Below are 57,402 nucleotides of genomic sequence, written 5' to 3' on the forward strand. Positions count from 1 at the left end.
AGCCACCCACTGGCTCGGCACGGACCAGGGCATCGGCCGCGAGGGCGCCACCCTCGCCGAGCTCTACGCGCTGCGCCGCGGCACCCGCCCCGCCTCGGTCCCGCCCCAGGACTCGGGCGCGGACGCGGGGCTGTATCTGTGAGCCAGGAAGGAGCGGGCCCGTCCGCGTCCGCGGTGCACCGGAACCGCCGAGGTCAGCTCGAATGTGCGCCGGGTGACGCGGACAGTGCCGCGGCCAGCCGGGGGCGCAGCACCTTTCCGGTGGCGGTGCGCGGTATCTCCCGTACCGGCACGATGCGCGACGGCAGTACGGCCTGCGGGAACCTCGCCTGCAAGGCTGCCCGGGCACCCGCGGTGTCCGTGGCGGTATCGAGTACCACTGCCGCGATGATGCTCTCCCCTGTGAACCTGTCCGGGACCGTGACGCAGGCCGCGTCCCGGACGTCCGGAAGGGCGCGCAGGACCCGGTCCATCTCTTCCAGCGACACGGTTTCCCCGGACACCTTGGCGATGTTCTTCAGCCTGCCCGTGAGGACGAAGTAGTCGCGCCCGTCCTCCTCGACCCGGTAACCCAGGTCCTGGGAGTGGAACCACCCGTCGCGGAAGGCGTCCGCGGTGGCCTCGGCGTTGCCGGTGTAGCCCGACATCACATTGAAGCCCCGCATGCACACCTCACCCGTCTGTCCGGGGCGCACCGGACGGCAGTCCTCATCAAGGACCGCCACCTCGTTGCCGTAGACAGCCACCCCGACCGAGGGGATGTCCGGGTCGAGCATGAGCCGCCGGTAGGTCTCCTCGGACAGGTTCGCCGGCATCGTGGTGGAGAAGTTCGTGGTTTCGGAGAGGCCGTAGCCCTGGAGCACCCGGGCACCGAGCCGGTCGGCGACCGAGCGGGCGGTGCGGGTGGTCAGCGGGGCCGCCGCCGAGACGAAGTAGTCGAAGTCCGGCGGTACTTCGGGGCCGCGCCACGTTTCCGCGAGCGCTTCGAGTATGCCCGGGACCACGCTCGCGAGGCGCGGACGGTAGTACCGCAGCGTCTTCGGATAGCTCATCGGCGAGAACGACTCGGCGAGAATCGTGTGCGCCCCGGCCATCATGGTGCCCAGGACGGTGAAGTGGGCTCCGTTGACGTGGTGGATGGGCAGGCATCCCAGCACCCGGTCACCGGCGGCCAGCCCGTGGTGGCGCCGCACCGCCTCGGCATTGGCCACCGCGTTGAGGTGTGACTGCGCGACGATCTTGGACGCCGCGGTGGAGCCGGAGGTCGCGAAGTACAGCGCGTCAGCGGTCGGGTCGACAGGTGGCAGCGGTAGCCCCCGCTCCGCCAGGTCTTCCCAGTGCGGCAGGGTGATGGCGTCCGCGTACGGCGCCTCGGTGCCGGGTGCTTGGAGCACCGCCAGCGCGCCGGCGGCCTCGACCTGCTGAGCGCGGCGTTCCGGCGGATCGGACGGCCCGAGCATGAGCAGGCCGAACCCGGCGCGCAGCACGCCCAGTACCGCCAGGACCGAGGGCACGTCATTCGTCGGCGCGAGGGCGAGCACGGCCGGGCGGGCGGTACCCCACTCGGCGCACAGCCATCCCGCGAGCGCGCGGCTCGCGGCCTCGGCGGTGCGGTAGTCCAGTGTGGTCTCCGTGCCGTTGTGTGCCACGGCGGTGATCAGTGGTGCGTTGCCCTGACGCCGTGCGAACCAGTGCAGTGCGTCGAACGGGGTACGCCACGCCGAACAGGGGAAGCCGGGGCCGGCTCCCAGATACCTATGAGCGCGGATGCGGTCAGCAGAGGTCATTGCACAGCCATCCCTCGTGGTTCACCTTGAATCTGCGGAATGCGGAAGGCAGGAACGCGGAATGCGGAAGGCGGAATGCCGGGTCTAGTCCCGGTCGTGCGTCATGCCCGTGGCGGGGACCTGTTCGCGGGCCGGGTACGGGAGGGGCTGTGCGCGGCGGGTCCGTTCGGCCCAGGCCACCACTGCTCCCGTGGGCAGAACCGCCAGCAGGAACGCTCCCCCCAGCACGAGCCAGCCGGGCGGGCCCCACTGGATCAGGAGGACGGTCAGCAAGGTGGGCGCGATCACCATGGCGGTGGCGTAACCGGTCATCGCGAAGCCCTGGTACTGGCCTTGCTTCCCTGCCGGGGCCAGGGTGAAGGTGATGTGCCACGAGGCCGCCGACACCAGCAGTTCGCCGCATACGTGCAGGGCGCCGGCCACCAGCAGCAACACGGTCGACACGACCGGCGAACCACCCGCCGAAACGGCGAACAGGCCACAGGCGGCGCCCAGCGCCATCCCTGACCACCGGTACGCCCGCACGGCTCTGGGCATCGTGGTCACCCGGGTGCCGATGCGCACCTGGAACAGCACGATGCTGACCGTGTTCAGCACGAACAGGACGGTCACCATCGCCGTCGAGGCATGGGTGTACCTGGTGATCCACAGCGGCAGCACGATCTCCAGCAGCACCGTGTGCAGGGCGAGCACCGCACCGAGTGCGGTGAAGAGCGCGAACGGGCCGTCGCGGAAGACCGCCCAGGTGGGCTCGCCCGGTGGCGAGTCGGGCGCCGGCGGGACCGGGGGCAGGGTCGCGAGCATGGCCGCGGAGGCGAAGAAGCCCAGCGCATTCACGATGATGACCGTCGAGAAGGCCGCGGTGGTGCCGCTCTGCAAGGCGAGGCTCGCTCCCGCGGCGCCGACTCCGATGCCGGCGTTGTTCACCGCCCGGACCGTCGCCTGCGTCCGCACCACCTCGTCGCCGCCCACCAGCCGCGCGATGAGCGCCTGTTGCGCGGCACGGGACCCGCGCTGTGACGCGGTGAACAGGCACGCCACCAGAACGAAGACCGGGAAGCTGCGCACCAGCAAGTAGCCCGACGCCGCCACGCCGTTGAGCGCCACGAGCAGGACGGCGACGCGCTGCGGACCCCGGCGGTCGGCCAGGTGCCCCAGGGGCACGCCGACCAGCATGCCGATCGCGCAGGCGATCGTCAGCCCCAGGCCCATCTCGGTGAGCGTGAGGCCGCCGACCTGGGTGAAGTAGATCGCCGAGCAGGTCGCGAACGCGCCACTGCCCGCGGTCATCAGCAAGCTGGCGAGGAAAAGCCTGCGGGTAGGAGTCAGGCTCGGCAACATCAAGGAATGCCCTTCTTGGGTCGCGCCGTTGACCGGTTCAGGACAGCAGCAGTCGAGGGCGGTGGACATCCAGCCAGGTCGCGAGGTTCAGGCTGCGCTCCAGTCCGCTCCGCACCGCCGGGCCCGTTTCCCCGGTCCCGGCCTTCTCCAGCCATGGCCTGCTGATCAGCCCGAACACCGGGTGGTCCGCGTCGGCGAGCAGTTCCTGCGCCTGATGCCGTAACGCGGCGAGATAGCGCGGGTCCTGGATGGACGGGTACGCGCTCTTGACCCGGTCGGCCACCGACGGGGGCAGCAGGTCCCGGACGGCCGCCCGCAACAGGCTCTTCTCGCGACCGTCGAAGCTCTTCATCGTCCATGGTGTGTTGTGGACGTACTCCACCAGCCGGTGATCGCAGAACGGCACCCGTACCTCCAGCCCGACGGCCATGCTCATCCGGTCCTTGCGGTCCAGCAGCATGCGCATGAACCGGGTGATGCCGAGGTGCGAGGTCACCCGCCGGATGCGGGCCTCGGCGTCGTCGCCGGGCAGCTGCTCCACCTCGGCCACCGCGTCGGCGTAGCGGTCCGCCGTGTAGGCGGGCAGGTCCAGCGCCTGGAGCAGCTCCGGCCGCAGTACGCCGCCGTCCCGGCCCTGGCTGCCCGAGGGTGCCCCGTTCGCCGGCGACATCCACGGGAAGGTACCGGCCCGCTGCGCCGCCAGGGACCGGTGCCAGTGGTAGCCGCCGAACACCTCGTCGGCGCTCTCGCCGGACAGTGCCACCGCCGAGTGCTGCCGGACCGCGTGGAACAGCCGGTAGAGCGAGACATCGGTGTCACCGGTGCCGGCCGGGACGTCCCGGGCGGTGATCACCGCGCGGCGGATGGCCGGGGCGGCGAGCGAGTCCGTGTCCAGCACGATGTCCGAGTGGACCGTGCCCACATGTGCGACCACGTCCCGTACATAGGGCGCGTCCGGGGTGGGGCGGGCCGGGTCCGGTATGAAGTTCTCGGTCTGTCCGGCGAAGTCGACGGAGAAACTGTGTGCCTTGTCCCCGTGGAGGGACAGCTGCTGCGCGGAGAGCGCGGTCACCGCGCTGGAGTCCAGTCCGCCGGAGAGCAGCAGGCACAGCGGGACATCGGCGACCAGCTGCCGGGAGACGATGTCTTCGAGCAGTTCGCGCACCTGGGAAATGGTCGCGTCGCGGTCATCGGTGTGTTCTTTCGAGGTCAGCGCCCAATAGACGTGCTCACGCACACCCGTGGCATCGATCGTGGTCACCGTGCCGGGCTTGACCTCGTGCATGCCCGCCCATACGGCATGCCCCGGCGTCTTGATGAAGCCGAAGAGCTCCCGCAGGCCGTCCAGGCCGACGGTCCTGGTGGCCAGCGGGTTCGCCAGGATCGCCTTGGGCTCCGAGCCGAAGAGCACGCCGTCCGCCGTGGGCTGGTAGTACAGCGGCTTGATGCCCAGCCGGTCACGGATCAGGACCAGCTGCGCCGAGCGGGGGTCCCAGACGGCGAAGGCGTACATGCCGTTGAGCCGTTCGGCGACCGCCGCACCCCACTCCAGGTAGCCGCGCAGCACCACCTCGGTGTCTCCGGCGGAGCGGAAGACATGCCCGCGGCGGCGCAACTCCTCCCGCAGCTCACGGTAGTTGTAGACCTCGCCGCTGTAGACCATGGCCGGCGGGGCGGCGGGGCCGTCCAGCGTCATCGGCTGGGTACTGCCGTCGAGGTCGATGACCGCCAGCCGCCGGTGGCCGAGCGCGGCGCGACCGCGTGGCTCGGTCCAGGTGCCGGCCGCGTCCGGACCGCGGCAGGACATGGTCTCGGTCATCGCCTCCAGCGTTTGCCTCTCCCGGTTCAGGTCCCGGTCGAAGGCAACCCATCCGGCGATACCACACATGCGACTGTCTCCCTCGGAAAGCAGAACGGGGGCTGAGCGATCCGGTAAAAGTCACCGGCGCGATGGTGACGGGGCACGCACTCATCCACCCGCTGCGAAAAGGTAACAGCGGGCTCGGAGAGCACATACCGCTTCCGGTAATGGGCGGGCCACTCGCGAGGAACACGGGATGCGGCCGCCGTTGGTGCGGTGCGCCTCGGCACGAGCGTCTCATCAGCGACGGGACATCACCGGCACCGGCGGATTGCCGGGAGGTTTCCCCGCAGTGCCGGATGCGGCCCGGCCGGTATTCCGGGCATGGTGCGGAATGCAGCGCCGCGGAAGGGAGCTGATCCACGCTCCCGATGGCCACCATGACAATGCCGCCGGACCTCAAGGAGACACTTATGCCGGGCACGGAATTCATGACCGCCGCGATAACGGCGGTTTCGCGGTGACCGAATTCGTCTGGGAAGTCGCCGCGGACGCCGGCGAGGTGCACGATCTGCTGTGTGCGAGCGACCGCTATCAGGCGGAGCGGTTCCACTCGCCCGTGCCGCAGCGCAATCCCGCCACCACCGCGTCCCGGGTACAGGAGGGCCTGGTGCACCTGTTGCGCGCCGGAGGGGCGGCGGCCGCCATGTTCACCCTCACCCGGACACCGGCCTTCACCGAGCCGCCGGGAGTCTTTCCGGCGGCCACGCACCCCGCGTACCTGAGCAGGCTCGCCGTCCGGCCCGATCTCGTCGCCACCGCCTCGCTCGCCGGGCCGCTGTGCCTGCGCCGGGCCATGGCGCTCGCGCGGGAGCGCGGCGCGGACATGCTGAGAGCCGAAGCGAACCCCGACATCGAGTCCACCGTGGAGTGCATGACGCTCCTGGGCTTCCGCCGCTGCACCACGCCATCCGAGGGGGCCGACGGGCCGCGGCGCGTCCACCTCTATCGCGTGCTGACCTGAGTCGCCTCAGTCGCGGTCGAACCGGTAGGTGCTGCGGTGCCGGTAGACCTCGCCCGGGTCGAGCCGTGCGGACGGGTAGTCCGGGCGGTTCGGTGCGTCCGGCAGGGCCCCGGTCTCCAGGCAGATCCCGCTGCGCGGGCGCTGGGCGAACCAGTCCCCGGTGTACACGCCGACCGCCGGCTGGTCCGTACCGAGCCGCAGCACCCGGCCGCTTCCCGGATGCGACAGCTCCGCGAGCACCGGCCCGCCCGGGGCGAGGAAGCAGTTGTCGATACGGACACCGTCGAGCGACCGCTCGGCGGTGAAGTCGCGGGCGGTGCCGCGCACGTCCTCGGGAGCGCCGGGAAGAGGGATGAGGTCGTCGTCGAAGCGCACCGCCTCGGTCGCGCCGAGCCGGAGCCGGTGCCCGTCGATGGTGCCTTCACCCGCGAGGTTCCAGAAGGCGTGGTTCGTCATCCCGACGACGGTGGGGGCCGTGGTGCGCGCGGTGTACTCGATGGTCAGCGTGCCGTCCGGCTCGATCCGGTAGGTGGCCTGCGCCCTCAGTTCGCCCGGGTAGCCCTGGTCGCCGTCCGGGCTGACCGCGGACAGCCGCACCTCCAGCGCGTCTCCGTCGCCCGACGCGTCGGCCGACCACACGCGGCGGTCGAGCCCCTCGGAGCCGCCGTGCACCTGGTGCGCGCCCTCGTTGCGGTCCAGCGTGTGGCGCACGCCGTCGAGGGTGAACTCGGCGCCCGACACACAGCGGCAGTAGCGGCCGAGGGTGGCCCCGACGTACGGATTCGTCCGGCGGTCCAGGTAGGCGTCGAGACCGGTCAGGCGCACACAGACATTGGCGTACCGGCCGTCCCGGTCCGGTGCGTGGACCTCGACCAGGGTGGCGCCGTAGCTCCACACCGTCACCGCGGGCCCGTTTCCGGTGTCCAGCACATAGGACTCCACCGGGGCGGCGGGGTGTCCGGCGCGGGCGGGCGCGATACCGACGGTGGTGCGCTCGATGGTGGGACGTGCTGCCACAAGGTCTCCTCTCGGCACCGACGCTCGGTGACCGCCAGACACTAATCACGCGGGCCCCGCACCGCGCCCACCCGGCGGTAATTGCCGGGCCATTGGCCTCACGTGGCGGGCCGTTCCGAAGGAAGCGCTCAACGGGCGGACCGATTGCCGGAAGGGTGGCGCCGTAGTTACCCGTGCGGTGATCCGGCCGCGTTACGTTCGACCCGCAGTGGCGATCCTTCCCGAGGGCGGACGCAGCAACGGCCGATACCGCGAGGCGGGCGCACACGTCGTCCCGTGCCGGTGGAGCATCTACACAGGACAGGTGAGACATGAAAGACGGCCTTGCGCTGACCGAGAATGACCTACGCGACTACGTCCACGCGCTGCTGTGCGACCTCCTGTTGAGGGAATCCATTCCGGCCGGCTACGACCTCAAGGACAGTGGCGCCCTCAACTCCATCATGTTCCTCCAGCTGTTCGTCCGGCTGGAGGAACAGTTCGGGATACACATCACCGGCGCCGATGTGAACCAGGAAAACTTCCGCACCGTGGAGTCGATCACCCGGTTCGTCCATGCGAAGCGAGCCGACGTCTGATGGGCGCGGAAGTCACCCTCAGCGGCTGCACGCCCGCCGATTACGCCGAGATATGCACCCTTCAGGAAGGGCTGTGGGCCGGCGGGCCGGACGGCAATCACGCTTACCTGACGTGGAAGTACCACGCCAATCCCTATCTCGACGAGCGTTACACCGTGATCGCCCGCTCGCCGTCGGCCGAGGGCGCCGAACTGGTCGGCATGGTGGGGGTTTTCGGCTCCTGCTGGGAAAGGGACGGGCGCCGCTTCACGCTGCCCTGTCTGACGGACACGATCCTGGCCGGCGAGTACCGCAACAGCCCGCTCTTCCACGACATGGTCGACGAGGTGCTCTCCCGGCTGCGCCGCGACGGCGTCCCGTGGCTGCTCGACTTCGGCGACCAGGGCACCGTGCCGGCGATGTTGATCCGTGGCTGGCGGCAGGTCGGTGTCTGGGGACAGTCCGTGGTGACCCGGGCCGCCGGCGCCGGGCCCCACGGACCGTGGGACGCGTTGCCGGTCACCCGCGGAGCACGCTCCGGTGCGCTGATCTCGCCGGCCCGCACCCCGGACCTCGACGCCATGGCCGAGGTCGTGCGCGAACTGCCCACCGACGGCCGCCTCCGCGTCGCGCGCGACAGCGCCTACTTCGGCTGGCGGGCCGCGAATCCGCTGGCGGCGTACTACTACCTCGTGGCGCGGTCGGAGGCAGGAAGCGCCGAGGGCTATCTCGTCGCCCATCGCTCCGGCGTGGACACCGACCAGGGGCCGACCCCGACCACGGTCGTCGAGTGTGAGGCCCGCACGGAGGAGGTCTGCGCCGACCTCATCCAGATCGCCCACGAGTCCCTGCCCGGCACCCGTGTGCTCATGTGGACCCGGGATCTGGCAGAAGCGGGAGCCGGCGTCCTGGCCGGCATGGGCGCCGAGTTCGTCGAGCCGACCGGCCGGCCCACCCAGGACCGGCCGCTGCCCAGCCTCCTCATCCGCGAAACCGGTGCCCCTCCGCTCGCGGCCGGGCTCCCGGACATGAACCGGCTCGATGGATGGGACTTCCGCGGTGTCTCCGGCCGGGGCTGGCGCTAGGCCGTGGCCGCCCGGTTCCCGTCTCCTGCCACGCGATCCACGTGGACCAGGTACCGCTCCACAAGAGGAAGAGAGGTGTTGACGTGACCGGCCATCGAGCAGGCGCGTTTCCGAACGCTACCCTCGTCGGGGAACATCGGGAGTTGCCGGCGTCCTCCGTGGTGGAGCTGATCGGCCGATGGGCCGAGACCGCGCCGGACGCGGTCGCGCTCGAATGCGGAGACACCCGGACCACGTTCCGTCAGCTGTGGCGGCGCAGTATGTCCCTCGCCGCCGGGCTGCGGGACATGGGCGTGCAGCCGGGTGAGGTCATCGGGGTCATCGCCCACCGCACCGCGGAGTCGGTGGCGGCGATGATCGCGGTCATGGCCGTCCGCGCGACCTACGCGCCGATCGATCCCACCAACCCCCTCGGGCGCGTGCGGCTCATCCTCGACCAGGTACAGCCGCGCGTCATGCTGTGGGACGGCGGCGGCTCCGCCGAATGCGCCGCCGGCTTCCCCACGCTCAACACCTCCGACCTGCCGGATCTGCCGGCGGACGGCCCGGCCCCCGTCACCGGCGGCCCGCGCCACGACGATCCGGCCTACGTGGTCTTCACCTCGGGCTCGACGGGGTTGCCCAAGGGCGTGGTGGTGGAACACCGGTCGCTGGTCAACTACATCGGCTGGGCCACGACCCATGTCCTGCCGGACGCCGGCGGTGCCGCCTGCCCGGTGTTCGCCAGCATGAGCTTCGACCTCGCTCTCACCACCCTCTGGGTGCCCTTGGCTCAGGGCCGCACGATCGTGATGATCGAGGACTCCTGGGACTACCCGAGCCTGTTCGCCCCCCGATCCCGGCCGTATGACTTCATCAAGGCCACACCCAGCCACTTCCGCCTGTTCGAACGCATGCTGCGGCCGGAGTACCGGGCCGTCGCCAAGCGGCTGATGATCGGCGGTGAGCCGCTGGAACCGGCCATGCTGCGGCAGATGGGCGACCGGCTCGACGGCGTGGAAGTGGTCAACCACTACGGGCCGACCGAGACCACGATCGGCTGCTGCGCCTTCCGTTCCACGGTCCGGGAGATACCCGACCTGCCCACCGTGCCCATCGGCAGCCCAGCCTGGAACACCGCGGCCTACGTGGTGGACGAGCGCGGCGGACCGGTGGGAGTGGGCGGCCACGGTGAACTCATCGTCAGCGGATTCGGTATCGCCCGCGGCTACCTCGGCGGCGGCGGGGACCGCTTCTTCGAGGAGGCCGCGTTCGGCGGCCGTGCCTACCGCACGGGCGACATCGTCGAGGTGCTGCCCGAGGGTGTGCTGCTGCATCTCGGGCGGCAGGACAGCCAGTTGAAGGTGAGCGGCCACCGGTTCGAACCGGCCGAGCTGCGCCGCCACGCGCTCTCGCTGCCGCTGATCGCCGACGCCGCCTTCGACGTCATCCGCGGTGGTGTCCTGGACGCGGTCGAGGTCTTTGTGGTCTTCGACGACCGGCCGGCGCAGACGCCGCCCACCGAGCGGGAGATCCGCGCCCAGCTCGCCTCCCTGCTGCCCAAGGAACTGGTGCCCCAACGGGTCCATGTCGTGCCCGAGATCAAGGTCAACGCCAACGGCAAACGGGACGTCCGGGCCACCAGGGAACTGGCCGAGGCGCGGGCGGGGGAAACCGGTCCGTGAGCCCGGCAGGGACAGCGCACACCGAGCCGGCCGAAGTGGAAGGTGGATTCATGATGCGGAGCGTTCCCACGCACACCGACGCGCCGGAGTCCGCGCACGAGGTGATCGTGCTGGGCGTGACGGCGAGCGACGCGCATGCGGTGGCCAACCAGCTGATCGCGCACGGGTTGCGCGCCCACGGCTACACCGTGATCAATCTGGGCGTCTGTACACCCGTCGAGGAGTTCGCCCTGGCCGTGCGGGAGAACCCCGGCGTGCTCGCCGTGGTCGTCGGCAGCCTCAACGGCCATGCCTACGAGGACCTGTGTGACCTCCCGGCCGCCCGCGCCGCGGGCGATCTGGCCTGCCCGGTCATCCTCGGCGGCAACCTGTCCGTGGGCAGTCGCAAGGATCCCGATGCGCTGGACCGGCTGCGACGGCTCGGGGTCGACCACATCCTGTCCGAACTGAGCGATCTCGCCCCGCTGCTGCGTGAACTGGCCCGGCAGGCCGCGCGGTCCCGGCAGCTCCAGACCATATGAACCCGGACATGCACGGCTTCACCGACGCGCACACCGCCCCCGGGCCGGACCTTCCCCCGCCGGCCGAGGCGGTGCACTTCGCCCGCACCCGCGGCACCCCGACCGTCCGTGACGTACTGGCCCGGTCCGTGCAGAACGGGGTGGTGGCCATCCAGCCCCGCTGCGGGGTGGGCGGGCACGCCGAGATGCGGCAGTTGCTGCGCGCGCTCGACACCGGTGCCCAGCCGGATGTCCTGACCCTCACCATTGACTCCCACACCCGGCTCAACCGCTTCGCCCACGCGGCCCGGCTGGCCGGCACCGACCCGGGCGCGCTGAACGGCTATCCGCTCGTGGCGCACGGCTGGCAGCGGGGCCGCGAGCTGGTCGAGTCGGTGTCCGCACCGGTGGAGATCCGGCACGGCTCCCCGGACGCCCGGCTGCTGTTCCAGGTCGCGGTGGCCGCCGGCGCCACGTCGTTCGAGGGCGGCGGCATCTCGTACAACCTCCCCTACTGCAAGGACGTACCGCTCGCACACTCGCTGGCCTGCTGGCGCGAGGTCGACGCGATGACCGGTGATCTCCGGCGCGCCGGGCTGACCCTGGACCGCGAGTTGTTCGGCACCCTCACCGGGGTGCTGACGCCGCCGTCGATCAGCCTGGCCATCGGTGTGATCGAGGCCGCCCTTGCCGCGGCCGAGGGGGTGGGCTGCCTGTCGCTGTCCTATCCGCAGGGCGGGCACCTCGCTCAGGACGTCGCCGCGCTGCGCGCCATTCCCGTGCTGGCCGCGCGCTATCTGCCGGCGGATGTCGAGGTGTATCCGGTACTGCACGAGTTCATGGGCGTCTTCCCGGGCCGGCGGGCCCACGCCGAGCAGCTGATCTTCTACGGGGCGCTCACCGCCCGGCTGGGCGGAGCGGCGAAACTGGTGACCAAGACCTACCAGGAGGCGCTGGGCCTTCCGGACGCCCAGGCGAACATCGACGGGATGCGCCTGGCGGCGGTCGCCAATTCACCGCTCCTGGACTTCGTCAGCGTCGACACGGAACGGGTCGAGGAGGAACTGGACTGGCTGCTCGCCGAGGTGGATGACCTCGTCGCCCCGGTGCTCGGTGCCGCGGACCCGGCCCGGGCCGTCACCGCGGCCTTCGCCGACGGCACGCTCGACATCCCGTTCAGCGCCAGCCGGTACGCCCGTGGGGATGTGCTGCCCTGCCGCGACGCATCCGGTGCGATCCGCTACGCGGTGCCCGGTGCGCTGCCGCTGTCCCCCGCCGCGGTGCACCGGCACCGCAGCAGCCTCGGCCTCGCCGACGGGCCGCACAGCATGCGCACCCTGGTCGACCGGGTCACGCACGACATCCACCACTTCCTGCACCTCTTCAGAGAGATCGAGCCGTGAGCCGCGGCAGGCCCGGTCCGTCCGGTGGCTCGGACGGCTTCGGTGCCCGCACCTCCGGCATGCCGTGAACCGCGCCGGGCCGGATGCGGACCGCCTCCCAGCCCTCCGGCGGCTCGGGGCCCAGGTGGTAGGAGATATGTGATTCCGTCGCCTGGCGCGTGACCTCGCACACCCGCACCTGCCCCCGGGGCGCCATCGCCAGCAGCCGGAAGCCCCGGTCGACCGCGTCCCCCGTGACGGTCGGGACGCCGCTGTGCGCCGGCAGGTACGACAGACAGGCATCACCGGTGACCACGGCGACATGTAACCGGAGGCAGGACGGGTCGGTGCGCAGCCGGCTGCCGTCGAGCCGGTCCCGGAGGGCGAAGGCCGTCCGCACGGCACGGGTGGCGTCGTCCCGGCGCGGGTGGTCGATGCCGAACACGGCGGAGAACACCGGTGCCGTCACCGGCCCCACGGTCCCCCCGTTCTGTGTGGACTGCTGCCGCAGCACCGACTCGAAGTCCGCCATGGCCTGCTGTACCCGGTCCAGATCATGGTCGTCGGACAGCTCGTGCCGCACCCACACCAGGACGACGCTCACCCGGGTGCGGCGGGGCGTCGACCGGAGGTTCGTGCACGGCCGATCGCCGTCCTCCACCCGGTCGGGCACCCCACGGTGATCGCGCCGGTGGTCCCTGCCCACCCGCGACAGCACCCGGCTCACGGACGAAGCGTCACGGGTCTCGGGCGCCTCCGGCCGACGGGTCGTCTGCGGTTCGACGAGGGTCGGCACCCGTGTCCGCTCGGGCGCCTTCGGGTGCTCCACCACCGGCGCGGCCGGCACATCCAGGTGGGGGTCGTGGTCGAGGATGGACCGTTCCAGACGGCGCAGCTCCCGCGACGGCTCCAGGCCGAACTGCTCCACGAGTTCGCTCCTGATGCGCCGGAACACCGACAGTGCGTCGGTCTGCCGGCCGCATCGGTAGAAGGCCACCATCAGCTGGCCGCTCAGCCGCTCCCGCAGCGGGTCCTCGGCGACGGCCGTCTGTAACTCGCCCAGAATCTCGTGGTGGTGGCCGATCGCCAGTCCGGCCTCGAAATAGTCCTCCAGGGCACCCAGCCGCTCGCTCTCCAGACCGTCCAGTTCGGGCCAGTTCAGGTCGCCGTCCGCCAGGTCGGCGAGTGCCGCACCCCGCCACAGGCCGAGCGCCCCGCGCAGTCTGCGCGCCGCGGCGGCATGATCGCCGGCGCGGGCTTCGGCCCGTCCTCGTTCCACGTGCCGGCGGAACAGGAACAGATCCACCGTGTCGGGCTCGACCCGTAGTTGGTATCCGGGAGCGAGCGTCAGCAGGGCCGCCGGGGTGTGCGCGGCCCCGTGGGCCAGATCGAGCCGCAGGCCCCGGACGGCGTTGCCGATCATCTTGCGTGCGGTGCGGGGCGTTTCGTCCGGCCACAGGACATCGAGCAGTTTGTGTGTGGCCACGACCCGGTTGGCGTTCAGCAGAAGGTAGGCGAGCAGCCGGCGTTTGATCACTCCGCCGAGCGGCATGGCCGCGCCGTCCACGCCTGCCTGAAGAGAGCCCAGTATGCGGAAGTTCACTGCAACCTCATTTCCTTCTGGCCCTGCCGAGATCGTTCGGTGGGGGAACCGTCCGCACTTCCTTGAACCCGGCATGAACCGGACGGGCGGTTTGGCAGGTCACGCTCCGTCACATTGCCGGGACGCCCGGTCCGGAGTCCAGCCTTCCGAACGGCCTTTGCCCTTTTGAACAGGCCGGCGCAGACCCCGGGGCACCGCGGGCGGCAACGGACCGTCATGGGGAACGGCACGCCCGTCTCGCCCCGGGCGGTCCATGGCTCAGATGAGGCCGGCGCGGATGGCGTAGGAGACGGCGTGTGCGCGGTTGCGCAGCCGTAAGCGCTTCATCAGGCCGTAGAGGATGTACTTCACCGTGCGCTCCGAATAGCACAACTTGGTGGCGATCTCGGAGAGTTCCCTGCCCTCCGAGAGCAGGCGGAGGACATCGAGTTCGCGGGGGCTGACGCCTGAGGCGGTGAGGCCGCGCGGTGCGAGGACCTCCCGGTGGGTCCACCGGACCTGCTCCATCAGCGCGCCCTGCAAGGTGGGCGGGAAGCTGCCGCCGCCCTCCGCGACGGTGAGCAGGGTGCGGACGAAGGCGGCGGGCGTGAACGCGTCACGCCACAGCACGGCGCGCACTCCCCGGTCGATCGCCGCGGAGACGTCCGCCCGCCAGCGTCGTCCGGCGACGAGGAGGAAGCGGGTGTCGGGCCGGTCGGACAGGGTGCGCAGCTGGTCCAGTGCGGTGGCGTCGACGGTGTCGAAGGCCGCGACGACGGCGTCGGCCTCGTGGATTCTCTCCGGTGGGACCTCCTGGACGCGGTGGTCGTGTTTGAGGGAGCTGACCAGGCCCGCGTGGACCACGACGTCGGGTGAGTGGACCGCCACACACACGGTGCCGGTGAGTATCTGCTCAGCCATTGCGCCTCCCCATCGATCGCCCATGAGGTAGGTGATCGTGCCACGCACTTTTCGGAAACCGGCATTCCGCACGCCTCGATCGCTTAAGGACAGGGAAACCTGGCACGAGTGCCGGGCCTGCGGACCCGACGGGTGGGACCGGTGTGCAGGGCGTTCGTCGCCCCGCCGCCCGCGGCGGACGCACGTTCAGTGGTCGGCGGCGGTCAGCAGGTTGCCGGTGAGCACGGCCGAGACGACCTCGGTACGGGACCGCAGGCCGGTGCGGGCGAACAGCCGGGACAGACGATTGGCGACGGCGTCCTCGCTGAGCCGCAGCACGGTGGCGATCTGGCGGTTCGTGAGCCCCTCGGTCACCAGCGTGGCCAGCAGCTGCTCGTTCTCGGCGGTGGCCTGTCTGCGGCCGGGGACGGTCAGCCCGGCCTCGCGCATCGCGGCCCGGGTGTGGAAGCGGCTCAGCAACGAGCCCGTCTCCCCGTACAGTTCGTACGCCTCGTGCAGCAGCTCCGGGGGGCCCGCGTCCCCGGCCGCCGCCGTCAGCGTGACCGCGGTCTCGAACGGCTGGCACCGCGAGCGGGCCAGGTCCACCGCCTCGTGCAGCAGCTCGCGCGCGGCTCCGGAGCCCCGCTCCCGCACCCGCGCCGCCGCCAGCAGGTACAGCAGCCGGGTGCGTCCGCTGCCGGTGCGCCCGGCGAGTTCCTGGAGGCGCCACAGACAGCCCGCCGCCGCCTCGGTCCGGCCGTCCTCCGCCCGGAGCGTGGCGAGGGCGGCGGCCAGCTCGTCGGTTCCGTAGACATAGCCGCGGGCGTCAGCCTCCCGCAGCCCGTGCCGTAAGACGCGGTCGGCCGCGTCGGAACAGCCCATGGTCCGCAGCACCGCGGCCTCGGCGACGTCCAGGAAGATCTCCGTATGGCCCTCGTGGGTCCCGCGCTCACCGGCGATCAGACGGGCGGCGCCGGCCGGTTTGCCCCGGGCCAGCAGGATGGCGGCCGTCCCCGCGGCGAACAGATGGTGCTGGGGCGCCGCGAGGAACGTCTGGCCCTTCGCGACCAGGCCGCGCGCCAGCGCCAGCGCGTCGTCCCACCGGCCCTGGAGGTGGAGCAGGAGGAAGTGGCTGGTGGGGGGAAGCGCCTCGGGCGGCATCCCGCGGTCCTTCAGCAGGTCCATGGTGCCGCACAGGTCGGCGTTGCCGAGCAACTGGAGGGCGTAGCCGATGGCTATCGAGTACAGCGCCTCCGGGGGGAGGCCGGGATCCGGCGGCGTCTCCAGGGCGCGGGCGAACACGTCGGTCCGGCCCTGCACCAGGTGCCCGACGGCCTGCGCCAGCTCGGGTACCAGCCGGATCCGCGGGTGCGGGCGCCACACCGGCTCCGTCCGCGAGAGCAGGTCCAGCCCCTCCTGCCACCGCTCGGTCATGCACAACGCCAGGGCCCGCGCCGGCAACGCGGCCTCCGGGGGCAGCGGCAGACGGTCCCACCACTCGGCCGCCCCCATCCGGGACAGCTGCGGCCAGTCCTTCACGGAGGTGACCGCGACGACATGGAGGATGGCGAGCTCATGGAGATCCGGGCCGCTGACGACGTCGGAGGGGTCGCGCAGAATCATCTCCGCCGCCCGGCCCGCCGCCGGGTGGTCGCCCACCACCCAGCCGGCCTTCACACACCGCAGCAACGCCAGTTCGCGGGCCGCCGGTTCCTCGGTCAGGCGCAGCGCCGCCCGGAACCACCGCAGCATGCCGCGGCCCCCGGGGTCGGGGTGCAACGCCTTGCCGGCGGCCGTGAGTTCCGCCGCCGCGCGCTCGCGGTCGATCAGCTCGCCCGCGTCGGCGATCCGGTCGGGCAGATACGTCACGGCGTCCGCCTCCGCCAGGAGCTCGGCCGGGCGCCGCGGGACCGTCGCCGCGGCCGCGCCGTCCCGCACCGCCCACAGAGCCTCCACCGCGGCGGCGGAGATCCGGGCGCGTTCCAGGGGCCCGAGCCGTTCCCTGGTGGCGTGCTCCATCAGCGGTGACCGGAACACCCAGCCCCGGGGGCCGCCGCCGTCCCCGCCGGGCAGTTCGTCGAGGAGACCCGCGGCGATCAGGCGGCGCACGGCGTCGCCGACCTCCCCGTCGGACAGACCGGTGGACCCGGCCACCAGCGCCGCCGCCGTCCGGCCGAGCGGCCACAGGATGCTCAGTGCCGCCGCCGTCGTCCGGCACGGTTCGCCGAGCTCGTGCAGCGCCCTCATGAACCGGTCCGCATCGGGCAGTACCGGCACCGGCGCGCCCGCGGCGAGGAAGGCGTGCCCGTCGGCGACCGGCACCGCGTCCCGGCGCGACCACTCGGTGAGCAGCGCATCGGCGACCGCGGGGATCCCGCGGGTCAGCCCGAGGACGCGCTCCACCAGGGCCGGGTCGGGCGCCGCCTGTAACCGCCGCGCCACCATGTCGGCGAGCTCCGGCCGGGTCAGGCGCGGCAGGGTGATCGTCCGCGCCGTGCCCGCCTCGGCCGGCAGTCCGGCGGCCCGGTCCGGCCGGCGGCCGGACGCGGCGTCAGCGGCCCCGCCGGTGTGCCGTACCGACGTGATCACCAGCCGGACCTCCGGGAGGCGACGGGCGGCGAGGGCTCCCAGTACGTCGAGGGATGCCGCGTCGGCGTAGTGCGCGTCGTCCACCACCACGGCCACGGGCGCCACCTGCGTCAGCGCGGACAGCAACGCGTCGGTGAGCGCCGCCCGGTCGCCGCGCTCCGTGGCGGGCAGCACCTCGGCGTCCAGGTCCGCCCGGCCGGCCGCGGGCTGCCTCCCGGTGGCCGACCGGTGCTCCCGCGCGGCGGTGACCACCCGCAGCGCCAGCAGCAGCGGACGGTCCCGGTCCGCGGGCACGCAGACCAGCGGCAGGACCACCTGATCCCGCGCGGCCAGCTGTGTGGCGGCCGCCTGCGCGAACGCGCTGCGCCCCGCGCCCCGTTCTCCGTGGACGAGCACCAGGCCGGGACCGTCCGGGTCGTCCAGGCAGCGCGCCAACTCGGCCAACACCCGTTCGCGGCCCACCAGGCACGCGCTCACACCGTCCCCCCACGTCGCCGTGGCGCCGCGCGCCGCCCCGGTCTCCGCCGGCCGGCCAGTCTCCACGCGAGCTCCTCAACAACGGGTCACCGGCGGGCGTTCCGCCTGGTGCGCGCGACGGGACCGGTGCGCCGGTCCCGTCGGAGCCTGCATTATGGCCGTCCCCCGCGACGACGTCACGATCGGCGGGACGGCCCCGGTCGACGTGGGCCGAAGCGAGTGAGGAGTCCAGTGGAACGCCGTGCATCTCTCGTCGGCAGGGACCACCAAGTCGGCCTGATCGCCGATGCCCTGCGTCCGGCCGGTACGGCGCGGACCCTGCTCGTGACCGGCGGGGCCGGGGCGGGCAAGACCGCCGTGCTGGACGAGGCGCGGCACGCGGCGGTCCGGGCGGGGGCCAAGGTGCTGCGGCTGTCCTGGGAGACCGCCGGCGGGCCGACCGGGGCCGCCGGCCTCGCCGACGCCGTCTGTGAGGTGCTCGCGGAGGTCCGGCACGGCCGGCTCCTGGCCCACATCACCGCCGTGCGCCGGGCGCAGTCGCGCTCCGGTGACGGCGGCGAACTGACGCTGCTGTCCACGCTGGGCGAGACCCTCGCGGACGCGGCCTGCCAGGTGCCGTTCGCCCTCGTCCTGGACGGCGCCGAGCGGATGCCCCCGCCGACCGCGTCCGCGCTCCAGCTGATGCTGCGGGTGTTCCGGCCCGCGGGCCTGCCGGTGGTGATGGCCGGGCGCCCGGTGCCCGGGGGCCCGGCAGGCGCGCCCGGCCTGGCGACGGCGGCCGACCGGGTGCTCGAACTGCCGCCGCTGCGGCCGGAGGACGTCGGCGAGCTCGTCGGACAGCGCCTCGGCCGTCCCGCCGACCCCGCGCTGCTCACGGCGGTGCGGCGGTCCCTCGGCCCGCTGGCCGGCAACCCCGCGGCGGTGCTGTCGGTGCTCACCGCGCTGGACGAGGACGACGGCCTGGTCGACCTCGACGGCCGTACCTGCCTGGCCGGACGGGAGGAGGACCTGCGGCTCACCGTGGACGCGGAACCGCTGCAACGGGTCACCGCCGACGGCACGGACGCCGCCGTCGTCCTGGCCCGCCTCCTGCACCGCGCCGAACTGCGGCTGGCGGACCTGCACAGCCTGATCCCGGCGTGCGCGGTGTTCGCGGCGGACCTCGGCCGGACGGTGGACCGGCTGGTGCGGGAGCGGGCGTTGACCCTCGACGGGGACGGCCGGCCGGCCTTCGCCGTCCCCGCGCTGGCGGCGGCGCTGCGGACGCTGCCGTCCCGACGCGACGTCCGCACGCTGCACGCCGCCGTCGTGCAGACGGTCGCCGAGCGGCTGGGCCCCGCCACCGCGGGCGCCTGCCATCCGCTGCTGGCCGACCACGTCGCGGCCGCGGGTCCCGCGCTGAACGACGGTGTGGCGGTGCCGCTGCTGCTGGCGGCCGCCGCCAAGGACGCCCGGTCCCACCACCCGCGGGCGGCGCGGGCCTACCTGTCCGCGCTGCGCCGCCTGCCGCCCAACTACCCGGCGACGCTGGGCGTGCTGCGGGAGGCCGCCGAACTGGCGCTGGGGTGCGGCGACCACGCCGGCGTCCTCGCGCTGGGCGAACCGATCCTCGCCGGCCTGCGGGACCCCGGCCCCACCGACGGCGGCGGGCTGGAGTTCGCCACGCTCGCCTGGGGGCTGTCCGCGCTGCACGAGCACCGGCCGCCCTGCGACGACGGCACCGTGCCCCGGGAGGTGTTCGCGCGGATGCCGCGGGCGGCGCTGCTGGCCGCGCTCGGCGGCCGCTACGGGATCGGTCCGCTCACCCCGGGGCCGCCGTCCGCGGAACCCTCCCCGGAGAGCGGCCGGCTGCCCGACGGGCACGGTCCGCTGCCGTCCCGGGCCGAGCTGCGGACGCTGGCCGCCGCCGTGGGCGGCCACGAGGAGCTGGCGCGGGCCGTCCAGGGCCTCCGGCGGGAGGAGGCTTGCGATGCGGCCCTCGGACGGCTGCGTGATGCCGCGGCCTACGGTGACCTGGCGGGCGCCTTCGATTCCGTGCTGGGCGAACGCTCCATACGCGCGGACCACAGCGCCGCCGGCCGCTACCACGCCATGGTCCGTGACTACCTGGCCGGGCGCTGGGACGACGCGCTGTCGGCGGCCCGCGGCATCGAGCGCCGCGGCGGGGTCTGCGGCGGGCCGGGCACCAGCCAGTTGGCCCGGGCACTGGCGGCCGAGATCCACTGCTTCCGCGGTGACCTGGTACGCGCCCGCGAGTGGCTCGACCGCATTCCCGGCACGGTCGTGCACCCGTTGGTCGCCCGCGCCCGGCTGGGGGTGCGGTACTGGTCGGGGCAGCGGGACGCGGCGCTGGAGGAGGCGTGGGAGGACGTGCGGCGGGCGCGCGGCAGCGGGCTGCTCACGGGGGCCGAGAGGGTGCTGCTGCGCATCCTGGAGTTCGCCGAGGAGACCCGGCCGGAGCAGGCGCGGCAGGCCCTGGAGCAGCTCACGGCACTGCACGCGGAGGTGGACACGGCCATGACCCGGGAGGCGCTGCTGGTCGCCCGCGGGGTGCTGGACCGCGACGCGGACGGCACGCACGACGCCTACCGCTCGGCCGAGCGGCGGGGCGACCGGCACATGATGCTGTACTGCTGCCAGGTCCTCGCCGAGGTCGGCGACGATCCCCAGCCGTGGCTGGCCGAGGCAGCCCGGCACACCCACCTGCTGTCGCTGGGGCGTCCCGGGCGCGTGCTGCTCGGCCGGTCGGCGCAGCGCCGCAACGTGCCGCTGCCGAGGGGCCGTTCGGCCCGTGAGGGGCTGAGCGAGGCGGAGGTGCAGCTGATCGGCATGGTCGGCGAGGGCGGGACCAACCGGCAGATCGCGGCCCGTCTGGCGTGCAGTGAGAAGACCGTCGAACAGCGGCTGGCCCGGCTGTTCCAGCGCACCGGCCGACGCTCGCGGGTGGAGCTGGTGGCGGCCTGGCTGGAAGGGAGTCTGTCCTTCATGGCGTGAGCAGCGAGCGGCCGGCCAGGGCAGCGGCCAGGGCCCGGGTGTGCCCGGGAAAGGCGAGCTCCACCGCTTCGCCGAGCACCGAGCAGCCCTCGGTCTCGGCCGTGCGCGCCATCTCGGGCAGTCCCGCGGCCGCACGCGTCGGCAGCAGCGCGAAAAGCTCCAGGGTGTCCCGAGTGCTGTGCGCTCCGAAGAGACGCACACCGTGCGCCGGGGCCATGAGCCCGGTCTCCTCCCGGAGTTCGCGCACGGCCGCCTCCTGCCAGCTCTCCCCGACTTCCAGGTATCCACCGGGCAGGGCCCATCGGCCCCGCCCCGGCGGGAGAGCCCGGCGGATCACGACGATGCCCCGGGAGCCGTCCTCCTGTGTCACGGGCTGGACGGCGACCGCGGCCGGCAGCGGGTTGCGCCAGAGCGTCTCCTCACACGCGGGGCAGTGCAACGGCCAGCTCGTGCTGTCCGTGTAGGCGTGGCCGCAATACGGGCAGTGCGCGATACGGCGCCCGTGCGTGAATCCCATGAACGCCTCGTTTCATGCCGGGGCCCGCATGAGGAGCTGCGGCGGGCGGGGCCGGTAAGGGTGCCGTCGTACCCCGGCGGCCCGTAGGAAGTATCGAATTCTCGGACGGCTCACACCGTAACGATCTCCGGAGAATTCCCGGTTAATCGGCCGGCTATCGCCCGTGGTCCACGGCGGTTCCGCGTGATTCCCGAGTGATTCCGGCACCGCCCCTAGAGTGCTCCGCGTGCCGAGCCGAGGCCGCAGGAGTACCGCCCTGTGAGGGACTGAGAGAGCTCTTCACCAGCACGCCTCGGCCGTCCATGGTGACCCCCTTTTTTCTGACCGTCAGCGTCATCGAGAGGGGCCGAATACCCCCGCTCCACAGTTTCTTGGCGTCCGGTAGCTGATTCGTCCGAGCAAAGGAACAAGGCATGGAACAGCCCGCCTTCGCATCCTCCGAAGCCCTATGTGCGGCAGAGCGCGAGGTCACGCACGGAAGCTTCCGGGCGTCGCCGTCCGACCCCCACCTCGCACCCAGGGAACGGCTGCTGGGCAACGCGGCGCCCCTGCACGGTCCGACAGCGGCCCCCTTGCGGGAGCAGGAGGCGGACGTCCGCGGCCTGCACCAGGAGATCACCGAGCAGCTGTGGCGTCAGGGCCTGGCCGTCGTTCAGCTCGACCAGCCGCTGTCCGCCGAGCGATTCATGACACTCGGCGAGGGCTTGGGCACCGCGACCCCGGAAACGGATCCCGCGGTACAGCCATTCGTCCAGGACCACGTCATCCTCAACCTCCGCAGCCGGCACGCGCCCACGGCGGAGGTGTCGCTCCAGCCCTTCGCCCGCAACTCGCTCTCCCTGCACTCCGAGAGCAGCGGTGCCGAGGTGTCGAGGCAGCCCCGGTACATCGTGCTCATGTGCGTCCATCCCGGCGACGAGACCGCGCACGCCCGGACGGTGCTGGTGCCCATGCGGGAGGTGGCACGCCGGCTGTCGCCCGGCACCCTGGAGCTGCTTTCCCGTACCGGCTACCGGGACAGTCCGGCGGCGCCGCCCCTCGCGCGCCATGTCGACGGGCGTTGGGTGTTCTCCTTCCGCGACTTTCTCGATCAAGAGCTGCGGTGGACGCACGACCGGCCGGACACCGACCCCGAGACGGTCAACGGGGCCCTGCGCGAGCTGCTGACCGCCATGTACGCGCCCGAAGAGGCGCTCGCGGTGCGCTGGCGCCGGGGGCTGCTCGTCGTGATCGACAACACGTACTACTTCCACGGCCGGACCGCCGGTGCCGCGACACCCCCGCGAGAGCAACGGCACCTCCAGCGCCTCCGCATCCGCTAGGAGCCGAGTCGCCCGCGCCGGACCCCCACCGAAGGCCACTCCCCACCACTCCTTGCGAGAAGCCGATGACACTTTTCGACTCCCCTCTGCTGCCGCGTCCTTCGCACGCGTCGCAGGACGCCCTGGCGATGTCCCGGCGGGCACCCCGGCCCGCCGGGTTATCCGACAGGTTCGCCACCCATATCGACGAGCGGGTGCTGGACGTCTTCGCCCGGGCCCGCCGCCCCGACGATCCCCTGGAACTGCGCAACCTGTGGCTGGGCCGCGTGGAGAACGAACTGGGCAGCCACGCGCACCATCCGGCACTGGCCGAGCAGTGGCGGGACAGCCGCCGGCTCCGCTCGGTCGAACCGGAGCAGGTGCTGGGCTCGCGGGCGACCGTCCGGTTCGTCAAGGAGCTGTTCAACTGGTACTTCCGTGACGACCTGTACGGCGATCTCCGGGACAACGCGCAGTACATCCTCTCCGGCGGAGCGGTGGACGAGGAACGGTGGGGTCTCCCGCAAAGCCTGAAGGAATGCGTCCGGTTCGCTCTGGACCGCGACTGGTACGGCTACTCCGACTCGCGGGGGCGCTACCCGGCACGCGAGGCGATCGCCGCGTACGAGACCGCCCGGCTCGACGGCGTGCGCTACGGGCCCGAACACGTGGCCATGACCATGGGCGGGACCTTCGCCGTGAGCACGCTGGCGGACTTCGTCCTCCACGACGTCGCCCCGTCCACACCACCGGCGCTCTGCGCGATCCCCAACTACCCGCCCCTGGTCGAGACGATCGCCCGCCGGCACGGCATACAGCTCGTCCCCCTGGACAGTGCGCACGGGCAGACCTCCATCGAGCCGCTCCTCGCCGCGCTCACGCCCGACACCCCGCTGGTGATGCTCCAGACCGTGGGCAACCCCACCGGGGCGGCCGTCACGGAGGAGGGCCTGCAACGGCTGATCCAAGCGGCCTCCCCCTCCACCGTCATCGTCCTTGACGAGTGCCATGAGTGGCTGGGCGCCTACGAGGAGCGCTCCGCCGCGCGCGGCGCGCCCAATGTCGTCCGGGTCTCCAGCCTGTCCAAGACCTGGTCGGCGCCGGGGCTCAAGGCGGGCTGGTTCCTCGCCGATCCCGCCTTCATCGCCGAGTACTACGAGTACGCCTCCTCCTCGTTCGGCGGGCCGCCGTCGTTCTTCTACACGATCGTGGAAGTGCTGGCGCGCATGGAGCGCTGGCTGATCACCGGCCTGGACGAGCCCGGAACCGCTGAACTCAAGGAGTTCGAGGCGTCCTACGGACTCGACGTGGAGCGGCTGCGGCACGCCTACCGCACCTACCGGACGGAGCGGCTGCGCAGGGCCGAGGAGCTCACCGTGCTCCGCGACGCGGCCACCGTCCGCCTGGCGGAGACCCCCGCGCGGGTGCTCACGCCGCGCTTCTCCATCAACACCGCGCTGGAACTGCCCGGCTGGGACGACTCCTACCGATGTTTCCGGGACGTGCTGCGGGAGACGGGGGTGTCCCTCTTCCCCGGCATCCTCACCTTCTGCTTCTCCGGTGCCGTCATGCGGATCACCACCGCCCGTCCCTGGGAGCAGCTCGCACCCGCTCTGGACCGGCTGGGATCCCATCTCACGACCAGGGCGGCCCGGTGACGTCCTCCCCCCACCACGAAGAGCGAGGGGCCGCATGAACTCCTGGCCCGTACCGGACGGCAGGCACAAACTCGTCCTCGGCATGGTGCACTTGGCGCCCCTGCCCGGCACTCCCTTCCATCAGCCCGACACCCTCCCGGAGATCCTCGACACGGCGGTGGCGTCCGCCCGGGCCCTGTACGACGGCGGGGCGGACGGCTGCCTCATCCAGACGGTCGACCGGGTCTACAGCGTCGCCGACGAGTCGGACCCGGCACGTACCGCCGCGATGGGCCTGATCACACGCGCGGTCGTGGAGGCGACCGGCGGGGCGTTCCGCGTCGGTGTGCAGATGATGCGCAACGCCACCAGGGCATCGCTCGCCGTGGCACAGGTGGCCGGGGGCGACTACGTCCGGGCCGGCGCCCTGGTGGGGCAGACCCTCACCGCCCACGGCATGGTGCGGCCCGATCCGCTGGAGGTCATGAGCTACCGCCGCTCGCTCGGCGCGGAGCGGGTCGGCATCGTGGCGGACATCGACTCCATGCACTTCACCTGGCACGGAGGGGAAAAGACCACCGCGGAGGTGGCGCGCGCGGCCCGCACCGTCGGCGCGGACGCGGTGTCGCTCTCGCACCCTGACGAGCACACGGCACTGCGCATGATCGCGTCCGTTCGCGAGGCCGTGCCCCACCTGCCCGTCATCCTGGCCGGACACACGCACCACGACAACGCGGCACGCTTGCTCGCCGCCGCGGACGGGGCGTTCGTGGGCACCTGCCTGGAACGTGAGGGCTGGGGCGGCACGGTCGATACCGACCTGGTGCGGCGCTACGTCGACATCGTCCGGGAGGCCGAGCGATGACGCCCGCACACCGCCCGGGTCCCGGCCCGGCCGGACCGCCGCAGCTGGAGCCGGAGGTGGTGCTCCGTCAGGTGCGGTGCCTCGCCGACGACATACGGGCCCACGCCGCGCCCTTCGCCGAACAGGTCCGAGACCTGCCGGGCTCCCTGGGCCTGGCAGACATCGAGTCGGTGGTCATCGTGGGCAACGGGGACAGTGACCATGCCGCCCGGGCCGTCGAGATGGCCTTCCGGTCCCTCGCCGGTGTGGACTGCCGGCCGGTGAGCGCGCTGCCCTTCACCCACTACCGGCAGTCCGCTGCCCCCTCCTCACCGGCCCGCGTGCTCACCCTCGCGATCTCCGCCTCGGGCAGCAGCCCGCTCGTGGTCCGGTCAGCCGAGCAGGCGAGGGCGGAGGGGGGAGCGGTCGTGGCGCTCACCGGAGGAGCGGAAAGCCCGCTCGCCCGGGCCGCACACGGCACCGTCCAGCTCGCGCTGCCCCGCCAGGAGCCGTCTCCGGGCGTACGCACCTACCAGGCCAGCCTCCTCGGAGCGCTGCTGCTGGCGATAGCCCTGGGGCAGGCGCGTGGACATCTGGACCGCGCGACGGCCGGCCTCCTGCGGGACGAACTCGGCACCCTGGCCGACGCGGTCGAAGCCACCGTGGGCGAGAACATCGGGCGGACCCGGGAGATCGCCGACCGGATCGCGCATGCGCCGGTGCTGACCCTGCTCGGTGGCGGACCGTCCCATGGCAGCGCCCTGTACAGCGCGGCGAAAGCCATCGAGACCTCCGCCGTCTTCGCCGTCGGCCAGGACCTGGAGGAGTGGTGCCACGTCGAGCGGTTCGCCGGCCCGCGCGATCTCCCGGTCTTCGTGCTGGCCCCGGACGGCCGCTGCTCCGGGCACGCCCGCCGGGTCGCCCAGCGCGCCGCCGAGCTGGGACGACGGGTCATCGCTGTCGCACCCGCGGACCACCTCGGCGGCCTCCACGCCTGGGCGGAGCTGCCCGTCCACGGGCAGGTGCGCGAGGAATTCTCCCCGCTGCTCTACCACTTGTTCGCCGCCCCTCTTGCCTGTCACCTCGCCCAGTGCCTGAACCGTGTCCCGTTCGCCGCCGGCCGCGCCCCGCACGCCCCGCCGGCTCCGGCACGCCACGAGGCGGCCCGCCGCTCCCGCCCCTTCCCACCCACCACTCCCGAGACAGTGAAGGAAGAAGCACCATGACCGAGACCACCCACAGCCTGCCCATCGAAGAGACCATCGACATTCTGCGCAAGGAGCTGCACCACCTCCCCGCGGCGGAACGCGAGGCCAAGGCGGTGCAACTGCTGTCGGTCCTCGGCCGCGCGAAAGCCACGGAGGCTTCGTCGCTCCCGTCCCCCGAAGAGCCCGGCCTCCGCCGCTCGCCCCTGCTGATCTGCGACTGGGCCGCTGATCTCGGGCTGGACGGGACGACCCAGCAGCTCGGCATCACGGTGGCCCCCGGCCCCACCCGGGTGTCGAAGACCGACGACGCCACCGGACGCTCGCTGCTCTCCAGCGGTCATGTCGGTGCCGACATCCTGCACGTTCCCGCCGGCAGTGGCTTCGCCCCGCACACCCACCCCGGGGACCATCTGCTGTTCGTCCTGGCGGGCACCGGCACCATTGCCGTCGCCGGGGAGATCGTGGAGACACGTCCCGGACAGGTCTACATGGTGGAGGGCGCCCTCACGCACGCGGTGGGCGCGGTGACCGACCACATGATCCTCGCCGTAGGCGCTCCGCACCGTCACCTGGACAGCCCCGAACGGCAGGAACTCACCGCGTACACCGCGCTCCTGGGTGATCTCGGCCGGATCACCTGCCGCATCTGCGACATCGAGGGCGCCAGCGGCGAGGAGCTCGCCGCGAAGGGCTGCCCGCACTCCCCGCACCGGCTCGGCTGAACCCTCGGGTCGTCGCACCACCTGCCAGCTCCTGACCCGAAACCACCTGGAAAGCAGGGCCCACGATGTCGCAGAACACCCTCACGCTGCCCTTGACCGACCCGCGCACCGGCCGGGAGCGGTGGTCCCTCACCGTCGGCCGCGAAGCCGAGACCCGTGCGGCGGTGGCGGCCGCCCGCGGCGCCCAGCCCGGCTGGGCCGGCCTCACTCCCCGGGAGCGGGCGCGACGCCTGCTGCGGTTCGCGGACCTCATCGAGGAGAACGCCGCTTCGTATGTGGCGGCCGAGCAGGCCGGTACCGGGAAACCCGACGCCGAGGCACAGGGCGAGGTCGAGAACTGCGCCGATCTGCTGCGGTTCTACGCGGGCGCCCAACGTGCCGACACCGCACCCGCGGGCGGCCGTCGGATACGCGGCCGCGAGAGCTGGGTGCGCTGGGAGCCCATGGGCGTCGTCGCGGCGATCGTGCCCTGGAACTACCCGCTCATGATGGCCGCCTGGCGCATCGCGCCGGCGCTCGCCGCCGGCAACACCGTCGTGCTCAAACCCGCGCTGACCACTCCGGACACCGCCATGCTGCTCGCCCGGGACGCGGCCACCGCCCTGGTCCCTGACGCGCTGGTGACGGTACCGGGCGACCGTGACACCGGGCGGCTGCTCGTCGCCGAGGACATCGACATGGTGGCCTTCACCGGCAGCGAGGCCGGGGGCCAGGATGTCGCCGGCCGGGCGGCACTGCACCGGGTCAGCCTGGAACTGGGCGGCAACTGCCCCGCCCTGGTGCTCCCGGACGCGCCCGACGACACCTGCGAGGAGCTGGTCCGGGCCGTCACGTACAACGCCGGTCAGAGCTGTGCCGCGCCGGCCCGGGTGATCACCCTGCGGGAGAACTACGACCGGACCGTCGCCGGGCTGGCCAAGGCGATGAGCAACCGGCGCGCCGGAGCCGACTTCGGACCGCTCAACAACGCCGACCAGGCGGCGCGTTACGACCGCATCGTGGGAAGCAGCGCGGCGGCCATCGACCATGTCGGCGACATCGCGGCCCAGCGGGGACAGGAGAACGGCTTCTGGCGGCCCGGACGGATCCTCGCCGATCTGGCGCCCGACGACCCGGCCGTGGTGGAGGAGGTGTTCGGCCCGGTGCTGACGGTCCAGGCAGTGGACACCGTCGAGGAGGCGGTGGCCCTGGCCAACTCCGTACGGCAGGCACTCGCCGCGAGCGTCTGGGGATCCGACACGGCCACCACGCTCGCCCTGGCCCACGAGCTGAACGCCGGGGAGGTCTGGGTCAACTGCCACCTGGACCAGAGCCCCGAGCTCCCCCACGGCGGCCGCGGCAGCTCCGGGCACGGCACGGACATGAGCGTCCTCGCCCTCACGGAGTACCAGCGTCCCAAGACCGTCACCGTGCGCCTCCACACGCACTGACGCCCCCGGCCGGGCCCCTGCCCCCGGCCCGGGTCCGCTGTGCCCGGCCGGGCCGACGAAGGAGAAGAAGAGAAACATGAGTGATAGGGCCGGTCGAACCGGTGACGCTCTGAGCGAGACGGTCCGCGAACTCGTCGCCCGTCAGCTGCCCGACGCGGCCGGCGCCGCTCTGACGCCGGACCTCCCGCTGCGGGACGCCGGGCTGAACTCCCTGGGCACTGTCGCGACGCTGGTGGCCATCGAGAGCGAGTTCGGTCTCAGCCTCCCCGACGAGCTGATCACCCCGGAGACCTTCCACAGCATCCGGACGCTGACCACTGCACTCGCGTCCGTGGTGGACGAGGAGAAAGACGTGACGGGCGATGCGGGGGCCGAAGATGCCGTCACCTGAACCGGCACTGAGGTTCGGAGTCCACTCCGGGCAGCAGTACGAGACGTACGACGAGATCCTGGCACTGTGGCGCAGGGCCGAGGAACTCGGCTACGACTGGTGCTCGATCTTCGACCACTTGCGACCACCCATGGGCGGTCCGGAAGGCCCGTGCTTCGAGGGCACCACCCTGCTCTCCGCACTGGCCGCGCAGACGGACCGGATCCGCGCCGCGCTCATGGTCGCGCCGGTGGCCTGGCGTCATCCGGCGATGCTGGCCGCGCTCGCCGCGACCATCGACCACGTCAGCGCCGGGCGGGTGGAAATCGGCATAGGCGTCGGCGGCGCCGATCTGGCGCACGCGCAGTACGGCTTCGGCCAACCGGAACGCACCGAGCGACTGGACATGCTGGAGGAGACCGCCGCGGTCCTGCGGGGCCTGTGGTCGGGCGAGCGGTTCTCGTTCACCGGCAAGCACGTCCGCATCACCGAGGGCTACCTCCGCCCCGCCCCGGTGCAGCCGCGGTTGCCGCTGGTCGTCGGCGGTGCGAGCCGGCCCGTACTGCGGGTGGTCGCACGGCACGGCGACGTGTGGAACAGCCTGCTCACGGACACGGCCCGGTATCGCCGACGCGTGGAGCAGCTGGACCACGAGTGCGAGCGGGCCGGCCGGGACCGGGCGGAGATCCGTCGCTCGATGACCTTCCGCGCCCTGCTCGTCGACGACCCCGCGGAGCTGCCGGGCAAACTCGACCGGCTGCGTCACACCTTCCCGCCCGATTCGCCGGTCTGGCCGGAGTATCTGGTCTTCGGTACGCCGGAGCAGTGCGTCGAAGCACTGCTGCCCTACCGCGAACTGGGCGTCACCGACTTCGTGCTGGGGATCCGCCCACCGGTGGACCAGGACACCGTCACGCTCTTCGCCGAGCGCGTGATCCCGCAGCTGCGCCCCGCCTCCGCCCCGGCGTGAGCCCGACGTCCGCCCAAGATCAAACCCCCACAACACCACTGTGCCGACGTTCGCGTGCCCTGAGCGGTGCCGACAAGAAGGGAAACCCGTATGGCCAATTACTATTCCCAAGGATTCGCCGCCTTCTTCGACAGCAGTTACACCGGCTGGGTGGACCGCTTCTCCCCGAAGCTGGCCGAGCACCTGGCACAAACGGCCGGGGACAACCTCACCGCCGCGGACATCTGCTGCGGCACCGGCGTGACCGCCGCGCACTTCCTCGAGCGCGGATGGACCCTGTACGGGGTGGACGGTTCCAAGGCCATGCTCGATCTCGCACGCACCCGGCACACCGGGCGCATCGAGGAGGGCACCTTCCGCGTACTACAGGCCGATGCCCGCTCCTTCGACCTGCCCACCACCGTCGCCGCGTGCGTCAGCCTGGACGGCGCCCTCAACCACCTTCCCTCCCCCGACGATCTAGGTCAGTGCTTCACCTCGGTAGCCGCCGCCCTCGTACCGTCCGGCGAGTTCCTCTTCGACCTCTACGAGCAGTCCCACTTCCTCCACTGGAACCACGCCACGCTCACCGACAGCCCCGAGGCGGTCGTGGTCAAGCGCGGGGTATGGGACACCGGCAGCCGCAGCGGAATGCTGCGCGTCTCCGGGGTGTTCGACACCGGTGACCGGGCCCAGCGGGTCGACCAGACACTGACGAGCTGGTACTACGACAGCACCGAGGTGACCGAGGCACTGCACGCGGCCGGACTGGAGCCGCTCTCCCACGACTTCGGCGGCCTCGACCTCAAGTGCGACTCGGGTTCCTGCTCGCGCACCGACGTGCCGTGCCGCACGATCTACCGCGCGCGAAAGCTCTGATCCAGCACCGGACGGCCGACTCCCCCGACGCCGGGTACCGGCGGTCCCGGTGGGGCGTCAGCCCCGGGGCCCGGGCGCTGGCACGGTCCGCCGGAGCGCGGGTCGGGGAGGACTGACCGGCTGACCGGGCGGCGGCGCCAACGGCCGCTCCGCGCAGGGGTCCGGGCCTTTTCCGGACCGGGTCGTCCCTGCCCGGAAGAAGGCCCGACCGCCCTGCGCGGCAACCTCCCCCTCACTCATCTCCGCAGGTCAGCGCACTCTTCCCCGAGGTTTCAGGGTCACCGGTGGGAGTTCGGGAGCGGCCAGTCGGTCGCCGTCGTAGCCGTGGACGGTGCCGAAGCGGGAGCCGGTGGTCCAGTCCGCGCGGGCGTCCTCGATGTCCTGCTGGGAGCGCCCGATGAAGTTCCACCACATCACGATCTGTTCCTCGAACGGCTCGCCGCCCAGGAGCAGCAGGCTGCTGTCGGAGTCGGCGCGCAGGAGCAACTCGGTGCGGCCGCAGCCGAGGTAGAGGAGGGAGCCGGGGGCCAGCCGGACACCGTCGACCTCGCTCTCGCCGGAGATGGTGAGCGCCGCGTACTCGAAGTCGGGGTCGAGCGGCAGGCGGGTGTCCGTGCCGCCGGTGAGGGTGAGGTCGGCGCCGACCAAGGGTGAGTAGGTGGTGCCGGGCGAGGTGGCGCCGGCCAGTTCGCCGAGGATGACGGTGGCGGAGAGGCCGCCGCCGTTGATCACCGGCAGGTCGGAGTGGTGCTCGAAGGACGGCGCGGTGTCGCGGTGGGCGCCGGGGAGTGCCACCCAGAGCTGGGCGCCGTGCAGGAACGGGCCATGGCCGTGCGGCGATTCCTCGGAGTGCGCGATGGCCCGGCCGGACGTCATCAGGCCCAGTTCCCGCGGCCGTACGGTCTGGAGGCTGCCGAGGCTGTCGCGGTGCAGCACCTCGCCCTCGCGCAGCCAGCTGACGGTCTGGAGTCCCATGTGCGGATGCGGCGGCACCTGCATCCCGGGCTCGTCGACGATGTCGTCCGGACCGTAGTGGTCGACGAAGCACCAGGCGCCGACCATCCGCCGGCCGAGGTTCGGCAGCAGCCGGCGGACGACGGTGCTCTCGCCGAGGGGTACCTGCTTGCCGGGCTGGACGTCGCGGACCGGGCCCGTGCGGCCGGTGCCGCCGCACAGGCTGGGCGCGGGTCTGAGATCGAGGTTGCTCATGGCGCCACGATAGGCACGGTCAGCGGTGCGGTCCGGGCAGGCACACGAAGCGCCGGGGAGGATGCCCCGTCACGCATACAGCTCGCGCAGCCGCACGGACAGGCAGGTCACACAGCCCTCCAGCTTCTCGAACTCGCTGATGTCCACGACGACCGGCTGATAGCCCAGGTCGGCGAAGAGCTCCGCGCTGCGGGGCGCGCCGGCGGCCATCAGCAGCTTGCCGCCGCCGAGCAGCACGACATGGGCGCCGGACTCCTCGGGCACGGGCAGGAAGCGGGGGAAGGCGGCGGGGTCGTCGACCAGGGGCGGATGGCCGATGACGGTGCCGTCCGGGAGCGCGGTGACGGCGGATTTGAGGTGGAGTACTCGGCTGACCGGTACCGCGACGACACGGGCGCCCAACGGTTCGAAGGTGGCGCGGAGTTGGCGGACGCCCTCGGCGTTGGTGCGGCCGCCGCGGCCCACGTAGACGGTGTCGCCGACCTTGAGGATGTCGCCGCCGTCCAGGGTGCCGGGCGCCCGGATCTCGTTGACGGAGCAGCCGAGCGCCTCGACGGCCGCGCGGGCGTCCGCCACTTCGGGCCGCCGCTCTCCGGCGCCGGGGCGGGCGAGCAGGGCGACATTGCGGAACATGACCATGGTGTCCTCGACGAAGACTGCGTCGGGGCAGTCGTCGGCGGGGGCGACCTCGGTGATGTGCCAGCCGTGGTCGCGCAGCACCTGGACGTAGGACTCCCACTGGCGCAGGGCGAGGGCGGGGTCGACCGGACGCCGGTCTATATGGGTGACCAGCCCCTCGGCGAGGCGGGGACCGGGGCGGCGGACGAGCGCCTGCTTGCTGGGCATGCGGCTGCGGCTCCTTTCGGGCGGTGGATCGGGGTGCGGTCGGGTCGGTGCGGTGGCCGCGGCCGCGGCCGGGGTCGGCGTGCGGCAGACGCGGTCAGGCGCGCGGCAGGCCCAGCCAGGGGGCGGCAGGCCCGGTCAGTCGTCGGCTCCGTACGTGGCGCGCAGGGCGTTCTCGACGGCCGCGCGGGCAGCGTGGTGGTCCAGGCCGAGGCGCTGGGCGCGGCGGGCGTAGTGCTTGGCGGCCGCGGCGGCTTCCTTGTCCGCGGCCTCCCCGGCCGCCGCGATGAAGCTGCCGTTGCGGCCGCGGGTCTCGATCACGCCGTCGGTCTCCAGGGCGCGGTAGGCCTTGGCCACGGTGTTGGCGGCCAGGCCGAGCTCTTCGGCGAGACCGCGGACGGTGGGGAGTTTGTAGCCGACCGGCAGACCGCCGTCCCTGGCCTGATCCGCGATCTGGGTGCGTACCTGCTCGAACGGCGCGGCGGCCGCGGCCGGATCGATGGTGATGCTCAAGGTCTGCGGGGACACGGTGGCGCTCCTGGTGCTGGTGGTGGGGCGGGCGGATGCGCGACGGCGCGTACCCCTGGGGTGTGTCCCCGGGATGCGTGCGCGTGCGCGTACCCGTCGGTGCGCGTGTTTGTCGCATCCATTGTGCGTCAGGAGCGCCCGCCGTGACGGGAGGTCTCACCTCTCGGGAGGTGTCACCCCCGGCGAGGCATCCCCTCGGGAGGGGTCACAGCTCCAGGGTGGTGCCCGTCGTCCGCAGCCAGGCGTTCATGCCGAGGACCAGCTCGGCGCCGGGGCGGATGCCGGGCGTCGCGCCGTCGGCGGTGGCCTGCGCGAGCGCGCCGGAGTCCAGCAGCGGCCGGACGGGAGCGGCGCGGTCGGCGGCCAGCTCCTTGAGTTCGTCGCGCAACGCCTCGATATAGCGCGGGTCCTGGGTGCTGGGGTAGGGGCTCTTGACCCGGTCGGCCACCGCGTCGGGCAGCACCTCGCGGGTGGCGGCGCGCAGCAGCGACTTCTCCCGGCCGTCGAACGTCTTCATCGGCCAAGGGGTGTTGAAGACATAGTCGACGAGCCGGTGGTCGCAGAACGGGACGCGGACCTCCAGGCCGACGGCCATACTGGCCCGGTCCTTGCGGTCGAGCAGGATCTGCACGAAGCGGGTCAGATGCAGATAGCTGATCTCGCGCATCCGCCGCTGGAGGCCGGTCTCGCTGTCGAGGCGGGGCACTTCGGCGAGCGCCTCGCGATAGCGGCGCGCGGTGTAACCGGGCAGGTCGAGCTTGCCCAGCAAACCGCGGTCCAGCAGCGCCTCGCGGGTGCCGCCGCCCCCGGCGAACCGGCCGGAGAGGCCGGCCGCGATCCAGGGGAAGGTGTCGGCGTGCACGGCCTCGGGGTCGTGGAACCAGCGGTAGCCGCCGAAGACCTCGTCCGCGGACTCGCCGGACAGCGCGACCGTGGACTGCTCGCGGATGGCCTTGAACAGCAGGTAGAGGGAGGTGTCGCCGTCGCCGAAGCCGTTCGGCAGATCGCGGGCGGCGAGGACCGCGGCGCGGTGGCCGGGGTCCATCAGGGCGGCGGTGTCCAGGACGATGTCCTGGTGCTCGGCGCGGACGTGCTCGGCCAGGGCGTGTGCGTACGGCCCGTCGGGGGTACCGCGCAGATCATCGGGCCGGAAGTTCTCGGTGTAGCCGGTGAAGTCGACGGCGAACGAGCGCACCGGGCCGCGGCCCTGGGCGGCCAGCGCGCGGGCGGCGAGCGCGGTGAGGGCGGAGGAGTCCAGGCCGCCGGAGAGCAGGGTGCACAGCGGCACATCGGCGATCAGCTGGCGGTCCACGATGTCGTCGAGCAGCGCGCGGATGTGCGCGACGGTGGCGCCGAGGTCGTCGGTGTGCTCGCGGGCGGTGAGGGCCCAGTAGCGCTTGACGGTCACCCCGCCGCGGCCGACCCGGACGAGATGGCCGGGGCGTACCTCGTGCATGCCCTGGTAGACGGCGTGGCCCGGGGTCTTGGTGAAGGTGATGAGCTCGGCCAGGCCCTCGGCGTCGACGGTGGGGCGTACGGCGGGGTGGGCGAGGATCGCCTTGGGCTCGGAGCCGAACAGCACACCGTCGGGGGTGGGGTGGTAGTAGAGCGGCTTGATGCCCATCCGGTCGCGGACCAGCAGGAGTTGCCGGCTTCGTGGGTCCCAGAGCGCCAGGGCGTACATGCCGTTGAGGCGCTCGGCGAACGCCTCGCCCCACTGGAGGTAGGCGTGCAGCACCACTTCGGTGTCGCTGCGGGTACGGAAGGTGTGGCCCAACTGCTCCAGTTCGGCGCGCAGCTCGCGGTAGTTGTACACCTCGCCGCTGTAGGTGATGACGAGCAGGGTGCGGCCGTCATGGGTGACGGTCATGGGCTGCTTGCCGCCGTCGAGGTCGATGACGGCGAGCCGGCGGTGGCCGAACGCGGCATGGGTGTCGGACCAGAGGCCGGCCGCGTCCGGGCCGCGGCAGGCCATGGTCTCGGTCATCGCCTCAAGGGTGGCGCGCGCTCTGGTGAGGTCGTGGTCGTAGGAGATCCATCCGGTGATTCCGCACATGCTCGCGGCTCCTCCTTCGGGGGCCGTCGCATCCGGGCGGCGGCCTGCGGCAGGCACCGTACGCGCGGATAGGTGTACGGGCCACACAAGCCGTCCCGGAACGCCCGGAACGGGCCACGCGCGCACCGCATTTCGGGAAAGCAGCGGCAAAGCGGGGCCCGCACACCGGAAAAGACGCGGCAATTTCACCTCAGGGCGGCGCCGTCGGCCGGCCCCCGAAGAGCCGTGTTACATGCGCGAGTTGGCGGTGGCCGAGGCGTGGCACGCGCTCAGGGGAAGGTCGGCGATCAGCACATACCGCTCATCGGCCACTCCTTGCCCCACAGCACCCCTTCGTGCGCGAGGCTCTCCACTCGTGTGCGCACCGCCAACGGCTCGACGAGGGTGGTGAGTTCGCCGGCCGGAAGACCTATCGGGTCGGCCTCGCCCCAGCGGCCCTCCACCAGCACCAGCCGGCCACCGGGGGTGAGCAGACCGGCCCAGTGCCGCAGCGCGGCCGCGGGATCGGGCAGGGCCCACAGGACATGGCGCACCAGGACGACATCGAACCGCCGCTCCCCCACGGGTGGTTCGGCGGCGTCACCGACCAGGAACGCGGCATCGCGGCCCGCGAGCTTGGTGCGCGCCCGCTCGATCATGCGCGCGGAGCGGTCGATGCCCGTGACGCGATGGCCCTGCTCGGCGGCCAGCAGGGAGAGGCTTCCGGTGCCGCAGCCCAGGTCGAGGACGGCGGCGGGCCCGGCGGGCAGCCAGGAGCGCAGCCTGGCGGCCCAGGCGGAGCGGACGGCGGGGGCGCGCAGACCGTGGTCGGGCTCCTCGTCGAAGGATGCGGCGGCCGCTTCCCAATAGGCGGCGTCGGCGGTCGGCAGCGGTGGGTTGAGGGGATCGGTCACGGGCTGACGGGACGGATCGGCGGGCGCATCGGGACTCATGTGCCGATGGTGGCAGCACCCACTGACAACGGCGGCGGACACGGCTTCCGGGCCTGCTGCGCGGGCCGGTGGCGGGCGCCGGGAAGAGCGCCCGGACAGGGTGCGGGGGTACCGTGGAAAAGGCCGGTCGAGTGCGGCGGCGCCACCCTGAGAGAGCGCCTGTCGCACGGTGGGGACCGGCATTGGACCGGTCATATGTGTGCCTCCCAGAGCAGCCGCCTCTCCGGAGACGACGTCTTCGACCTCACGCGGACGGCCGTGGTGATGGCCGATCGCGCGGGGGTGGCGCAGGGCTGGACGAAGGGCGCCGAGCGGCTGCTGGGCTATGCGGTGTCCGAGGCCGTCGGCCGGCCCCTGGCGGAGCTGTTCGCGGGCGTGGCCGCCGGGGCGCCGCCGGACAACAGGTGGGAGTCCCGGCTGGCGTCGGCGGAGGGCTGGAGCGGACTGGAAACCGTACGGCACAAGGACGGCCACCGGCTCGACCTGGAATTCCGCGTGCTGCCGCTGATGGACGCCCAGGAGCGCTCGGCGCGTCTCGTCCTTGCCGCCGAGATGACCCGGACGCCCTGGTCGGGAGCGAGCCGGTCGTTCCTGGAGGGCATTCTCGGCATGTCACCGATCGGCGTGGCCATGGTGAACGCCGATCTTCGGTTCGTGTGGCTGAACGACGCCTTGGAGGAGATGGGCGGCACCAGCCGCGAGCAGCGCCTCGGCAAGCGGCTGGGGGACATCCAGCCGGGCCTCGCCGTGGAGGCCATCGAGGCGGAGATGCGCAAGGTGCTGAGCACCGGTACCCCCTCGGTCGGCTACGAGTACCTGGGGCGCCCGCAGTCCGATCCGGAGCGGGAGCACGCCTACTCCACCTCGTTCTTTCGCCTGGAGGACGAAGCGGGTCAGGTATTGGGCGTCTGCTACATGGTCCTGGACGTCACGGAAAGTTACCGGGCCCGCCAGCGGATGGCGCTGCTGAACAAGGCCGGTGAACGCATCGGCAGCTCCCTGGACGTCTGGCAGACCGCGCAGGAACTCGCCGATGCGGCGGTTCCGGATCTCGCCGACTTCGTCACCGTCGATCTCCTCGATGCGCTGCTCTCCGGGGAGGAACCGGCGCCCGGCCCGGTCGATGCCGCGGATCTGGTCACCATGCGCCGTGCGGGACAGCAGTCCGTACGGGAGGGCTGTCCCGAGGCGGTGGTGGCGATCGGGGAGGCGGCCGCCTATCCCCCGTCGGCGCCCATCGTGCTGAGTCTCATCGAGGGCAATTCCGCTCTGTTCCAGACACTGGATCTCGCCGCCGGGGGCTGGGCGGCCGACGGTTCGGTCCGCGCGGCGCACCTGCGGGAGCTGGGCTTTCACTCGCTGATGGTGGTTCCGCTGCGGGCGCGGGGCGCGTTCCTGGGGGCGGCGGCGTTCGCCCGCCGGCAGCACACCGGGCCGTTCCAGCCCGACGACCTGGTGCTCGCCGAGGAATTCGTCACCCGCGCCGCGATCTCCATCGACAACGCCCGCAGATACACCCGCGAGCACAACACGGCCCTCACCCTCCAGCACAGCCTGCTGCCGCACGATCTGCCCGAGCAGTGCGCGGTGGAGGCCGCCTACCGCTATCTGCCGGCCGACTCGCTCAGCGGCGTCGGCGGCGACTGGTTCGATGTGATCCCGCTGTCCGGCGCCCGGGTCGCGCTGGTGGTCGGCGATGTCGTCGGCCACGGGGTGCACGCCGCGGCCACCATGGGGCGGCTGCGGGCCGCGGTGCAGGCGCTCGCCGACCTGGACCTGTCCCCGGAGGAGGTGCTGGCGCACCTGGACGACATGGTCAACCGGGTCGGCCACGACACCAACGCCGACGACGGGGTCATCGGAGCCACCTGTCTGTACGCGGTCTACGACCCGGCCGGCTGCCGCTGCACGCTGGCCCGCGCCGGTCACCCCGCACCGCTGCTCATCAGCCCCGCGGGCGAAGGGCAGCTGCTGGAGCTGCCGACCGGACCGCCGCTGGGACTGGGCGGGATGCCCTTCGAATCCGTCGAACTTCCGTTGCCGGAAGGCAGTCTGCTGGCCCTCTACACCAACGGTCTGCTGCTGGGGAAGGCCCTCGATCTCGACGGCGGGATCACCAGGCTGCGTACCGCCCTGGCCGATCCGCAGGCCCCGCTGGAGGATCTCTGCGACACGGTGATCGGCGGTCTGCCGGGCGGACGGCCGGTCGACGACGTGGCGTTGCTGCTGGCCCGCACCCGGGCCCTGGCGCCGGCCCAGCTGGCGACCTGGGAGATCCCCGCCGATCCGTCCGCGGTCGGCCAGGCCCGCAGATCCGCCGCCGGCCGGCTGGCGGAGTGGGGCCTGGAGGACCTCGCCTTCTCCACCGAGCTGATCGTCAGCGAACTGGTCACCAACGCCATCCGGCACGCCGCCGGGCCGATCAGCCTGCGGATGATCCGGGCGCGCACGCTGATCTGCGAGGTGTCGGACAGCAGCAGCACCTCGCCGCACCTCCGCCATGCGCGCACCACCGACGAGGGCGGCCGGGGGCTGTTCCTCATCGCCCGGTACGCCGAGCGCTGGGGCACCCGGTACACCGCCCAGGGAAAGATCATCTGGGCCGAACAGCCGCTCCGGCCGGCCGACGGCCCCGTATCGGCGAACGCCATGGACGCGCTCCTCGAAGGCTTCGACGACCTCGGCGGCCCGGCTCCCGTCACCGGCACCGGCACCGGCACCGAAGGCCACTGAGGACAACTCCCCGCCGAGGACAACTCCCGCCGCGGGCAAGGCCCGAGAGCGCCGCGCGGCGACCGGACGGCCGGCATCCGCGGCCCTCACCACCCGCCGATGCCCGTTTCCTCCCCGCCTGTATGAGCCCCCGCTTAGCCGTCCCTTAAAGCGACCATAAGGATCTCCAGGATCGCCCTTCAGCCCCCAAAACCGCTGTTCAGCGCGGCTAGCGTGCTTCTCGTAGGCGGGTCACGGACCGCCGGCGCCGGTCACCGGGGGCGGCGTCGCGTGCTGTGTCCCGACCCCCCACCACTCCCCCGCCACCCCGCTCAACGCACTTGATGAAGGAGACCCCCACCATGACCGCTCGTCGCAAGGCCACCGGCATCGCCCTGATCGGTATCGCCCCGCTCGCGCTCACCGCGCTCACCGCGAGCCCGGCCGCCGCACACGGTTCGATGACCGACCCGGTCAGCCGGGTGTCGGCCTGTTACGCGGAGGGCCCCGAGAATCCGAAGTCCGCGGCGTGCAAGGCCGCCGTGCAGGCCGGCGGGGCCCAGGCGTTCTACGACTGGAACGGCGTACGGGACGGCAACGCGGGCGGCCAGTCCCGGACCCGTATCCCGGACGGCAAGCTGTGCAGCGCCAACAACCCCGAGTTCAAGGGCCTGGACCTGCCCCGCGCCGACTGGCCGTCGTCCCCGATGAAGGCGGGCAACCACACCTTCCGCTACAAGGGCACCGCGCCGCACAAGGGTTACTTCGAGCTGTACCTCACCAAGGACGGCTACGACCCGAAGAAGCCGCTGAAGTGGTCCGACCTGGAGTCGAAGCCGTTCGCGAAGGTCAGCGACCCGAAGATGGTCAACGGGGACTACGTCTTCGACGGCAAGGTGCCGGCCCGGTCCGGGCGCCACCTGATCTACAGCGTCTGGCAGCGGTCGGACAGCCCCGAGGCGTTCTACACCTGCTCCGACGTCGTCTTCGGCAAGCAGGCCGGCGGCACCCCCGCCAAGTCCGGGGCGGCGCCCGCGCCGACCGCCTCCGCGCCGAGCGAATCCCAGATCGAGGACGGCGCCTCCAAGTCGACCGTGGGCACGGGTCACCACGACGACGACTGCGGCACCACCCGTCACAAGGACGGCGCCCGGCCGAAGTCCGCCGGCGCACCGGCCCACGCGAACGCGGCGCAGGCCAACGCCCCGCACGCCAACGGCAATTCCGAGCCGGTCGACGGCCAGCGGCTGGCGGAGACCGGTAACGACAGCTCCACCGTCCCGCTCGCCGTCAGCGGCGCCGCGGTGCTCGCCCTGGGCGCCGGCGTCGTGTTCGCCACCACCCGCCGCAAGGCCGCCCGGCACCGCGGCTGAGCCCGGCTTCCCGGGCCGCCCGGGAAGCGACGCCGCCCCCTGCTGCACCCAGGGGGCGGCGTCGCCGTTTCAGCGGCCGCGCCGTATCAGGAGCCGGCCGGCGGCAGCGCCTCGATGATGTCGTTGGCGACATGCTGGTAGATGACCGAGCTCCGGCAGTCGACGACCTCCCGGCGCTTGAAGACCTGGTCCATCAGGAGTGCGTGCAGCCGGTCGACGTCGGGAACGGCGACATGGACGAGGAAGTCGTCGCCGCCCGCGACGACATAGACGTTGAGCACTTCGGGCAGCGAGGTCAGAAAGGCCTTGAAGCGCTCGATGACCTCGCGGTTCATCGGGCGGATACGGACCGTGAGCAGCGCCTGGACGGGCCGGTTGAGGGCGCGCAGGTCCACGGTCGCGCGATAGCCGGTGATCACTCCCCGGGCGCGCAGCGCCCGCACCCGCTCCAGGCAGGTGGAGGGCGCGATGTTCAGCCGGCGGGCCAGGTCGCGGTTGGTCTGCCGTGCATCGCGCTGGAGTTCGCGGACAATCGCCGAATCAATGTCGTCCATGACCCCCATGGTGCCGCAGCCACCGAATTATGTTCGGCGAGAGGCCCCATTGATCAATCCAACGGTTACGTTCTGCGACTGTGACCGTACAACAAACATCTCTCCCGGCATCCGCACCACCGGATGTGCGGCGGCTGGGCGTCGGCAGCGGTACCGCGCTGTGCGCCGGGGCCGTCCTCGGGCCCGGCGTCCTGACGCTGCCGTCCCTGGCCGCCGCCGCGGCCGGCCCCGCCTCGATCCTGGCCTGGGTGGTCCTGCTCGCCCTGTGCGTGCCGGTGGCCGCCTCCTTCGCGGCGCTCGGCGCACGGTTCCCCGACGGCGGGGGCGTGGCCACCTATGTGCACCGGGCGATCGGGCCGCGGGCGGCAGCCGTGGTGGGGTGGTGGTTCTACGGGGCGGTGCCGATCGGCGTGGTCTCGGCGTCCTGGATCGGCGGGAAGTACGTGGCCGACGCGGCCGGTTGGCACGACACGGGCGCGGCCGTCGTGGCCGGGGCGGTGCTGGCGGTGGCGCTGGTCTCCAACGCGGTGGGGCTGCGGCTGTCGGGCCGGGTGCAGCTGCTGCTCGGCGGGCTGCTGGCGGTGGTGCTGCTGGGCACGGTGCTGGCGGCCGCCCCGCAGGTGTCCGTCCGCCATTTCACGCCGTTCCTGCCCGGCGGCTGGTCCTCGGTCGGGTCGGCGGCCGGGGTGCTGTTCTTCGCGTTCGCCGGCTGGGAGGCGGCCAGCCATCTGTCGGGCGAGTTCGCCGATCCCGGGCGGGACCTGCCGCGGGTGACGCGCCGTACACTCGCCGTCATCACCGTGCTCTACCTGGGGCTCGCGGTGGCCACGATCGGTGCGCTGGGGCCGGCCGCGGCCGGGACCGAGACCCCGCTGACCGAGTTGCTCGCCCGGAGCGTGGGCGGCGCCGCCCGACCCGTGGCCGCCGTGGCGGCGCTCTTTCTGACCTTCGGCGCGGTCAACTCGTATCTGGCCGGGGCCTCCCGGCTCGGGGCGGCGCTCGCCCGGGACGGGGCGGCGCCGCGCGCGCTGGCCAAGGGCGGTGCGCCGGGCGAGGTGCCGCGGCGGTCGCTGGCGGTGCTCGGCGGGGCGGCCGTAGTGGTGGGGGTGGCGGCTGGCTACGGCGGCGCCGATCTGGATCTCCTGATGAGGGCCACCGCCACCTGTCTGGCGGCGGTGACCCTCGCCGGCCTGGCCGCCGCGCTGGTGCTGCTGCCCCGCCGCACTCCCCTGTGGTGCGGCGGGTGCGCGAGCGCCCTGCTGACGGCGGCCGTGCTGGCCTTCTCCGGATGGCTGCTGCTGATCCCGGCGGGACTCGCCTGCGCGGCCGTCGGCTTTCTGACGCTGCGCCGGATCACCCGATGAGGCGGCGCAGCAGCCGGACATAGCGGCTCCAGCGGGCGGGCCGGGCGACGGTGCCCTTACGGCCAGAGCGGGTCGGTGCCGCCGGACAGGCCGTCGATCAGCAGACCGGCCTCGGCCCGGGACACCGGCAGCACCCGCTCGTGCACGTTGTAGACACCCATCACGCCCTTCCTCACCTGGCCCGCACCCGTTTCAGAGGCGCCTCTCCAATATAGTGGAGAGTACCCTCTAGAACATGGCAAGGCCACCCCGGTTCGACACCGCACAGCTCCTCGACGCCGCCGTACGGCTGGCGGCCGAGTCCGGGCCCTCGGGCGTCACCATGTCCGCCGTCGCGGCCGCCGCCGGCGCCCCCAGCGGCTCGCTCTACCACCGTTTCGCCGGCCGCTCGGCACTGCTCGCCGAGGTGTGGCTGCGGACCGTCGAGGGCTTCCAGTCGGGCTACTTCGAGGCCCTGGAATCCGCGGACGACCCGCGCGCCGGGGGCCGGGCGGCCGCCCGGCACATCGTGGCGTGGAGCCGCACCCACCCGGAGGAGGCCGCGCTGCTCCTGTACGGGGCCCAGGAGTTCGGGCGGGACGACTGGTCCGACGAGCATCTGCTGCGCGCGGAAGAGGGGAACATGCGGGTACGGGCCGCCCTGGCGGCGCTCGCGGGGGCCCTGGGGCTGCACGGCCGGGAGGGCTTCGACCGGGTCACACTCGCCGCCGTCGACCTCCCGCTGTCGCTGGTCCGCCGCCATCTGCGCGGCGGCACCCCGCTGCCCCCGCACGCCGAGGACCTGGCGGAGCGGTGCACCGACGCCCTGTTGGCCGCCGACTGACCCGCGCGCCTGTTACGGAGCGCGGCCCGGCCCCGCCACGACGGCGGGCCGGGCCGGCTCCCGTCAGCCCGGCAGACAGGTCGTCCGGGTGGCGTGCGCCGGGTCGAGGGCATTGGCCGTCTCATGGAAGGCGACGCGGTCGACGAGCCCGATGGCCACATGCTCGGAGAGGTCGAGCCCGCACAGATCCTGGACCACCACATTGCGTACGTCGGGGCCGTCGAGGAAGGCACTCCGGTAGGGGGTGACGACCTCGTCGTACTTGGTCGCGATCACGGTGTAGTGCACCCCGGGGAGCGTGTCCCCGCCCTCATTGAGACGGTTGAGGATGTCCGAGCCGGCGATCTGGTCGGCCAGCCCGGGGGTCAGCTTGTCGATGTAGTCCTTGGCGCCGGGGAAATGGTCGAGCAGACGGGTCAGACCGTTCAGATCGGTGCCGTGGTTGTCGGGGGCCAGTCCGACCAGCGTGTTCACCTTGTCCGCGCCGCCATGGAACTTCAGGTACACCCGCGACATCATGCCGCCCTGCGAGTGGCCGACGAGATCGGCCTTCTCGGTGCCGGTGGCGGCCAGCACCCGGTCGACATAGGCGGCGAGCTGCTGGGCGGACGCGTCGACCGGACCCAGCCCGTGGAAGAACGGGACACCGGGCAGCTGACCGTAGTCCAGGGAGAAGACGCAGTAGCCGCGGGCCACCAAGTAGGGCGCGAGGCCGAGCCAGTTGTCGATGGAGTTGCCGAGGGTGCCGTGCACCAGGACCACCGGCCGCGGGTGGGCGGCGGAGGGCTTGCAGGAGTAGTTGTTCCAGCCGCTGCCGGCGGCGGCCGTGCGCGTGGGGTGCTGCGCGGCGTCTCCGGCCGGGGTGGTGGCGGGCGAGGGGTCGGCGGCCGCGGCGGGAACGGTGGCGCCGCCGAGGGCCAGGGCGAGGGCGGGGAACAGGGCGAGCGTTCTTGACCAGCGCAGCTTCATACGATGCTCCTTGCGGGGTGAGGGGACTCCGAAGTGCTCGGTGAGCCGTTCACCTGCGATCCGGATCGCAAGGGCCAACGCAGTTGACTGGCAAGTAAGTTACGGCTGGGTAAGCGCGGTGGACCAGCGGTCTGACGGTGAAGGAAGCCGCACACAACCCTCACCGGACGTCCGGGGGCCGGCGCACGGTTTCCGTGCTCGGTGCTGCCTGTGCACCCCGTCCGCCGCGACCGGCCCGGATGTCGGACCCGTCCCGTAGAGTCGATAACGGCTTGACCAGGCACGCGACTTGACCAGGTACGTGACACGAGGGGGCGACCGATGGAAACGGCCGGGACGGCGGATCTGAGCGGGATCGTGGAGATCTCATCGGCGACGGAGCTGCGCGAGCTGATCGGTGAACCCAGCCGCCATGCGGCACACAAGACCCGTCACCGGCTGCACGACCTCGACCGCCAGTGGCTGGCCCGCTCACCGTTCTGCGTGATAGCCACCGCGGATGCGCAGGGCCGCTGCGACGCCTCACCCAAGGGCGACCCCGCGGGCTTCACCCATGTCCTGGACGACACCACCCTGGTGATCCCGGACCGCCCCGGCAACAAGCGCATGGACGGCTGGCTCAATGTCCTCGACAATCCGCAGGTCGGGCTGAACTACCTCCTCCCGGGGCGCGGCGACACCCTGCGCATCAACGGCCGCGCCCGGCTGCTGCGCGATGCCCCGTTCTTCGACGCACTGACCGTCAAGGGTCACCGCCCGCGGCTGGCGCTCCTGGTGGAGGTCGAGGAGGTCTTCTACCACTGTTCCAAGGCGTTCCTGCGCTCGGAGCTGTGGAAACCGGAGACCTGGCAGCCGGACGCACTGCCCTCCCGGGCCCGGATCGTCAAGGGTCTGGAGGCCCCGGACGTGCCCCTGGCGGAACTGGAGCAGCACTACGGCCCCCGGTACGCGGAGCGGCTCTACGGCTGAGGCACGCAAACTAAGGCCGGTTGACCCAAGGCCCGAGGGGCTTGGTGCCCGGGGGTGGTGGGGTGCGGGCTGTCTGGCCGAGGGTTGCCGCGGGGCGTACGCTCCCGGTGCCGAAGCGGGCCCGGGCGCGGTCGACGGCGGCCTCGATGCGGTGCGCCTTGTCGTCGGACGGGTCGAAGGTCAGCTGGCGCGCGGCGCGTTCGGCGCGGCACAGATCCTCCGCGCGCAGCGCCACGGAGCGTACCCGCGCCCGCTGAAGTCCGAGCGCGGCATGCAGCGCGTAGGCCGCCTCGGTCAGCGCGGGCCCGTGCGCGGTCGGCCCGTCCAGCCGCCGGGTGCGGGTGGTGGTGGAGCGGTCGGCGTAGCGGACGGTGAGGGTGAGCGCGCGGGCCGCCTGTCCGCTCGCGCGCATCCGGGCACCGAGGTCGTCGGCGAGCGAGAGCAGTGCCCGGCGGCGCCTGGCCGGGTCCAGCTCGTCGTGGGTGAAGCGGTGTTCGGCGCCCATCGAGCGGGCCGCGGCGTTGGGGGTCACCGGCGTCGGGTCGATACCGCGGGCCCGTTCGTAGACGATCCGGCCCGTCCTGGCGCCGAGGATCCGCTGGAGGGTCGCGGGTGGTGCGGCGGCGATCCGGCCGATGCTGTCGAGCCCATAGGCGCTCAGGGCGCGCGCGGTCGCCGGGCCGACGCCGTGCAGCGCCGAGACCGGGCGGCGGTCGAGGAACGCGGCGATGGCCGGGGCGCCCTCGGGGACGGCCCGGATCTCCCCGGGCGCCGCCCCCTGGGCCGCCATCCGGGCGAGCAGCGGGTTGGCGCCGATCCCGATCGTGCACCGTACGCCGTGCCAGGCCAGCGCGCGCAGCCGCACCAGTTCGGCGAGGCCCGTCGCGTCCCGGTCGAAGTAGCGCAGCGCACCGCGCACATCCGCCAGCGCGGCGTCCGGCGGCAGCGCCTCGATCACCGGGGTGAACTGCGCCAGCAGCCCCAGCAGTTGCTCGAAGCATCCGGCGCTCACGGGGGTGCCGTCGACGGTCCGGAACCGTACATGGAGCATGCCCGGCTGCCGCGGGGCGCCGGGCGGATCCGGCGGTGCGGCGGGCGGCCCCGGCGCGGGAGTCATCCCGCGCTCCCCGGGCTGGAGTGCCACAACTTGCGTCCGGTGGCGGCGCGTTCGCCGGGGGGCTGGAGGTCGGCCCACGGGTGCAGCTCGTAGCCGGTCGGCAGCCGGATGGTGCGGCCCGGGGCGGCGGCCGGCTCGGGCTCCCGGTCCGTCCCGGACTCCTTGCCGGGTCCCTGGCCCGGCTCCGCCGACGGGGTGTCCGCCTCGGCCGCCCCCGTGCCCGCCTCGGCCGTCCCCGCGTCCGGCACCTCCGCGAGCCGGGCGGCGACCGCCTCCAGCCCGCCCTCGCGGCGCAGTTCGGCCAGCTCGGCGAGGTTCCAGGCGGCGGCGCCGACCACGCTGAGGCTGCGCGGACCGCGCCGCTGGACCGTGCCGCGCACCAGCAGCAGCCAGGAGTGGAAGATCGTGTGCGCACAGGCCGCATGGCTGTCGTCGAAGAAGGCGCAGTCGACCAGCCCGGTGCTGTCGTCCAGGGTGGTGAAGATGACCCGGCGGCCGGAGCGGATCGGCGGTGTCTGGGTGGCCGCCTTGGCCCCGGCGACCAGCACCGTCTCACCGTGCCGGGCCTCGCGCAGCAGCCGGGCCGGCAGCGCGCCCAGCTCCGCAAGGAACTCCCGGTGGTCGGCCATCAGATGACGGGAGGCGTCCATGCCGAGGACGCCCAGCTCGGCGCTGAGCCGTTCGACCTCGCTGAGGTCGGGCAGCCCGGCCGGCTCGACCGGATCGACCGGTTCCGCGTCCGCGCCGTCGAGGGCCCGTCCGGGCAGCGTCAGCTGGCCGCCGGGCGCCTGCCGGCCGCGGTGGTGCAGCTCGGCGATGTACAGCAGCAGGTCCCGCCGGTTCGCCCCGAAGGCGTCCAACGCGCCCACCCGGGCGAGGCGTTCGGCCACCGGGCGGCCCGGCCTGGCCCGCTGCCACAGGTCCGGTAGCGAGTGGTAGGGCTGCCCGGCCTCGATCCGCTGCGCCTCGGCCTCGCTCATCCCGTGCACATCGCTGAGCGCGAGCCGCAGCCCCCAGACCGCGGAGTCCCCCGAGCCGTCGCCACGGGAAGCCCCACCGGACATCAGTTCGATTCGATGAGCGACCGCCGACCGGTTCACATCCAGCGGCAGCACCGGCACCCCGCGCCGCCGGGCGTCCGCGAGCAGCAGCCGCTTCGGATACATCCCCGGGTCATGGGTGAGCAGCCCGGCGTAGAAGGCCGCGGGATGGTGCGCCTTGAGCCAGGCGGACTGGTAGGTGGGCACCGCGAAGGCCACCGCGTGCGCCTTGCAGAAGCCGTACGAGCCGAAGGCCTCGACGATCTCCCAGGTACGCGCGATCACTTCGGGTGCGTACCCGCGCCGCTCGGCGCGCTGCGCGAACCAGGCGCGCACCCGGCCCTGGAGCTCCGGATGCGACAGCGCACGCCGCTTCTCGTCGCCCTCGTCCCGCCCGCAGCCCGTCATGATCCGCAGCAGCTCGATGATCTGCTCGTGGAACACCACCACCCCATAGGTCTCGCGCAGCGGTTCCTCCAGGTCGGGATGCGGATAACGGACCGCCTTGCGGCCGTGCCGGGCCTCGATGAAGGGCCGCACCATATCGGCGGCGACCGGCCCGGGACGGAACAGCGAGATGTCGACGACCAGGTCGTGGAAGGTGGCGGGCTGCAACCGGCCGACCAGATCGCGCTGGCCCGGCGACTCGATCTGGAAGCAGCCGAGCGTCTCGGTCGAACGGATCAGGTCGTAGGTGGCCGGGTCCCCGGGCGGCACCTGTGCGGGGTCGTCGAGGTCGAGCCGGCGGCCCGTGGCCCGGCCGATCTCGGCGACCGCGTGCGCCATCGCGGACTGCATCCGCACACCCAGCACATCGAGCTTGAGCAGCCCCATCTCCTCCACGTCGTCCTTGTCGAACTGCGACATGGCGAAGCCCTCGCCGCTGGTCGGCACGACGGGCGTACGGTCCAGCAGCGTGGCGTCCGAGAGCAGCACCCCGCACGGGTGCATGGCGATCCCGCGCGGCAGCGCGTCCAGCGCCTCGACCAGCGGCCACAGCCGCTCGCCGCCGGCCTCCCGCACCCCGCGCAGCTCCGGCAGCTCGGCCAGCGCGGCCCGGGCGTCCCGGGCGCGGATGTGCGGGAAGGACTTGGCCAGCCGGTCCACCTGCGCCGGGTCCATGCCCAGGGCGGCGCCCACGTCCCGTACGGCGTGCCGGACGCGGTAGGTCTCGGGCATCGAGACCGTGGCGACCCGCTCCGCGCCGAACCGGTCGAAGATCGCGCGGTAGACCTCCAGCCGGCGGGCGGACTCGACGTCGATGTCGATGTCCGGCAGCGCCGCCCGCCGTTCGGACAGGAAGCGCTCCATCAGCAGTCCGTGCTCGACCGGATCGGCGTGCGCGATGCCCAGGAGGTGGTTGACCAGGGAGCCGGCGCCGGACCCGCGGGCCGCGACCCGGATGCCCATCTCCCGTATGTCGTCCACGACTTGAGCGACCGTCAGGAAGTACGAGGGGTAGCCGAGCCGCTCGATCGTGCGCAGCTCGTCGTGCAGCCGCGCCCAGCGTGCGCGGTCGTGGTCGTAGCCGCGCAGCACCATCCCGGCGGCGCAGCGCGAGCGCAGCACCCGGGCGGCGGTGCGGTGGCCCGCGCCGACCAGCCGCGGCTCGGGGAAGTGGATCCGGCCGAGCCCGATGTCGTCCTGCGGATCGACCAGGCACTCCCCGGCGGTCTCCTCGGTCATGGCGAGCAGCCGGTGGGCCAGGCCGCGCCGGAAGCCGGCCGCCTCGGCGATCCGCTCGGCGGTGTGGCTCATCGTGGCGCCGTCCTTGAGCCAGCGCTCCCCGCTGTCCCGGGCCTCGGGCCGGTGCCGGTCCACCGGCACCAGACGGCGGGCGGAATCCAGGACATCGGCGACCGGGCCCTGGCCGGGGTCGGCATAGCGGACCGCGTTGGTCAGGACGGCACGGAGGCCCTGGTCGACGGCGAAGCCGAGGGTACGGGCGGCCAGCCGCGGGGAGCCGGGGCCGCTGCCGGGCCGGCCGTGATCGACGACCTCCAGGCGCAGCGCCTCGCCGTACAGCTCGCGCCAGGGGGCGATCAGCCGCGCGGCGCGGTCCGGGCGGCCGGCCGCCAGCGCCCGGCCGACCTCGGAGTCCGGTCCGAGCAGCACGGTCAGTCCGTCCGTGGCGGCCTCCAGGGCACTCCACGGGAGGACGGGCTGCTCCCCCTGCCCGGCGTGGGCGGCCGAAACCAGCCGGCACAGGGCGGCCCAGCCGGCCGCACCCTCGCGGGCCAGGAAGACGGCGCGGGCGGCGGACTCGTCGAGGAAGGCGCCGCCGCGTACCGGGGTGCGGCGGCGCGCGGTGGGCGTGGGCGCCGACGCGCGCTCCGCCACGGCGAGTTCGCTGCCGAACAGCGGGCGGACACCGGCTTCGGCCGCGGCCTTGGCGAACCGTACGGCCCCGGAGAGCCCGTCCCGGTCGGTCAGTGCGAGGGCGTCCATGCCGCGTTCGGCGGCGCGCTCGGCGAGCCGCTCCGGATGGGAGGCGCCGTAGCGCAGGGAGAACCCCGAAGCGGTGTGCAGATGCGTGAACCCGGGCATCCGCACCTCCTGCACCTCATCCGCCCCCCGGCTGACCTTGCGTCCCCCGTTCCTCCTCTCCACCATAACCCGCGCATCGAACATTCGTACGAAGGCATGCCGAGAGGCCGGCCACCGATCCGCCGATCAGCCCCACCGATCTGCGCACGTCTGCCGCCAACCGGAAGATAAGGGAACAAAAGCACCGGACCGGCCGCCGGAGTGTGGCGAGGAGCGAGGCATGGCCACGACGGACGACGGCACCCGCACCACCTTCCTCGGGGAGGTGAAGAGCGCGGTGACGCCGCACGCCTCGCTGCTGGTGCTCGGCGTCCTGGGGCTGGTGATCGCCTTCATCGCCTCGTACACCGGCGCCTTCCACCACCCCGCGCCGGCCGATGTGCCGCTCGGCGTCGTCGCCCCCGCGCAGGCCAGAGCGCAACTGGTGGGCAAACTGGACCGACTGCCGGGCTCTCCTCTGGCCCCGCGCGCGCTGCCCTCCGAACGGGCCGCCCGGCAGCAGCTCGCGGACCGGACCCTCGACGGCGCACTGATCGTCGACCCGCGCGGGAGCACCGACCGGCTGCTGGTGGCCAGCGGCGGCGGCGCCTCCCTCGCCCAAACGGTCGAACTCGTCGTCCGCTCGGCCGAGAAGGCCGAACACCGCAGCGTCCGCACGGTCGACGTGGCCCCCGCCGCCGCGGGCGACAGCCGCAGCCTGTCGTCCTTCTACCTCGTCGTCGGCTGGTGCGTCGGCGGCTATCTGTGCGCCGCGATCCTCGCGATCAGCGCCGGGGCGCGCCCCTCGAACGGACACCGGGCGGTCATCCGGCTGGCCGCGCTCGCCGTCTACGCGCTCGCCGCCGGACTGGCCGGCGCGATCATCGTCGGACCGGTCCTCGGCGCCTTGCCCGGCACCTTCTTCGGACTGTGGGGGCTGGGCGCCCTGACCGTCTTCGCGGTGGGCGCCACCACCCTGGCCTGCCAGGCCCTGCTGGGCATCCTCGGCATCGGCCTGGCGATCCTGCTGATCGTCATCCTCGGCAATCCGAGCGCGGGCGGCGCCTACCCCTACCCGCTGCTGCCCCCGTTCTGGCGCGCCATCGGCCCCGCCCTCCCACCGGGCGCGGGCACCTGGACGGCACGCTCCCTCGCCTACTTCCGCGGCAACGCGCTCACCGGCCCGCTCCTGGTGCTCGCCGCCTGGGCGGTGGGCGGCACCCTGCTCACCCTGGCCCTGTCGATCTTCCACAGGAAGAGCGAGAGCCCGTCGCAGGCATGAGGCCGTTCCCCGCCGGACGCCGTGACACCTGAGCAACCACACCCGGCCGCGGCCCCCGCACTGGTGGCGCGGGCCCTGACGGCGGAACTGCCGGAAATCACCGGGGCATACGAAGTGAACGGGCGGGAAAACAACGAGGACTTGGGCCCGCGAGGTGACGGTGAGGGCGCCGCGGCGGGCGGCCGGAGCCGGCGAAGGAGGGCACCGCGACGGGCACACCGGGCCGGTAAGGCGACCGGCGGGCGGCCGGTTCTTACCTTTACGGGCGTCCCGGGCAGCACGGAGGGAGCCTCCGGCCCCCCACTTCAGCCAATCACCGGAGATCGAAACCCGCCCGAACGACCGGTCGGCGGCTGAATCCCTTCGCTACGTGGCCGAGTGGCGTTTGCCCGGGGCATACCGACGGCGACATCCGCGCTGGCCGCACACCGCTTCGCCCCGGCCGTCCGCCACCGCCTCCGGCCGGTTCGCGCCATTACTCTCAGCTTTCACCTAACGACTCAAAGTGATCGCTCCTTGCCCACTCGGGATGCTTTCGGGGTGCGGTTGGGCCAGACTCCCGTCCGGTATCTGCACCTTCGAGCAAGGGAGTGTTCGTCATGCGGTACATCACTGGGGCGGTCGCGCTCGGCGCGGCACTGGTCCTGGGCACGCTCGCCACCACCGCGCACGCTGTCGCCGCACCGGCCCAGCCCACGCGGACCGGCGGGCTCTACGCCCCCACGGCACTGGTGCTGACAGCCGGCCAGGGCGAAAGCCGCGCGACCGCCACGGTGCAACGCGCCGTGACGCTCAGCTGTATGCCGGGGGCGACCGGCAGCCACCCGAACCCGAAAGCCGCCTGCGCCGAACTGCGCACGGTGGCCGGTGACTTCAACGCGGTGACCACTGCCCCGTCCGACCGGCTGTGCACCAGGGAGTGGAACCCCTACGTGGTCACCGCCGACGGCGTGTGGCAGGGCAAGCGGGTCTCGTACACCTACACCTTCGCCAACTCCTGCGCGATGGCCGACGGCATGGGCGCGGTCTTCGACTTCTGACCGGACCAGCACGTCAGATCCCCGGGCACCGGACGCGGCGCCCGGGGATCCCGCATGTGAGGGGGCATGCCTGGGACGGTGCCGCCCCCCGGACGATGAGCGGATCCGGGGCCCGGCACCGTGCGCCGAGCCGCTGCGGGGTGTGCCGGTGGGTCAGCCGATTTCCGCGCCGTAGGCCTTCAGGGCCTCGGTGACCGGCTGGAAGAAGGTTTCGCCGCCGTTGGAGCAGTCGCCGCTGCCGCCGGAGGTGAGACCGAGGGCGGACTCGCCGTCGAAGAGCGCGCCGCCGCTGTCACCGGGCTCGGCGCAGACATCGGTCTGGATCAGACCCTCGACCGTGCCCTCCTGGTAGTTGACGCTGGCGTTCAGCGCCTTGACCGTGCCGTCGTGCACCTGGGTGGTGCTGCCGCTGCGCTGCACCTTCTCGCCGACGGTGGCCTCCGCGGCCTTGGTGATCTTCTGGGTGCTGCCGTTGTAGAGGTTGACCTCGCTCGGGTGCGCGGTGTCGCCGGTGTACTTGGCGAGCGAGTAGTCGTCGCCGGGGAACTTGGAGTCCTCGGTGGTGGCGATCGCCGAGCCGCCCTGCTTGTCGGACCAGCTCTTGATCTCGTTGCCGCAGTGGCCGGCCGTCAGGAAGTGCGGCTGGCCGTCCTTGACGACGTTGAAGCCGAGCGAGCAGCGGGCGCCGCTCCCCCAGATCGCGTCGCCGCCGCCGATGAAGGGCTTGAACTGCCCCTTGCTGTGGCGGACCTCGACCTTGTCGCCGAGGCTCTCGGCGACCTTGGTGAGCTTGTCCAGCTTGGTGCCCTTGACCGTGCGGTCGGCGGTCACCACGACCTTGTTGCTCTGCGGGTCGATGCCCCAGGACGTGCCGGGGATGGTCGCCTTCGACTTCAGCGTCTGCCGGGCCGAGTCGAGCTGGGCGAAGGTGTGCTTGACGAGTCTGGCCTCCGCCCCCTTCGCCCGTACGGCCTTGGCCGCCGCCTGGTTCACGACGTTGACCACCAGCTTCTTGGCCTTGGCGTCGTAGAACGCACCGGCGGTGTCCGTCTTGAGGTGGGAGGCGAGCGTGCTCGCCGCCGCCGAGGTCAGCTTGGCGAGCGTCGGCTTGGGGGCGGGGGCCTGGGACGCGTTGGCGTTGGCGAGGGTGACGGTGGCGGTGGCGGCGAGGGCGAGCGCACCGGCGCCCGCGATGACGGCGCGCCGGCTGGGTATGCGTCGGTGCTTCAAGTCAGGGCCTCCCGTGGGGGGAAGAGCCCGGAAACTGTGGGGAGTTGCCCGGGCCCGGAGAGTAAGGGATCAGGACTGGCACGGGTCCGCCCCGAGGAGCGGCGGCTCGGGGAGTCGCGTCCATGCCAAGGTGGAGTCGAGTATTCCCATCCGCCTCACTCGCGCACAAGACCGAGTTCCGGTCTCACATGCGAGAGTTCACCACTTCGCCACACGAAGGACACACCGATATCCGTGCACCTCGACCCGAGTGCGGACATCAGCGGGCATGCGGAGCGCCCGGCGGACGGCAACGTGTGAGGACTATAGCTGGCCGGAAAACACCGACCGGGAGCCGCCCCCGGGCCGTCAAAAATGCCATATATACCCGCAGGAAAGGGTACATACGGCATTCAGTGGCACATCAGAAGGGCAGCCGGCGCTCGCCTCACACCCTCATGCGCGAGGGCGGCCTACGGGAGGTCCTCCACCGGCGGGAGGTCCGCCAGCTCCGGCGGCAGGGCGTCCTCCGCGCCGTGCTCGACGGCCGTACGCGACGACCGGGGCACCGCCGGGGCAGGCCGCTGCACACCGTCCCGCTCCGCCTCGGCGGCCGCGGTCTGCGCCTGGGCCTGGAGCCCGGAGCGCTCCAGGAACCGCAGCAGTTCGACCGGGAACGGCAGGACAAGGGTGGAATTCTTCTCGGCGGCGACCGCCACCACGGTCTGGAGCAGTCGCAGTTGCAGCGCCGCGGGCTGGCCGGACATCGCCTCGGCCGCCTCGGCCAGCTTCCTCGACGCCTGGAGCTCGGCGTCCGCGTTGATCACCCGGGCCCGCCGGTCGCGGGTGGCCTCCGCCTGGCGGGCCATCGACCGCTTCATCGTCTCCGGCAGCGAGACATCCTTGATCTCCACCCGGTCGACGGTCACACCCCAGCCGATGGCCGGGCTGTCCATCATCAGCTCCAGGCCCTGATTGAGCTTCTCGCGGTTCGACAGCAGATCGTCCAGCTCGCTCTTACCGATGATCGACCGCAGCGAGGTCTGCGCCATCTGGGAGACCGCGAAGCGGTAGTCCTCGACCCGGATGACCGCGTCGGCGGCGTCCACGACCTTGAAGTAGACGACCGCGTCGACCCGCACCGTGACGTTGTCGCGGGTGATGCCCTCCTGGGCGGGCACCGGCATCGTGACGATCTGCATATTGACCTTGCGCATCCGGTCGATGATCGGAACGATCATGGTGAACCCGGGCTCGCGCACCTCGGAGGCCAGCCGCCCCAGCCGCAGCACCACACCGCGCTCGTACTGCTTGACCACCCGCGCCGCCGCCATGAGATACACCGTGCCCGTGCAGGCCAGCGCCACCCCGGCCGTCACCAGTTCTTCGACCATCACGGCTCCCTGAAGATGTGCCGCATACGTCTGGATCACGCTGTTTACCATGGTATGCCCGGCCCGGAAGGCGGTCGAGACCGATGACGGACACCGAGGGGCCCCCGTCCGCCGGCGGACGGGGGCCGTCATGCCGCCGGAGCCGGGTCCGGCGTGGTGTGCGGGGATCCCGCCGTACGGACCCGGATCCCGCCGTACAGACCCGGGCCGCGCGATCCCGGGCCGTACGGACTCAGCCGGCCGGCGTCAGTAGACGCTCACGCCGTACGCGCTCAGCGCCTCGGTGACCGGCTGGAAGAACGTGGTGCCGCCGGAGGTGCAGTTGCCGCTGCCCCCGGAGGTGAGGCCGAGCGCCTTGGTCCCGGAGTAGAGGGGACCACCGCTGTCGCCGGGCTCGGCGCAGACCGTGGTCTGGATGAGGCCGGAGACGATGTCGCCGCCGCCGTAGTTCACGGTGGCGTTCAGTGCGGTGACCTTGCCGCCGTGGGTGCCGGTGGTGGAGCCCCGGCGGGTGACCGACTGGCCGACGCTCGGGGTGCCGGCGCTGGTGATGTCCTGGCTGCCGACCATGCCCGCGTGGGCCACGGAGGAGTTGGTGTACTTCACGATGCCGTAGTCGTTGCCGGGGAAGCTGGAGCCGGCGGTCGGACCGATGCTCGTGGTGTGCGAGGAGTTGGTGTACCACGGCGGGTTGCCGTCGGTGCAGTGGCCGGCCGTCAGGAAGTAATAGGTGCTGCCGCTGCGGACGTTGAAGCCGAGCGAGCAGCGCCAGCTGGGTGCGTAGATGGCGTCGCCGCCGGAGATGAACTTGCGGAAGGTGCCCGCTGTGCGGTCGATGCGGACCGCGTCGGCGTTGCTGCCCGCGGCCCGTTCGATCTTGGCGATCTCGTCCTGGGAGACCGTACGGTCGGCGGTGACGACCAGGGTGCCGGTCGCGCTGTCGACCCGCCAGGCGGTGCCGGGGACGTCCGCGGCACGTACCGCGTTCCCGGCGGCGGAGAGCTGGGCGGCGCTGAACTTCTGCGCGGGAGCGGGGTTCTGTGCGTTGGCGGTCGGGACGGCGATGGCACCGATGGCCACCAGTCCGGACGCCACGGCGATCAGCCGGGTGCGTCTCGCCACGCCGCTGCGGGGGGTGGTGCGCTCGTTCCTCACTGATTCCTCCGAGGGGGATCGGGGCCGCCGGTGGGCGGCCGGTGAGGCGCAGCCAAAGGGCACACCAGAATCCGCACGTTCATTTTCGGCGTGCCCCTGACAAGCGCTGAGCGGAGTCTCGGGCGCGCCACCCCCGCCGCGCAAGAGGTCCGCACCGATGTCTCCCGCCCGACACACGGCCGCAATCCCACCACCGCCCCCAACACTCCGCCCCGGCAGCCGCATTGACGGCTGCCGGGGCGGCGCTGACCCCCTCGGTCACGAGTGGGACGGATCAGTGGACGATACGGTTCCGCGCCGCCCGCGGGATGACGGGCGGGGGCGTGGCGGGACGCGGTTCAGTCGGCGCCCCCAGGGCTCGCCGTGAGACGGCTCCGTGGGACGGCCGCCCCGCCCCCGTACCACTTCGGAGCCGGGATCCGGGGAGGCGGCGCAACGTGGCGCGAATGATGCGCCCGGCAGGGGGGCGCGCAAGCCACCCGGAACGCCGCGCTCCGGCCGCCATCGTCCGACAATCGGCCCGCTCAACTTTCGAGGGAAGCGGGTCCGGTGGACACAGGTCGGAATCCGCCGCCGCGTCAACACCCCTCCGATGGGCCAGTCTCCCGATCATCGGGCTATCCCGAGGAGCTCCGCCGAGTCCCTTGGCATTTGCCCTGGTCCCGTGCACGAACCGACCCGGGGGTCCGCTGCGTTTTCTTGCCCTCTTCGACCCCGCTCACCCGATAGAGTACTGACCGTGATGCTCGTCGTACTGTCAGTTTCGTTACGGGGCGCGTAAGCTGATGCTGCGCCACCCTCTTTGCACCAGATGTGTCACGAACCCCCCGTGCGGCGGCTATCCACTTGGCACACCCTCCGCCTCATGAACGACGATAGGGGCGGACACGCAGAGACCGCGGGTGAGAGGAGGCGTCAATGGGATCGGTGCGCAAGGCGAGTGCCTGGCTTGGCCTCGTCGACGACAGTGATGACGAGCGCTACTACGACGACGACTACGCCGAGGGACCCGATGCCGGTGACTCGGGCGACAGCCCCTGGGTCACCGACCCCCGGGTCCGAGTGGCCGACGAGGCCGCCCAGGACCAGGGCACCCGCATCGCCACGGTCTCCCCGGAGAGCTTCCGGGACGCCCGCGGCATCGGCGAACTGTTCCGGGACGGCGTCCCGGTGATCGTCAATCTGACGGCCATGGACTCCTCCGACGCCAAGCGGGTGGTGGACTTCGCGGCCGGCCTGACCTTCGGTCTGCGCGGTTCGATCGAGCGGGTCGCCACCCGCGTGTTCCTGCTGACCCCCGCCGACTACAAGGTGGTCAGCGGGGAGGCCCGCGGCCACCGCAACGGCGGCTTCTTCAACCAGAGTTGAGCCGTCCCGCGGCTGTCCGGACGGGGTCCGGGCGCCCGCGGGACCGCCACCGGCGCACCGGCCCCGGGTGGCGCGGCGCCCCCCGCTCAGCGGGCGAGGCCGCTCACCGGAAGGCGTCCAGGCCGGTGAGCGCCTTGCCCAGCACCAGCTGGTGCATCTCGACGGTGCCCTCGTAGGTGAGCACCGATTCGAGGTTGGTCGCATGCCGCATGACGGGGTACTCCAGCGAGATCCCGTTGGCACCGAGAATCGTCCGGGCCGTGCGGCAGATCCCGATCGCCTCCCGTACGTTGTTCAGCTTGCCGAAGCTGATCTGCTCGGGGCGCAGCCGCCCCGCGTCCATCCGCCGCCCCAGATGGTGGGCCAGCAGGATCCCCTTGTG

45 protein-coding genes and 1 pseudogene (2 of these 46 only partly in view) are annotated in these 57,402 nt (G+C 72.5%); 25 read left to right on the top strand and 21 right to left on the bottom strand.

The window, feature by feature from the left end; all coding sequences use genetic code 11:
* Positions 1-142 carry the 3' end of a DUF5925 domain-containing protein gene (locus AC3EUV_RS12765; RefSeq protein ID WP_435602925.1) on the top strand. The gene continues 971 nt to the left of window position 1, outside the view, so only the last 142 of its 1,113 coding nucleotides appear in the window; the start codon falls outside the window, past its left edge; its stop codon occupies positions 140-142.
* Between the two features lie 52 nt (positions 143-194).
* On the opposite strand, the gene AC3EUV_RS12770 is transcribed toward AC3EUV_RS12765, so the two are convergent.
* The 3 genes from AC3EUV_RS12770 to asnB (AC3EUV_RS12780) all read right to left on the bottom strand — a co-directional run bounded on the left by AC3EUV_RS12770 (position 195) and on the right by asnB (AC3EUV_RS12780) (position 5,016).
* The gene (locus AC3EUV_RS12770) at positions 195-1,787 is read right to left on the bottom strand and encodes a class I adenylate-forming enzyme family protein (protein ID WP_435602926.1); all 1,593 of its coding nucleotides are present in this window, start codon (positions 1,785-1,787) and stop codon (positions 195-197) included.
* Between the two features lie 84 nt (positions 1,788-1,871).
* A complete protein-coding gene (locus AC3EUV_RS12775) occupies positions 1,872-3,197 on the bottom strand; it encodes an MFS transporter (RefSeq protein WP_432145478.1) in 1,326 nt (441 codons plus the stop codon).
* Entirely contained in the window at positions 3,166-5,016 is a 1,851-nt protein-coding gene (gene asnB, locus AC3EUV_RS12780) for an asparagine synthase (glutamine-hydrolyzing) (protein WP_435602927.1), read from the bottom strand. Before asnB (AC3EUV_RS12780) ends, AC3EUV_RS12775 begins: the two co-directional genes overlap by 32 nt.
* 433 nt (positions 5,017-5,449) lie before the next feature.
* Here asnB (AC3EUV_RS12780) and AC3EUV_RS12785 point away from each other — a divergent pair, with 433 nt between their 5' ends.
* Positions 5,450-5,953, top strand: a complete 504-nt coding sequence (locus tag AC3EUV_RS12785) for a hypothetical protein (protein ID WP_432145480.1) — start codon at positions 5,450-5,452, stop codon at positions 5,951-5,953.
* 6 nt (positions 5,954-5,959) lie between these two features.
* On the opposite strand, the gene AC3EUV_RS12790 is transcribed toward AC3EUV_RS12785, so the two are convergent.
* Positions 5,960-6,970, bottom strand: coding sequence for an aldose epimerase family protein (locus AC3EUV_RS12790; RefSeq protein ID WP_432145481.1), 1,011 nt, complete (start codon positions 6,968-6,970; stop codon positions 5,960-5,962).
* 311 nt (positions 6,971-7,281) lie between these two features.
* Here AC3EUV_RS12790 and AC3EUV_RS12795 point away from each other — a divergent pair, with 311 nt between their 5' ends.
* The 5 genes from AC3EUV_RS12795 to AC3EUV_RS12815 all read left to right on the top strand — a co-directional run bounded on the left by AC3EUV_RS12795 (position 7,282) and on the right by AC3EUV_RS12815 (position 12,179).
* Complete coding sequence (locus AC3EUV_RS12795) at positions 7,282-7,548, top strand: acyl carrier protein (RefSeq protein WP_432145482.1); 267 nt, start codon at positions 7,282-7,284, stop codon at positions 7,546-7,548.
* Positions 7,548-8,612, top strand: coding sequence for a hypothetical protein (locus AC3EUV_RS12800; protein WP_432145483.1), 1,065 nt, complete (start codon positions 7,548-7,550; stop codon positions 8,610-8,612). Before AC3EUV_RS12795 ends, AC3EUV_RS12800 begins: the two co-directional genes overlap by 1 nt.
* A 143-nt stretch (positions 8,613-8,755) precedes the next feature.
* Entirely contained in the window at positions 8,756-10,276 is a 1,521-nt protein-coding gene (locus tag AC3EUV_RS12805) for an amino acid adenylation domain-containing protein (RefSeq protein WP_435602928.1), read from the top strand.
* 50 nt (positions 10,277-10,326) lie between these two features.
* Positions 10,327-10,797 carry a cobalamin-dependent protein gene (locus AC3EUV_RS12810; protein ID WP_432145485.1) on the top strand — a complete coding sequence of 157 codons (471 nt, stop codon included), beginning with the start codon at positions 10,327-10,329 and terminating at the stop codon, positions 10,795-10,797.
* 8 nt (positions 10,798-10,805) lie between these two features.
* Positions 10,806-12,179: a methylaspartate mutase gene (locus AC3EUV_RS12815; RefSeq protein ID WP_435602929.1), complete on the top strand. Its 1,374-nt coding sequence runs from the start codon at positions 10,806-10,808 to the stop codon at positions 12,177-12,179.
* Here the strand turns inward: AC3EUV_RS12815 and AC3EUV_RS12820 are convergent.
* From AC3EUV_RS12820 to AC3EUV_RS12830, 3 genes are all read right to left on the bottom strand, one after another.
* A complete protein-coding gene (locus tag AC3EUV_RS12820) occupies positions 12,160-13,761 on the bottom strand; it encodes a BTAD domain-containing putative transcriptional regulator (RefSeq protein ID WP_432145487.1) in 1,602 nt (533 codons plus the stop codon). The genes AC3EUV_RS12815 and AC3EUV_RS12820 overlap by 20 nt on opposite strands.
* Before the next feature lie 258 nt (positions 13,762-14,019).
* Positions 14,020-14,661, bottom strand: coding sequence for a helix-turn-helix transcriptional regulator (locus AC3EUV_RS12825; RefSeq protein ID WP_432145488.1), 642 nt, complete (start codon positions 14,659-14,661; stop codon positions 14,020-14,022).
* A gap of 186 nt (positions 14,662-14,847) precedes the next feature.
* Positions 14,848-17,772: an AAA family ATPase gene (locus tag AC3EUV_RS12830; RefSeq protein ID WP_435602930.1), complete on the bottom strand. Its 2,925-nt coding sequence runs from the start codon at positions 17,770-17,772 to the stop codon at positions 14,848-14,850.
* Between the two features lie 165 nt (positions 17,773-17,937).
* Between AC3EUV_RS12830 and AC3EUV_RS12835 the strand changes: the two genes are divergently transcribed.
* Positions 17,938-20,700: a helix-turn-helix transcriptional regulator gene (locus tag AC3EUV_RS12835; RefSeq protein WP_432145490.1), complete on the top strand. Its 2,763-nt coding sequence runs from the start codon at positions 17,938-17,940 to the stop codon at positions 20,698-20,700.
* On the opposite strand, the gene AC3EUV_RS12840 is transcribed toward AC3EUV_RS12835, so the two are convergent.
* Complete coding sequence (locus tag AC3EUV_RS12840; protein ID WP_432145491.1) at positions 20,690-21,217, bottom strand: NUDIX domain-containing protein; 528 nt, start codon at positions 21,215-21,217, stop codon at positions 20,690-20,692. The two genes, AC3EUV_RS12835 and AC3EUV_RS12840, sit on opposite strands and share 11 nt — an antisense overlap.
* A gap of 413 nt (positions 21,218-21,630) precedes the next feature.
* Between AC3EUV_RS12840 and AC3EUV_RS12845 the strand changes: the two genes are divergently transcribed.
* The 9 genes from AC3EUV_RS12845 (at position 21,631) to AC3EUV_RS12885 (ending at position 30,557) form a co-directional block, all read left to right on the top strand.
* Entirely contained in the window at positions 21,631-22,539 is a 909-nt protein-coding gene (locus tag AC3EUV_RS12845; RefSeq protein WP_432145492.1) for a TauD/TfdA family dioxygenase, read from the top strand.
* 65 nt (positions 22,540-22,604) lie between these two features.
* A complete protein-coding gene (locus tag AC3EUV_RS12850) occupies positions 22,605-24,176 on the top strand; it encodes a pyridoxal phosphate-dependent aminotransferase (protein WP_435602931.1) in 1,572 nt (523 codons plus the stop codon).
* A 34-nt stretch (positions 24,177-24,210) separates the two neighbouring features.
* Positions 24,211-25,020, top strand: coding sequence for a BtpA/SgcQ family protein (locus AC3EUV_RS12855; RefSeq protein ID WP_432145494.1), 810 nt, complete (start codon positions 24,211-24,213; stop codon positions 25,018-25,020).
* On the top strand, positions 25,017-26,225 hold the full coding sequence (locus AC3EUV_RS12860) for an SIS domain-containing protein (RefSeq protein ID WP_435602932.1): 1,209 nt from the start codon (positions 25,017-25,019) through the stop codon (positions 26,223-26,225). The genes AC3EUV_RS12855 and AC3EUV_RS12860 overlap by 4 nt, the downstream gene beginning before the upstream one ends.
* The gene (locus AC3EUV_RS12865) at positions 26,222-26,929 is read left to right on the top strand and encodes a cupin domain-containing protein (RefSeq protein ID WP_432145496.1); all 708 of its coding nucleotides are present in this window, start codon (positions 26,222-26,224) and stop codon (positions 26,927-26,929) included. Before AC3EUV_RS12860 ends, AC3EUV_RS12865 begins: the two co-directional genes overlap by 4 nt.
* Before the next feature lie 65 nt (positions 26,930-26,994).
* On the top strand, positions 26,995-28,359 hold the full coding sequence (locus tag AC3EUV_RS12870; RefSeq protein ID WP_435602933.1) for an aldehyde dehydrogenase family protein: 1,365 nt from the start codon (positions 26,995-26,997) through the stop codon (positions 28,357-28,359).
* A gap of 76 nt (positions 28,360-28,435) precedes the next feature.
* Positions 28,436-28,750 (top strand): phosphopantetheine-binding protein, encoded by a 315-nt coding sequence (locus tag AC3EUV_RS12875; RefSeq protein ID WP_432145498.1) that lies wholly within the window; start codon positions 28,436-28,438, stop codon positions 28,748-28,750.
* Entirely contained in the window at positions 28,737-29,699 is a 963-nt protein-coding gene (locus tag AC3EUV_RS12880; protein ID WP_435602934.1) for an LLM class flavin-dependent oxidoreductase, read from the top strand. Before AC3EUV_RS12875 ends, AC3EUV_RS12880 begins: the two co-directional genes overlap by 14 nt.
* Before the next feature lie 90 nt (positions 29,700-29,789).
* On the top strand, positions 29,790-30,557 hold the full coding sequence (locus tag AC3EUV_RS12885) for a class I SAM-dependent DNA methyltransferase (protein WP_435602935.1): 768 nt from the start codon (positions 29,790-29,792) through the stop codon (positions 30,555-30,557).
* Between the two features lie 249 nt (positions 30,558-30,806).
* Here the strand turns inward: AC3EUV_RS12885 and AC3EUV_RS12890 are convergent, their stop codons facing one another.
* From AC3EUV_RS12890 to AC3EUV_RS12910, 5 genes and pseudogenes are all read right to left on the bottom strand, one after another.
* A complete protein-coding gene (locus tag AC3EUV_RS12890; protein ID WP_435602936.1) occupies positions 30,807-31,766 on the bottom strand; it encodes a pirin family protein in 960 nt (319 codons plus the stop codon).
* 69 nt (positions 31,767-31,835) lie between these two features.
* Positions 31,836-32,612 carry a dimethylargininase gene (gene ddaH / locus AC3EUV_RS12895; RefSeq protein WP_435602937.1) on the bottom strand — a complete coding sequence of 259 codons (777 nt, stop codon included), beginning with the start codon at positions 32,610-32,612 and terminating at the stop codon, positions 31,836-31,838.
* A gap of 135 nt (positions 32,613-32,747) precedes the next feature.
* Entirely contained in the window at positions 32,748-33,137 is a 390-nt protein-coding gene (locus tag AC3EUV_RS12900) for a GntR family transcriptional regulator (RefSeq protein ID WP_435602938.1), read from the bottom strand.
* 205 nt (positions 33,138-33,342) lie between these two features.
* The gene (asnB, locus tag AC3EUV_RS12905; protein ID WP_435602939.1) at positions 33,343-35,193 is read right to left on the bottom strand and encodes an asparagine synthase (glutamine-hydrolyzing); all 1,851 of its coding nucleotides are present in this window, start codon (positions 35,191-35,193) and stop codon (positions 33,343-33,345) included.
* A 228-nt stretch (positions 35,194-35,421) separates the two neighbouring features.
* Positions 35,422-36,125 (bottom strand): annotated as a pseudogene (locus tag AC3EUV_RS12910) (class I SAM-dependent methyltransferase).
* A gap of 195 nt (positions 36,126-36,320) precedes the next feature.
* On the opposite strand from AC3EUV_RS12910, the gene AC3EUV_RS12915 reads away from it, so the two are divergent.
* Positions 36,321-38,858: a SpoIIE family protein phosphatase gene (locus AC3EUV_RS12915; RefSeq protein ID WP_435602940.1), complete on the top strand. Its 2,538-nt coding sequence runs from the start codon at positions 36,321-36,323 to the stop codon at positions 38,856-38,858.
* Between the two features lie 341 nt (positions 38,859-39,199).
* Positions 39,200-40,210: a lytic polysaccharide monooxygenase auxiliary activity family 9 protein gene (locus AC3EUV_RS12920; protein ID WP_432145508.1), complete on the top strand. Its 1,011-nt coding sequence runs from the start codon at positions 39,200-39,202 to the stop codon at positions 40,208-40,210.
* Between the two features lie 86 nt (positions 40,211-40,296).
* On the opposite strand, the gene AC3EUV_RS12925 is transcribed toward AC3EUV_RS12920, so the two are convergent.
* A complete protein-coding gene (locus AC3EUV_RS12925; RefSeq protein ID WP_398832011.1) occupies positions 40,297-40,764 on the bottom strand; it encodes an Lrp/AsnC family transcriptional regulator in 468 nt (155 codons plus the stop codon).
* 80 nt (positions 40,765-40,844) lie between these two features.
* Between AC3EUV_RS12925 and AC3EUV_RS12930 the strand changes: the two genes are divergently transcribed.
* Complete coding sequence (locus AC3EUV_RS12930; protein ID WP_432145509.1) at positions 40,845-42,128, top strand: APC family permease; 1,284 nt, start codon at positions 40,845-40,847, stop codon at positions 42,126-42,128.
* Positions 42,129-42,363: 235 nt separating this feature from the next.
* Positions 42,364-42,951 (top strand): TetR/AcrR family transcriptional regulator, encoded by a 588-nt coding sequence (locus AC3EUV_RS12935; protein WP_432145510.1) that lies wholly within the window; start codon positions 42,364-42,366, stop codon positions 42,949-42,951.
* Positions 42,952-43,014: 63 nt separating this feature from the next.
* Here AC3EUV_RS12935 and AC3EUV_RS12940 read toward each other — a convergent pair whose 3' ends face one another.
* Positions 43,015-43,920: an esterase/lipase family protein gene (locus tag AC3EUV_RS12940; RefSeq protein WP_432145511.1), complete on the bottom strand. Its 906-nt coding sequence runs from the start codon at positions 43,918-43,920 to the stop codon at positions 43,015-43,017.
* A 321-nt stretch (positions 43,921-44,241) separates the two neighbouring features.
* Between AC3EUV_RS12940 and AC3EUV_RS12945 the strand changes: the two genes are divergently transcribed.
* Positions 44,242-44,889 (top strand): pyridoxamine 5'-phosphate oxidase family protein, encoded by a 648-nt coding sequence (locus AC3EUV_RS12945; protein WP_432145512.1) that lies wholly within the window; start codon positions 44,242-44,244, stop codon positions 44,887-44,889.
* A 10-nt stretch (positions 44,890-44,899) separates the two neighbouring features.
* Here AC3EUV_RS12945 and AC3EUV_RS12950 read toward each other — a convergent pair whose 3' ends face one another.
* Positions 44,900-46,006, bottom strand: a complete 1,107-nt coding sequence (locus AC3EUV_RS12950) for a DNA polymerase Y family protein (protein WP_432145513.1) — start codon at positions 46,004-46,006, stop codon at positions 44,900-44,902.
* The gene (locus AC3EUV_RS12955; protein WP_435602941.1) at positions 46,003-49,593 is read right to left on the bottom strand and encodes a DNA polymerase III subunit alpha; all 3,591 of its coding nucleotides are present in this window, start codon (positions 49,591-49,593) and stop codon (positions 46,003-46,005) included. The genes AC3EUV_RS12950 and AC3EUV_RS12955 overlap by 4 nt, the downstream gene beginning before the upstream one ends.
* Positions 49,594-49,813: 220 nt before the next feature.
* On the opposite strand from AC3EUV_RS12955, the gene AC3EUV_RS12960 reads away from it, so the two are divergent.
* Both AC3EUV_RS12960 and AC3EUV_RS12965 read left to right on the top strand, forming a co-directional pair.
* A complete protein-coding gene (locus tag AC3EUV_RS12960; protein WP_435602942.1) occupies positions 49,814-50,854 on the top strand; it encodes a DUF3533 domain-containing protein in 1,041 nt (346 codons plus the stop codon).
* A 599-nt stretch (positions 50,855-51,453) separates the two neighbouring features.
* Complete coding sequence (locus AC3EUV_RS12965; RefSeq protein WP_432145516.1) at positions 51,454-51,894, top strand: subtilase-type protease inhibitor; 441 nt, start codon at positions 51,454-51,456, stop codon at positions 51,892-51,894.
* 153 nt (positions 51,895-52,047) lie between these two features.
* Here AC3EUV_RS12965 and AC3EUV_RS12970 read toward each other — a convergent pair whose 3' ends face one another.
* The 3 genes from AC3EUV_RS12970 to AC3EUV_RS12980 form a co-directional block, all read right to left on the bottom strand.
* Complete coding sequence (locus AC3EUV_RS12970) at positions 52,048-53,124, bottom strand: S1 family peptidase (protein WP_435602943.1); 1,077 nt, start codon at positions 53,122-53,124, stop codon at positions 52,048-52,050.
* A 452-nt stretch (positions 53,125-53,576) separates the two neighbouring features.
* A complete protein-coding gene (locus tag AC3EUV_RS12975) occupies positions 53,577-54,497 on the bottom strand; it encodes a slipin family protein (RefSeq protein WP_432145537.1) in 921 nt (306 codons plus the stop codon).
* Positions 54,498-54,743: 246 nt separating this feature from the next.
* Positions 54,744-55,652: a S1 family peptidase gene (locus AC3EUV_RS12980; RefSeq protein WP_435602944.1), complete on the bottom strand. Its 909-nt coding sequence runs from the start codon at positions 55,650-55,652 to the stop codon at positions 54,744-54,746.
* A gap of 918 nt (positions 55,653-56,570) precedes the next feature.
* Here AC3EUV_RS12980 and AC3EUV_RS12985 point away from each other — a divergent pair.
* A complete protein-coding gene (locus tag AC3EUV_RS12985) occupies positions 56,571-57,020 on the top strand; it encodes a cell division protein SepF (protein ID WP_432145519.1) in 450 nt (149 codons plus the stop codon).
* 103 nt (positions 57,021-57,123) lie between these two features.
* Here the strand turns inward: AC3EUV_RS12985 and AC3EUV_RS12990 are convergent, their stop codons facing one another.
* A protein-coding gene (locus AC3EUV_RS12990; protein ID WP_432145520.1) for an acyl-CoA dehydrogenase family protein crosses the window boundary here: on the bottom strand, positions 57,124-57,402 show its 3' portion. Its footprint extends 918 nt past the window's final position; 279 of the gene's 1,197 nt are visible here — the last part of the coding sequence; its start codon lies off the right edge, out of view — the gene reads right to left on this strand; it ends in the stop codon at positions 57,124-57,126.

The sequence above is a fragment of the Streptomyces sp. bgisy130 genome (assembly GCF_057708345.1).

What these genes read in the sequence shown, in the direction of transcription:
- AC3EUV_RS12945 (WP_432145512.1), top strand. Translation starts at nt 44,242, where the DNA reads ATGGAAACGGCCGGGACGGCGGATCTGAGCGGGATCGTGGAGATCTCA.
- AC3EUV_RS12825 (WP_432145488.1), bottom strand. Translation starts at nt 14,661, where the DNA reads ATGGCTGAGCAGATACTCACCGGCACCGTGTGTGTGGCGGTCCACTCA.
- asnB (WP_435602939.1), bottom strand. Translation starts at nt 35,193, where the DNA reads ATGTGCGGAATCACCGGATGGATCTCCTACGACCACGACCTCACCAGA.
- ddaH (WP_435602937.1), bottom strand. Translation starts at nt 32,612, where the DNA reads ATGCCCAGCAAGCAGGCGCTCGTCCGCCGCCCCGGTCCCCGCCTCGCC.
- AC3EUV_RS12940 (WP_432145511.1), bottom strand. Translation starts at nt 43,920, where the DNA reads ATGAAGCTGCGCTGGTCAAGAACGCTCGCCCTGTTCCCCGCCCTCGCC.
- AC3EUV_RS12880 (WP_435602934.1), top strand. Translation starts at nt 28,737, where the DNA reads ATGCCGTCACCTGAACCGGCACTGAGGTTCGGAGTCCACTCCGGGCAG.
- AC3EUV_RS12955 (WP_435602941.1), bottom strand. Translation starts at nt 49,593, where the DNA reads ATGCCCGGGTTCACGCATCTGCACACCGCTTCGGGGTTCTCCCTGCGC.
- AC3EUV_RS12855 (WP_432145494.1), top strand. Translation starts at nt 24,211, where the DNA reads ATGAACTCCTGGCCCGTACCGGACGGCAGGCACAAACTCGTCCTCGGC.
- AC3EUV_RS12935 (WP_432145510.1), top strand. Translation starts at nt 42,364, where the DNA reads ATGGCAAGGCCACCCCGGTTCGACACCGCACAGCTCCTCGACGCCGCC.
- AC3EUV_RS12965 (WP_432145516.1), top strand. Translation starts at nt 51,454, where the DNA reads ATGCGGTACATCACTGGGGCGGTCGCGCTCGGCGCGGCACTGGTCCTG.
- AC3EUV_RS12795 (WP_432145482.1), top strand. Translation starts at nt 7,282, where the DNA reads ATGAAAGACGGCCTTGCGCTGACCGAGAATGACCTACGCGACTACGTC.
- AC3EUV_RS12775 (WP_432145478.1), bottom strand. Translation starts at nt 3,197, where the DNA reads ATGTCCACCGCCCTCGACTGCTGCTGTCCTGAACCGGTCAACGGCGCG.
- AC3EUV_RS12840 (WP_432145491.1), bottom strand. Translation starts at nt 21,217, where the DNA reads ATGGGATTCACGCACGGGCGCCGTATCGCGCACTGCCCGTATTGCGGC.
- AC3EUV_RS12770 (WP_435602926.1), bottom strand. Translation starts at nt 1,787, where the DNA reads ATGACCTCTGCTGACCGCATCCGCGCTCATAGGTATCTGGGAGCCGGC.
- AC3EUV_RS12890 (WP_435602936.1), bottom strand. Translation starts at nt 31,766, where the DNA reads ATGAGCAACCTCGATCTCAGACCCGCGCCCAGCCTGTGCGGCGGCACC.
- AC3EUV_RS12850 (WP_435602931.1), top strand. Translation starts at nt 22,605, where the DNA reads ATGACACTTTTCGACTCCCCTCTGCTGCCGCGTCCTTCGCACGCGTCG.
- AC3EUV_RS12800 (WP_432145483.1), top strand. Translation starts at nt 7,548, where the DNA reads ATGGGCGCGGAAGTCACCCTCAGCGGCTGCACGCCCGCCGATTACGCC.
- AC3EUV_RS12870 (WP_435602933.1), top strand. Translation starts at nt 26,995, where the DNA reads ATGTCGCAGAACACCCTCACGCTGCCCTTGACCGACCCGCGCACCGGC.
- AC3EUV_RS12810 (WP_432145485.1), top strand. Translation starts at nt 10,327, where the DNA reads ATGATGCGGAGCGTTCCCACGCACACCGACGCGCCGGAGTCCGCGCAC.
- AC3EUV_RS12915 (WP_435602940.1), top strand. Translation starts at nt 36,321, where the DNA reads ATGTGTGCCTCCCAGAGCAGCCGCCTCTCCGGAGACGACGTCTTCGAC.
- asnB (WP_435602927.1), bottom strand. Translation starts at nt 5,016, where the DNA reads ATGTGTGGTATCGCCGGATGGGTTGCCTTCGACCGGGACCTGAACCGG.
- AC3EUV_RS12950 (WP_432145513.1), bottom strand. Translation starts at nt 46,006, where the DNA reads ATGACTCCCGCGCCGGGGCCGCCCGCCGCACCGCCGGATCCGCCCGGC.
- AC3EUV_RS12925 (WP_398832011.1), bottom strand. Translation starts at nt 40,764, where the DNA reads ATGGACGACATTGATTCGGCGATTGTCCGCGAACTCCAGCGCGATGCA.
- AC3EUV_RS12920 (WP_432145508.1), top strand. Translation starts at nt 39,200, where the DNA reads ATGACCGCTCGTCGCAAGGCCACCGGCATCGCCCTGATCGGTATCGCC.
- AC3EUV_RS12885 (WP_435602935.1), top strand. Translation starts at nt 29,790, where the DNA reads ATGGCCAATTACTATTCCCAAGGATTCGCCGCCTTCTTCGACAGCAGT.
- AC3EUV_RS12815 (WP_435602929.1), top strand. Translation starts at nt 10,806, where the DNA reads ATGCACGGCTTCACCGACGCGCACACCGCCCCCGGGCCGGACCTTCCC.
- AC3EUV_RS12985 (WP_432145519.1), top strand. Translation starts at nt 56,571, where the DNA reads ATGGGATCGGTGCGCAAGGCGAGTGCCTGGCTTGGCCTCGTCGACGAC.
- AC3EUV_RS12875 (WP_432145498.1), top strand. Translation starts at nt 28,436, where the DNA reads ATGAGTGATAGGGCCGGTCGAACCGGTGACGCTCTGAGCGAGACGGTC.
- AC3EUV_RS12845 (WP_432145492.1), top strand. Translation starts at nt 21,631, where the DNA reads ATGGAACAGCCCGCCTTCGCATCCTCCGAAGCCCTATGTGCGGCAGAG.
- AC3EUV_RS12975 (WP_432145537.1), bottom strand. Translation starts at nt 54,497, where the DNA reads ATGGTCGAAGAACTGGTGACGGCCGGGGTGGCGCTGGCCTGCACGGGC.
- AC3EUV_RS12960 (WP_435602942.1), top strand. Translation starts at nt 49,814, where the DNA reads ATGGCCACGACGGACGACGGCACCCGCACCACCTTCCTCGGGGAGGTG.
- AC3EUV_RS12865 (WP_432145496.1), top strand. Translation starts at nt 26,222, where the DNA reads ATGACCGAGACCACCCACAGCCTGCCCATCGAAGAGACCATCGACATT.
- AC3EUV_RS12860 (WP_435602932.1), top strand. Translation starts at nt 25,017, where the DNA reads ATGACGCCCGCACACCGCCCGGGTCCCGGCCCGGCCGGACCGCCGCAG.